General features: G+C 43.9%; 60 protein-coding genes, 3 tRNA genes and 2 pseudogenes. 35 read left to right on the top strand and 30 right to left on the bottom strand.

Translation table 11 applies throughout. From position 1 onward, the window contains the following. Positions 1 to 9: 9 nt before the first annotated feature. A complete protein-coding gene (locus A3860_RS29060) occupies positions 10 to 1,170 on the bottom strand; it encodes an XdhC family protein (protein ID WP_081153359.1) in 1,161 nt (386 codons plus the stop codon). A 198-nt stretch (positions 1,171 to 1,368) separates the two neighbouring features. Between A3860_RS29060 and A3860_RS29055 the strand changes: the two genes are divergently transcribed. The 3 genes from A3860_RS29055 to A3860_RS29045 all read left to right on the top strand — a co-directional run bounded on the left by A3860_RS29055 (position 1,369) and on the right by A3860_RS29045 (position 4,840). Then, a complete protein-coding gene (locus A3860_RS29055) occupies positions 1,369 to 1,851 on the top strand; it encodes a (2Fe-2S)-binding protein (RefSeq protein ID WP_081153357.1) in 483 nt (160 codons plus the stop codon). Positions 1,852 to 1,869: 18 nt separating this feature from the next. Further along, positions 1,870 to 4,032 (top strand): xanthine dehydrogenase family protein molybdopterin-binding subunit, encoded by a 2,163-nt coding sequence (locus tag A3860_RS29050; protein WP_081153355.1) that lies wholly within the window; start codon positions 1,870 to 1,872, stop codon positions 4,030 to 4,032. A gap of 61 nt (positions 4,033 to 4,093) precedes the next feature. Then, positions 4,094 to 4,840: an energy transducer TonB gene (locus tag A3860_RS29045; protein WP_081153353.1), complete on the top strand. Its 747-nt coding sequence runs from the start codon at positions 4,094 to 4,096 to the stop codon at positions 4,838 to 4,840. Between the two features lie 10 nt (positions 4,841 to 4,850). Here the strand turns inward: A3860_RS29045 and A3860_RS29040 are convergent, their stop codons facing one another. Further along, positions 4,851 to 5,255 (bottom strand): c-type cytochrome, encoded by a 405-nt coding sequence (locus A3860_RS29040; RefSeq protein ID WP_143774315.1) that lies wholly within the window; start codon positions 5,253 to 5,255, stop codon positions 4,851 to 4,853. A 217-nt stretch (positions 5,256 to 5,472) separates the two neighbouring features. Between A3860_RS29040 and A3860_RS29035 the strand changes: the two genes are divergently transcribed. Both A3860_RS29035 and A3860_RS29030 read left to right on the top strand, forming a co-directional pair. Next, positions 5,473 to 6,219 carry a hypothetical protein gene (locus tag A3860_RS29035; RefSeq protein WP_081153351.1) on the top strand — a complete coding sequence of 249 codons (747 nt, stop codon included), beginning with the start codon at positions 5,473 to 5,475 and terminating at the stop codon, positions 6,217 to 6,219. Between the two features lie 38 nt (positions 6,220 to 6,257). Beyond that, complete coding sequence (locus A3860_RS29030) at positions 6,258 to 6,737, top strand: hypothetical protein (RefSeq protein WP_081153349.1); 480 nt, start codon at positions 6,258 to 6,260, stop codon at positions 6,735 to 6,737. 43 nt (positions 6,738 to 6,780) lie between these two features. Here A3860_RS29030 and A3860_RS29025 read toward each other — a convergent pair whose 3' ends face one another. Both A3860_RS29025 and A3860_RS29020 read right to left on the bottom strand, forming a co-directional pair. Continuing rightward, on the bottom strand, positions 6,781 to 7,890 hold the full coding sequence (locus A3860_RS29025) for an AAA family ATPase (protein ID WP_173820280.1): 1,110 nt from the start codon (positions 7,888 to 7,890) through the stop codon (positions 6,781 to 6,783). Then, positions 7,868 to 8,299, bottom strand: a pseudogene (locus A3860_RS29020) (RNA ligase family protein); the annotation flags it as partial. The gene A3860_RS29025 and the pseudogene A3860_RS29020, both read right to left, overlap by 23 nt. A 48-nt stretch (positions 8,300 to 8,347) precedes the next feature. Here A3860_RS29020 and A3860_RS29015 point away from each other — a divergent pair. Together A3860_RS29015 and A3860_RS29010 are read left to right on the top strand one after the other, a co-directional pair. Then, on the top strand, positions 8,348 to 9,034 hold the full coding sequence (locus tag A3860_RS29015) for a hypothetical protein (RefSeq protein WP_081153345.1): 687 nt from the start codon (positions 8,348 to 8,350) through the stop codon (positions 9,032 to 9,034). Positions 9,035 to 9,102: 68 nt separating this feature from the next. Further along, a complete protein-coding gene (locus A3860_RS29010; protein WP_143774314.1) occupies positions 9,103 to 9,732 on the top strand; it encodes a hypothetical protein in 630 nt (209 codons plus the stop codon). Between the two features lie 55 nt (positions 9,733 to 9,787). Here A3860_RS29010 and A3860_RS29005 read toward each other — a convergent pair whose 3' ends face one another. Then, complete coding sequence (locus A3860_RS29005; protein WP_081153342.1) at positions 9,788 to 11,920, bottom strand: glycoside hydrolase family 43 protein; 2,133 nt, start codon at positions 11,918 to 11,920, stop codon at positions 9,788 to 9,790. A 150-nt stretch (positions 11,921 to 12,070) separates the two neighbouring features. On the opposite strand from A3860_RS29005, the gene A3860_RS29000 reads away from it, so the two are divergent. Continuing rightward, positions 12,071 to 12,355, top strand: coding sequence for a GlsB/YeaQ/YmgE family stress response membrane protein (locus A3860_RS29000; protein WP_081153341.1), 285 nt, complete (start codon positions 12,071 to 12,073; stop codon positions 12,353 to 12,355). A 35-nt stretch (positions 12,356 to 12,390) separates the two neighbouring features. Next, complete coding sequence (locus tag A3860_RS28995; protein WP_081153340.1) at positions 12,391 to 13,023, top strand: GldM family protein; 633 nt, start codon at positions 12,391 to 12,393, stop codon at positions 13,021 to 13,023. 61 nt (positions 13,024 to 13,084) lie between these two features. Here A3860_RS28995 and A3860_RS28990 read toward each other — a convergent pair whose 3' ends face one another. Next, on the bottom strand, positions 13,085 to 13,684 hold the full coding sequence (locus A3860_RS28990) for a TetR/AcrR family transcriptional regulator (protein WP_081153339.1): 600 nt from the start codon (positions 13,682 to 13,684) through the stop codon (positions 13,085 to 13,087). A gap of 261 nt (positions 13,685 to 13,945) precedes the next feature. Between A3860_RS28990 and A3860_RS28985 the strand changes: the two genes are divergently transcribed. The 4 genes from A3860_RS28985 to A3860_RS28970 all read left to right on the top strand — a co-directional run bounded on the left by A3860_RS28985 (position 13,946) and on the right by A3860_RS28970 (position 20,391). Next, complete coding sequence (locus A3860_RS28985; protein ID WP_081153338.1) at positions 13,946 to 14,608, top strand: TetR/AcrR family transcriptional regulator; 663 nt, start codon at positions 13,946 to 13,948, stop codon at positions 14,606 to 14,608. Positions 14,609 to 14,641: 33 nt separating this feature from the next. Then, on the top strand, positions 14,642 to 16,006 hold the full coding sequence (locus A3860_RS28980) for a TolC family protein (RefSeq protein WP_081153337.1): 1,365 nt from the start codon (positions 14,642 to 14,644) through the stop codon (positions 16,004 to 16,006). A 6-nt stretch (positions 16,007 to 16,012) separates the two neighbouring features. Beyond that, positions 16,013 to 17,080 carry an efflux RND transporter periplasmic adaptor subunit gene (locus A3860_RS28975; protein ID WP_081153335.1) on the top strand — a complete coding sequence of 356 codons (1,068 nt, stop codon included), beginning with the start codon at positions 16,013 to 16,015 and terminating at the stop codon, positions 17,078 to 17,080. A 137-nt stretch (positions 17,081 to 17,217) separates the two neighbouring features. Next, complete coding sequence (locus A3860_RS28970) at positions 17,218 to 20,391, top strand: efflux RND transporter permease subunit (RefSeq protein ID WP_081153332.1); 3,174 nt, start codon at positions 17,218 to 17,220, stop codon at positions 20,389 to 20,391. Positions 20,392 to 20,494: 103 nt separating this feature from the next. Here the strand turns inward: A3860_RS28970 and A3860_RS41280 are convergent, their stop codons facing one another. The 12 genes from A3860_RS41280 to A3860_RS28915 all read right to left on the bottom strand — a co-directional run bounded on the left by A3860_RS41280 (position 20,495) and on the right by A3860_RS28915 (position 30,264). After that, complete coding sequence (locus tag A3860_RS41280) at positions 20,495 to 20,656, bottom strand: hypothetical protein (RefSeq protein WP_158085393.1); 162 nt, start codon at positions 20,654 to 20,656, stop codon at positions 20,495 to 20,497. Positions 20,657 to 20,734: 78 nt separating this feature from the next. Further along, on the bottom strand, positions 20,735 to 21,778 hold the full coding sequence (locus tag A3860_RS28965; protein WP_081153330.1) for a hypothetical protein: 1,044 nt from the start codon (positions 21,776 to 21,778) through the stop codon (positions 20,735 to 20,737). 107 nt (positions 21,779 to 21,885) lie between these two features. Continuing rightward, positions 21,886 to 25,290: an SBBP repeat-containing protein gene (locus A3860_RS28960; RefSeq protein WP_081153328.1), complete on the bottom strand. Its 3,405-nt coding sequence runs from the start codon at positions 25,288 to 25,290 to the stop codon at positions 21,886 to 21,888. A 247-nt stretch (positions 25,291 to 25,537) separates the two neighbouring features. After that, on the bottom strand, positions 25,538 to 25,924 hold the full coding sequence (locus A3860_RS28955; protein WP_143774313.1) for a hypothetical protein: 387 nt from the start codon (positions 25,922 to 25,924) through the stop codon (positions 25,538 to 25,540). A gap of 79 nt (positions 25,925 to 26,003) precedes the next feature. After that, a complete protein-coding gene (locus tag A3860_RS28950) occupies positions 26,004 to 26,561 on the bottom strand; it encodes a histidine phosphatase family protein (RefSeq protein ID WP_081153326.1) in 558 nt (185 codons plus the stop codon). 276 nt (positions 26,562 to 26,837) lie between these two features. After that, positions 26,838 to 27,044 (bottom strand): hypothetical protein, encoded by a 207-nt coding sequence (locus tag A3860_RS28945; RefSeq protein ID WP_081153324.1) that lies wholly within the window; start codon positions 27,042 to 27,044, stop codon positions 26,838 to 26,840. Between the two features lie 246 nt (positions 27,045 to 27,290). Further along, positions 27,291 to 28,034: a hypothetical protein gene (locus A3860_RS28940; RefSeq protein WP_081153323.1), complete on the bottom strand. Its 744-nt coding sequence runs from the start codon at positions 28,032 to 28,034 to the stop codon at positions 27,291 to 27,293. A 15-nt stretch (positions 28,035 to 28,049) separates the two neighbouring features. After that, on the bottom strand, positions 28,050 to 28,322 hold the full coding sequence (locus A3860_RS28935; RefSeq protein ID WP_081153322.1) for a hypothetical protein: 273 nt from the start codon (positions 28,320 to 28,322) through the stop codon (positions 28,050 to 28,052). Between the two features lie 249 nt (positions 28,323 to 28,571). After that, positions 28,572 to 28,925, bottom strand: a complete 354-nt coding sequence (locus A3860_RS28930) for a SymE family type I addiction module toxin (protein ID WP_081153321.1) — start codon at positions 28,923 to 28,925, stop codon at positions 28,572 to 28,574. Then, positions 28,903 to 29,376, bottom strand: coding sequence for a hypothetical protein (locus tag A3860_RS28925; protein ID WP_081153320.1), 474 nt, complete (start codon positions 29,374 to 29,376; stop codon positions 28,903 to 28,905). Before A3860_RS28925 ends, A3860_RS28930 begins: the two co-directional genes overlap by 23 nt. A 32-nt stretch (positions 29,377 to 29,408) precedes the next feature. After that, positions 29,409 to 29,921, bottom strand: a complete 513-nt coding sequence (locus A3860_RS28920) for an RNA polymerase sigma factor (protein ID WP_081153319.1) — start codon at positions 29,919 to 29,921, stop codon at positions 29,409 to 29,411. After that, positions 29,896 to 30,264 (bottom strand): helix-turn-helix domain-containing protein, encoded by a 369-nt coding sequence (locus tag A3860_RS28915; protein WP_081153317.1) that lies wholly within the window; start codon positions 30,262 to 30,264, stop codon positions 29,896 to 29,898. The genes A3860_RS28920 and A3860_RS28915 overlap by 26 nt, the downstream gene beginning before the upstream one ends. A 232-nt stretch (positions 30,265 to 30,496) precedes the next feature. Here A3860_RS28915 and A3860_RS28910 point away from each other — a divergent pair, with 232 nt between their 5' ends. The 3 genes from A3860_RS28910 to A3860_RS28900 are packed head-to-tail and all read left to right on the top strand — an operon-like array spanning position 30,497 to position 32,251. Further along, entirely contained in the window at positions 30,497 to 31,174 is a 678-nt protein-coding gene (locus tag A3860_RS28910) for a recombinase family protein (protein ID WP_081153316.1), read from the top strand. A 2-nt stretch (positions 31,175 to 31,176) separates the two neighbouring features. Then, complete coding sequence (locus tag A3860_RS28905; protein WP_081153315.1) at positions 31,177 to 31,578, top strand: hypothetical protein; 402 nt, start codon at positions 31,177 to 31,179, stop codon at positions 31,576 to 31,578. A 31-nt stretch (positions 31,579 to 31,609) separates the two neighbouring features. Next, the gene (locus tag A3860_RS28900; RefSeq protein ID WP_081153312.1) at positions 31,610 to 32,251 is read left to right on the top strand and encodes a porin family protein; all 642 of its coding nucleotides are present in this window, start codon (positions 31,610 to 31,612) and stop codon (positions 32,249 to 32,251) included. A 259-nt stretch (positions 32,252 to 32,510) separates the two neighbouring features. Here A3860_RS28900 and A3860_RS28895 read toward each other — a convergent pair whose 3' ends face one another. The 5 genes from A3860_RS28895 to A3860_RS41275 all read right to left on the bottom strand — a co-directional run bounded on the left by A3860_RS28895 (position 32,511) and on the right by A3860_RS41275 (position 37,748). Further along, on the bottom strand, positions 32,511 to 34,382 hold the full coding sequence (locus A3860_RS28895; RefSeq protein ID WP_081153309.1) for a hypothetical protein: 1,872 nt from the start codon (positions 34,380 to 34,382) through the stop codon (positions 32,511 to 32,513). Further along, the gene (locus tag A3860_RS28890; protein WP_216823528.1) at positions 34,379 to 34,876 is read right to left on the bottom strand and encodes an ABC-three component system middle component 2; all 498 of its coding nucleotides are present in this window, start codon (positions 34,874 to 34,876) and stop codon (positions 34,379 to 34,381) included. Before A3860_RS28890 ends, A3860_RS28895 begins: the two co-directional genes overlap by 4 nt. Further along, positions 34,861 to 35,958, bottom strand: coding sequence for an ABC-three component system protein (locus tag A3860_RS28885; protein ID WP_081153304.1), 1,098 nt, complete (start codon positions 35,956 to 35,958; stop codon positions 34,861 to 34,863). Before A3860_RS28885 ends, A3860_RS28890 begins: the two co-directional genes overlap by 16 nt. A 67-nt stretch (positions 35,959 to 36,025) precedes the next feature. Beyond that, the gene (locus A3860_RS28880; RefSeq protein ID WP_081153300.1) at positions 36,026 to 37,312 is read right to left on the bottom strand and encodes a DUF6538 domain-containing protein; all 1,287 of its coding nucleotides are present in this window, start codon (positions 37,310 to 37,312) and stop codon (positions 36,026 to 36,028) included. Between the two features lie 259 nt (positions 37,313 to 37,571). Beyond that, positions 37,572 to 37,748 carry a hypothetical protein gene (locus A3860_RS41275; RefSeq protein ID WP_158085392.1) on the bottom strand — a complete coding sequence of 59 codons (177 nt, stop codon included), beginning with the start codon at positions 37,746 to 37,748 and terminating at the stop codon, positions 37,572 to 37,574. A 268-nt stretch (positions 37,749 to 38,016) separates the two neighbouring features. On the opposite strand from A3860_RS41275, the gene A3860_RS28875 reads away from it, so the two are divergent. From A3860_RS28875 to A3860_RS28855, 5 genes are all read left to right on the top strand, one after another. After that, entirely contained in the window at positions 38,017 to 38,220 is a 204-nt protein-coding gene (locus A3860_RS28875; RefSeq protein WP_081153297.1) for a hypothetical protein, read from the top strand. Positions 38,221 to 38,232: 12 nt separating this feature from the next. Beyond that, entirely contained in the window at positions 38,233 to 39,210 is a 978-nt protein-coding gene (locus tag A3860_RS28870; protein WP_216823527.1) for a hypothetical protein, read from the top strand. A gap of 250 nt (positions 39,211 to 39,460) precedes the next feature. Beyond that, a complete protein-coding gene (locus A3860_RS28865) occupies positions 39,461 to 39,847 on the top strand; it encodes a DUF2958 domain-containing protein (protein WP_081153292.1) in 387 nt (128 codons plus the stop codon). Positions 39,848 to 39,931: 84 nt separating this feature from the next. Next, on the top strand, positions 39,932 to 42,649 hold the full coding sequence (gene mobF / locus A3860_RS28860) for a MobF family relaxase (protein WP_245843654.1): 2,718 nt from the start codon (positions 39,932 to 39,934) through the stop codon (positions 42,647 to 42,649). After that, positions 42,630 to 42,998 (top strand): hypothetical protein, encoded by a 369-nt coding sequence (locus A3860_RS28855; RefSeq protein WP_143774312.1) that lies wholly within the window; start codon positions 42,630 to 42,632, stop codon positions 42,996 to 42,998. The genes mobF and A3860_RS28855 overlap by 20 nt, the downstream gene beginning before the upstream one ends. A 124-nt stretch (positions 42,999 to 43,122) precedes the next feature. On the opposite strand, the gene A3860_RS28850 is transcribed toward A3860_RS28855, so the two are convergent. Both A3860_RS28850 and A3860_RS28845 read right to left on the bottom strand, forming a co-directional pair. Beyond that, a complete protein-coding gene (locus tag A3860_RS28850; protein ID WP_143774311.1) occupies positions 43,123 to 44,364 on the bottom strand; it encodes a hypothetical protein in 1,242 nt (413 codons plus the stop codon). A gap of 217 nt (positions 44,365 to 44,581) precedes the next feature. Beyond that, positions 44,582 to 44,890, bottom strand: coding sequence for a hypothetical protein (locus A3860_RS28845; RefSeq protein WP_081153281.1), 309 nt, complete (start codon positions 44,888 to 44,890; stop codon positions 44,582 to 44,584). Positions 44,891 to 45,035: 145 nt separating this feature from the next. Between A3860_RS28845 and A3860_RS28840 the strand changes: the two genes are divergently transcribed. From A3860_RS28840 to A3860_RS28805, 8 genes are all read left to right on the top strand, one after another. After that, positions 45,036 to 45,458 (top strand): hypothetical protein, encoded by a 423-nt coding sequence (locus A3860_RS28840; RefSeq protein ID WP_081153278.1) that lies wholly within the window; start codon positions 45,036 to 45,038, stop codon positions 45,456 to 45,458. A 254-nt stretch (positions 45,459 to 45,712) separates the two neighbouring features. Continuing rightward, entirely contained in the window at positions 45,713 to 45,898 is a 186-nt protein-coding gene (locus tag A3860_RS28835; RefSeq protein ID WP_081153275.1) for a hypothetical protein, read from the top strand. Positions 45,899 to 46,020: 122 nt separating this feature from the next. Beyond that, a complete protein-coding gene (locus A3860_RS28830) occupies positions 46,021 to 47,808 on the top strand; it encodes a type IV secretory system conjugative DNA transfer family protein (RefSeq protein WP_081153272.1) in 1,788 nt (595 codons plus the stop codon). 196 nt (positions 47,809 to 48,004) lie between these two features. Further along, positions 48,005 to 48,382 (top strand): plasmid mobilization protein, encoded by a 378-nt coding sequence (locus A3860_RS28825; protein ID WP_081153269.1) that lies wholly within the window; start codon positions 48,005 to 48,007, stop codon positions 48,380 to 48,382. Between the two features lie 37 nt (positions 48,383 to 48,419). Beyond that, on the top strand, positions 48,420 to 49,205 hold the full coding sequence (locus tag A3860_RS28820; protein ID WP_245843653.1) for a relaxase/mobilization nuclease domain-containing protein: 786 nt from the start codon (positions 48,420 to 48,422) through the stop codon (positions 49,203 to 49,205). A gap of 23 nt (positions 49,206 to 49,228) precedes the next feature. Then, complete coding sequence (locus A3860_RS28815) at positions 49,229 to 49,576, top strand: hypothetical protein (RefSeq protein ID WP_081153264.1); 348 nt, start codon at positions 49,229 to 49,231, stop codon at positions 49,574 to 49,576. A gap of 28 nt (positions 49,577 to 49,604) precedes the next feature. Further along, complete coding sequence (locus A3860_RS28810) at positions 49,605 to 49,874, top strand: hypothetical protein (protein WP_081153261.1); 270 nt, start codon at positions 49,605 to 49,607, stop codon at positions 49,872 to 49,874. Positions 49,875 to 49,885: 11 nt separating this feature from the next. After that, positions 49,886 to 50,215 carry a hypothetical protein gene (locus A3860_RS28805; protein WP_081153258.1) on the top strand — a complete coding sequence of 110 codons (330 nt, stop codon included), beginning with the start codon at positions 49,886 to 49,888 and terminating at the stop codon, positions 50,213 to 50,215. Here the strand turns inward: A3860_RS28805 and A3860_RS28800 are convergent, their stop codons facing one another. After that, positions 50,216 to 50,506, bottom strand: coding sequence for a hypothetical protein (locus A3860_RS28800; protein WP_143774310.1), 291 nt, complete (start codon positions 50,504 to 50,506; stop codon positions 50,216 to 50,218). A gap of 28 nt (positions 50,507 to 50,534) precedes the next feature. Between A3860_RS28800 and A3860_RS28795 the strand changes: the two genes are divergently transcribed. The 4 genes and pseudogenes from A3860_RS28795 to A3860_RS42350 all read left to right on the top strand — a co-directional run. Next, entirely contained in the window at positions 50,535 to 50,867 is a 333-nt protein-coding gene (locus A3860_RS28795; RefSeq protein ID WP_081153253.1) for a hypothetical protein, read from the top strand. Between the two features lie 25 nt (positions 50,868 to 50,892). Further along, positions 50,893 to 51,180, top strand: coding sequence for a hypothetical protein (locus A3860_RS28790; RefSeq protein WP_143774309.1), 288 nt, complete (start codon positions 50,893 to 50,895; stop codon positions 51,178 to 51,180). Positions 51,181 to 51,208: 28 nt separating this feature from the next. Beyond that, a complete protein-coding gene (locus tag A3860_RS28785) occupies positions 51,209 to 51,397 on the top strand; it encodes a hypothetical protein (protein WP_081153247.1) in 189 nt (62 codons plus the stop codon). Next, positions 51,339 to 52,190: pseudogene (locus A3860_RS42350) on the top strand (recombinase family protein); the annotation flags it as partial. The gene A3860_RS28785 and the pseudogene A3860_RS42350, both read left to right, overlap by 59 nt. Before the next feature lie 799 nt (positions 52,191 to 52,989). On the opposite strand, the gene A3860_RS28770 reads toward A3860_RS42350, so the two are convergent. The 4 genes from A3860_RS28770 to A3860_RS28755 all read right to left on the bottom strand — a co-directional run bounded on the left by A3860_RS28770 (position 52,990) and on the right by A3860_RS28755 (position 54,751). After that, positions 52,990 to 53,075 (bottom strand) — tRNA-Leu (locus A3860_RS28770). 158 nt (positions 53,076 to 53,233) lie between these two features. Beyond that, positions 53,234 to 53,306, bottom strand: a tRNA-Gly gene (locus tag A3860_RS28765). 167 nt (positions 53,307 to 53,473) lie between these two features. Continuing rightward, positions 53,474 to 53,677 (bottom strand): hypothetical protein, encoded by a 204-nt coding sequence (locus A3860_RS28760; RefSeq protein ID WP_081153241.1) that lies wholly within the window; start codon positions 53,675 to 53,677, stop codon positions 53,474 to 53,476. A gap of 45 nt (positions 53,678 to 53,722) precedes the next feature. Then, entirely contained in the window at positions 53,723 to 54,751 is a 1,029-nt protein-coding gene (locus A3860_RS28755; protein ID WP_081153238.1) for a glycosyltransferase family 2 protein, read from the bottom strand. A 64-nt stretch (positions 54,752 to 54,815) separates the two neighbouring features. On the opposite strand from A3860_RS28755, the gene A3860_RS28750 reads away from it, so the two are divergent. Together A3860_RS28750 and A3860_RS28745 are read left to right on the top strand one after the other, a co-directional pair. Further along, entirely contained in the window at positions 54,816 to 55,964 is a 1,149-nt protein-coding gene (locus tag A3860_RS28750; RefSeq protein ID WP_081153236.1) for a sensor histidine kinase, read from the top strand. Positions 55,965 to 56,053: 89 nt separating this feature from the next. After that, positions 56,054 to 56,137: transfer RNA gene (locus A3860_RS28745), tRNA-Leu, on the top strand. The last annotated feature ends 103 nt before the right edge of the window (positions 56,138 to 56,240 follow it).

Below are 56,240 nucleotides of genomic sequence, written 5' to 3'. Positions count from 1 at the left end.
CCGAATAATCTATGAACCTACCTTCACCTCCTCAATCTCCTTCTCTACCCGCGGATGAATAGTATCAACGCTATTGCGCAACGACTCTCCGGACCTGCCCGCAATAATGGCTTTTATTTCGGCAACAATTGATAACGCGATCTCTTCGGCATTCTCTGCGCCAAGATTCAAACCCACTGGTCCATATACGGAGGCAAGCTGTTCTGCCGTAGGCTCAATGCCTTCTGCTTTTAATTCATCGAGCATGCGCACCAGTTTTTTGCGCGGCCCCAGCATACCGATGTAGGTAACGCGTTGGCCAAGCAACTGCCGCAACACTTTCAGATCATAATTATAGTTATGGGTCATGAGCACAAAAACCGTTTGCGCGTCAATAGCCACCTGTCCAATCACCTGATCGGGTTTGGTTACCAGTACCTGGTTGGCCGTGGGGAACCGGGCTGCTGTTGCATAAGCCGGCCGGCCATCGGCTACGGTTACCTGCCAGCCGAGCAAATTTGCCATTTGCGCCACCGGCATGGCATCATTGCCCGCCCCGATGATCACCACAGATACAGCTGGTTTTATTAATTCAATAAATGCAGTGAATTGTTTTCCTTCAGCCAAATAAGTTTTTGTTGCCGACACCTGGTTAATAAAGGCGGTTTTGGCGTCGGTGGTGATCGCCTGTTGCAGCGCCTCATTTCCCACACGGGCCGTAATGGTTTGCCCCGGCAATTGCAATAAACAGGTGCCGGGCTGCACCTCGCGCCGATCGTTCAACGAAAACAGCATCACCAGCACTGCATGCTGCCGTTGCGCGCTGATGCTCTTTAATAATTGAATGGGATTATCAGGTTGGCCGGGTAATATTGGTTCAATTACAATATGAATAATGCCTTCGCAGCCCAGCCCAACGCCAAGTTTGGCGTCGTCCTCATCAGTAGTGTCGTAGGTGACCAGCATGGGTTGCTGCCGTTCCATCACCAGCAGGGCCTTGCGCAGGGCATCGCCTTCGAGGCAGCCACCGCTGATGGCGCCGGTCAACTGTCCGTCCTGGGTAATTAACATGCGGGCGCCCGGCCGGCGGTACGATGATCCCTGTACATGCACCACGGTGGCCAGCGCCGTTTGCCTTCCCTGCTTATCTGCCGCCTCAAAGGCCTGTATAATGGCCTGTATTTCTTTCATTTGTCGCTTTTATTTGTTTTCAGGAGCGTTATATATTTAAATACATAACTCCTGAATTTAAAGTTACAACAGTTGCGACACATAATTTGAAACAAATTCGACCAACGGCGTTGGGCAAATTCCACTTACCATTAGTATAATAAATTGGGAACCCGCCCCTTCCCCATCGTACCTTTCTGTACATAAAACAACCTGTTTATGGCTTCGTACAAACTCAGTATCAACGGCGGCAGCTATGCCGTAGAAGCTGATCCCAAAATGCCCCTGCTGTGGGTGTTGCGCGACCTGCTGAACCTTACCGGTACAAAATATGGCTGTGGTATGGCGCAATGCGGCGCCTGCACCGTGCATTTGAATGGCAATGCCATCAGGTCCTGTTCAATGCCCATATCGGCCGTAGGCAATCAAAAAATAACCACTATTGAAGGAATAAGTTCAGATAATTCACATGTTGTGCAACAGGCCTGGATCGCCGAACAGGTTCCGCAATGCGGTTATTGCCAAACCGGACAAATTATGTCGGCCGTGGCTTTGCTGAAACGCAATGCCAACCCTACCGACCGGGATATCGATATGGCTATGCAGGGAAATATTTGCCGGTGCGGCACCTATCCCCGCATTCGTAAAGCCATTCACAAGGCAGCGGCCATGATGAAACAGCCGCCGGCAAAAAGTTTTTAACCCAATAATTACTGTATTATGCCAACCGCTAACTCCATTAACCGCCGCGCCTTTTTGAAATTATCAGGTTTTACCGGCGCTGCGCTCACTATAGGATTTTATTTTCCGGCACTGGCCGAAGAAGGTGTTGCTATTGTTACTGCTGAAACGGCCGATACGCTCGGCATTGCCCTGAATGCATTTATTTCTATCGACAAAACCGGGAAGGTTTCCATTTTAAACCACCGTTCTGAAATGGGCCAGGGTTCTTTTCAGGCAGTTCCGCAAATGATTGCCGAAGAACTGGAAGTATCGCTCGACCAGGTGTCGATCTCTTTTGCACCGGGTCATCAGAATAAATATGGCAGCCAGATCACGGGCGGCAGTTCCACCGTTCGCGGCGCTTATAAGCATTTGTTGAGAACCGGCGCTACCGCCCGCGAAATGTTGGTGGAAGCCGCCGCTAAAAAATGGAATGTGCCAGCCACTGAATGTTACGCAAAGAACGGTGAAGTCATTCACCGGCCCAGCAGCAAAAAGCTCGGTTATGGCGAACTGGTAGAAGAAGCGTCAAAGATAACGCCACCCAAAAATGTACCCCTCAAGGAAAGAAAAGATTACACCATCATTGGCCAGCCATTACCGCGGCAGGATACGCCGCTTAAAGTGAATGGCAAAGCCGAATTTGGGATTGATAAAAAATTGCCCGGTCTGTTGTATGCCGTAGTTGAACGCAGTCCGCACTTTTTGGGAAAAATAAAAAGTTATGACGACAGCGCCGTGAAAGCCATGCCCGGCGTAAAATACGTCATTAAGGTACAAATGCCGGTGTTCGACACCACAAGGGAAGGTATAGCCATTATTGCCGATAACACCTGGGCCGCCATGCAGGCCCGCAAAGCCTTAAAAGTAGAATGGGATACAAGCGGGTTCGAACACCTGGATACAACCGGCTTGTACAACCGCATGAAAGAAGACCTGAAAAAACCCGGCCTGTCGCAACGCACCGGCGGCAATTTTGAAGCAGCGTATGGAAAAGCCGCCAAAAAGCTGGAAGCCGTTTATGAAACGCCCTATGAAGCGCATGCCTGTATGGAACCGTTGAATTGCACCGCTTATGTACAAAACGACAAATGCGAGATCTGGGGACCCATACAAGGGCCCGACTGGATACAACGCGACCTGGCCGACCGCCTGAATATGCCCATAGACAACATAACTGTACACATGACTTTTTTAGGCGGTGGTTTTGGGAGGAAAGCATTTACCGATTATACCGCAGAAGCAGCGCTCATTTCAAAGGAAATAAAAGCCCCCGTGCAGGTGGTGTGGACGCGCGAAGACGATATGACCCAGGGGCCTTTTCGCCCCGGCGCCGTATATGAATGCAAAGCCGGTTTGAACAATGGCCGCATTACCGCTTACCAAACCAAGATGGCGGCGCAGAATATGGACCATCAATGGCCACATGCCGATAAAACCAGCTTTAACAACAGCACCACCGAAGGCCTGGCAGAAGCTTTTATAAATGGCATCGATCATTACAGTTTTTGCGACGTGCCCACTGAATCGCCGGTGCCGGTAATGTGGTGGCGGTCGGTATATTCATCGACCAATGGTTTTGCTTACGAAAGTTTTATGGATGAGCTGGCGGTGGCTGCAGAAAAAGACCCCCTCGATTTTCGCCGGCAGCATTTGCGCGAAGAACGCTATGGGGCGTTGATCGATATGCTGGAAGAAAAAACGGGTTGGAAATCGCGCGGCAAAAGCAGTGGCTGGGGCGTTGCCATTACCGAATGTTTTAAAAGCGTGGTGGGTGAAGCGGTGAAAGTATCGCGCAATGCAGCAGGCAGGTTGACAATTGACCGGATTGTAGCCGTGATGGATTGCGGCTGGTATGTGAACCCCGATATCATTAAAGCGCAGGTGGAAGGAAGCATTGTGATGGCACTGGGCGCCGCAACCATTCATGAAACACATTTTACCGATGGCAAGGCTGTTGAAACAAACTTCCATCAATACCAGATGCCACGCATAAACGATGTGCCGGAGATTGAAGTGTACATTATGGAGAATGAGGAAAAACCCGGTGGTGTGGGCGAACCGGGCTTACCGCCTTTTGCCCCGGCCTTGTGCAATGCGATCTTTGATCTTACGGGCAAACGTATTAGAAAGTTACCCTTTAACATGAACGAAATTTAGTGTGGGGGCTATGTAAGTTGGTGGGCTTTTTTATTATATTGCGCCCACCAAAACCTTTTTCATGAAATTGTCCCTTACACCATTGCTAATATTGCTGTTTATTGCCATTAAGTCCCTGGCACAGGAAACTAAAGAAGTTAATGACGAATCAGGTGATAGATATTATGGTATAGTAAATTTGAAATACGATGCTTTAATTGATAACCCTACTATAAAACACGGGCCCTATAAGTATTACTTTAATTATAATTTAGCTACCAGTGGTTTTTATAAGTTGGGCAAAAAAGACAGTGTTTGGCAACGGTTCAGTACAAAAGGGTTGGTTCTATCGAGTAAAATGTATGCTGAAAATAAAAAAACAGGTGCCTGGATATTTTATAAAAACGACGGAACACCTGACTGGCAATATGATTTCAACACAGACTCCTTTGTTAACAAGCCCCAGAATGCGTTTGATTATTCATACCAGTCATCAAATGGCGAATGGCAAATAGGCAAGGCAGACCGCGACCCGGTTTGGCTTCGTTCAACCTATGAATGGCAATCTTTTCTCAACAGAACCCTGCGGTATCCTCAGAAGGCAATTGATAAAAATAAAATGGGAAAAGTATTTGTAGAAGTAACGGTAGATGAAAATGGGGATGCCATTGATTACACCATTCCGGAAAGTATTTTTCCAGCCCTGGATGAAGAAGCACTGCGGGTTGTTAAGTTATTTCAACCAGAATTTTTGCCGGCTGAAAAGGATGGTAAAAAGGTGAAATCAAAAGTACAGGTCGTTATTCAGTTCAGACTGGAACGGGGATAATAAAAATCCCTTATTTCCTGGCAGCTATAACCTGTTTCACATTCACTGGTTTGCTTTTATTTCCCCAACTATTTCGTACAAAATTCAACACATCGGTTACCTGTTGATCGGTGAGTTGTTTTTGTGCAGGCATATCGAGATTATATATTTTTCCATTCACGGTTATTTCTCCATTCAACCCGTTTAGTACAATACCAATAGCGCGCTTGCTGTCTTTGAGTAAAAAATCGGAATTAGCCAATGGCGGGTAAACGCCCGGCTGTCCCTGCCCGTTTTCTTTATGACATACAATACAGGTGGCATTGAACACTTCCTGTCCGCGCTTCATACTTTGCGCCAGTGAATTGTTTTGTGCGAAAACCAGCCAACAGGAGTTTGCCATCAGGAAAGCCATGATCAGCGCCTTTTTAACCATATCTGTGCAATTGAGTGTGGATTAGAACAATAATAGTACCATAAAAATGGAATATCTTATTGTGTTGATGTACTATTTTTTCATGTAGATACATTGCAGTTATATATAAGCAGTTTCATAGGAACCTGTTTAGCGGTCCCGGCTTTTCATTTTCCCTGAATTATAATATTTTATAAATATCAATTATATTCGTCCTTACCAAAAACCCAACTGTATTATGCATTCATTTAAAATAAGCCCCGATGGGTATAAGCAGGTCAGAAAGAAAATACTGCTCCTGAGTCTTCCGGCTGCATTGATAGTTTTTTTTGTGGCAAATATATCCAGCTGGTTAAATATCAGCAGCAGGAACACCGTTAGCCTACCGGCATCATTCTATTTGACAATGTTGATCCCTGTGCTGGTTTTTATTGCGGTCATCGCGTTTGGGGTATACCGTTCACTGGCAAGGGTAAAAAAAATGTTTGACAGTTATGAATTGTTGATCACGGATAAGCTGATCTCCCGCGAACAACTGAATACGCCTACTGTTTCCATTTATTTAAGCGAGGTGCAGGAAATAATCCGGCACAAGAACGGCAGCTACATCATCAAAGGCGCCAGGGCCAATGACCTAATCATGGTCCCTAAACAAATTGAAAACCGGGAGCAATTGGAAGTGGTACTGGACCAAATAAAACCGATAGCCACAAAGGGCAAAGCAGCCAATCAATTAAGAGCGCAGGCCCTGTTAAACCTGGCCGCCCTGGTGTTAATGTTATGTGTGTTCAATTTCGATAACAAGATCATTGTTGCCGTAGCCGGAATTCTTTGTATAGGTCTTTCCATTTTTAATTTTATCAGAATACAGAAAAGTAAAAACGTCGATTACAGAACAAAAAGGATCAGATGGATAAATTTACTGGCTTTATTGGTTGTTATATATTTTATGATTTTTAAGCTCACCGGTTCAACGCTATTTTAAATACGCCAGTCGTACCTTTATATCTCAAACAGGTGCGTATGGAAAGCCCTAATCAAAAAGGATTGAAAGACCTGGAAGCCGTTTTGGGTAAGCCCAGGTCATACATTGACGCAGAAGATAAAATACCTGGTGAACAATATTACTGGTTCCCCAACCAGGGTAATAGCATGAATGATGGAACTGCCCAATCGATCCCTGCGGGCAGCCTGGTGCTGGGCCGGTTGTTGACAATAAACAGCATTCAGGATGTTCCCCTGCACCGGCCGGCTGTTTTTATAATTGATTATACAGGCGAACAATTCTGTTTACTGAAAAGCGCCTGTGCTATCAAAACAGCTGATAACGCAGCAACCGGTTCCGCTTCTCCCCTCCTTTGCCTTCGCAGTTATAACCCCGATCCTGGTTATGAAGACCTGTGGGTTCCGTTCAGGCATTTCAACTATATTTTTGTTGTGGAAAGAGTTCGTTTGCCTAATGGCAATGAGTTTGTTCCTGTGCAAAAAGAAATAGTAAGATAAAGCTAAAAAAAGAACGGCCCGTTAGGGAGCCGTTCTATAAGGATCAATCTTTAATGGCGTATACAACCTCATGGCCTTCCCAGGGTGCCGGTACTTCCAGTTTTGCAATCAGTTTATCTACCGCCTTTTGCGGCACCACTGCCTCGCGTCCTTTGTTCTGTACATGCAGCCTGTTGTAAGGCACTTCTATATACACTGTTTTCACATACGCCTTGTAGGTAACAAACAATTCAATCAATTGCGACCGCATTTGCCGGGTTATGTTGGTGGCATTCCACACAAAATGTCGCTTTTTGCGTAAATGTTCTCTTGCCTGTTCTTTGGCCAGCTGTACAACCGTGCCATTACCGCTTTTATCGGTTGGCGCAATCCTATTCTGCCGCCGTATTTGGTCAAGGTTAATAACCGGCCAGTCTTTATAATGTTGTTGCACATAAGTATCCTTGCCGGCGCCCGGTAATCCGCATAGCATAATCACCGTTGAACCAAACTCATCAAAAGGTACAAAATCGGGCGAGCCATCAGGCTTTTGAAAATACCGGAATTGCGCATGCGGCGTTTGAAACGCCTTTGGTTTACCCCAGCAATCATGTTCCTGGCAAAGGGCCTCAAACAGATCGATGCGGTATAAAAGATCAGCCTGATCATTGCATAGTCGACCCAGGGCATCTGCTGTTGCCAGTAGCGCGAGCAACTGGGTATCTACCATTAAACTGGTCTCAATTATGGTTCTGGCCACGTCCCTTTTTTCAATAGCCCAGATGGGCCGGCCATGAAAACGCACCAGTTCCACGATCTGTTCGCGAATGGCAAATGGCGTTGGTACCTGGGTATATAATATTTGCCGGGCCGTTAGGGCGCCCTTTTTCGAATGACCTTTTGAAGTGATGCTTCCATCCGGTTCCTGCACGGTGGTAGACCGCTTCTCCACGTCATGCAGCAAGGCGGCGGCCCATACAATTTCCTGTTGCTGTGCCGGCAGTTGTTTGTAGCCTTCCAGCTGCAGCAAGGCTTCTGTCACCATACGCGTATGCACTGCCACGTTGCCTTCGGCATGATGCACCGCATCTTGCGGAACATCGTCCATATCGCGTACCCAATCGAATTGATCACGAAGATGCGCCCATTCTTTATTGGTTGTTAAAGTCCACATAATTCCCTCCTTCGTGTTTTAGCCGTGCCCGCTTCCAGTTCCGGGTCCAGTGTTCATTTGTTTTTACATGTCCCTTACGAACCCACTTGAATACGTTGTGCGCGAAAGCATCGATGTAAAATCCATCAGCATTCCTGCTCACCATGCCTTCCAGCGTACAGGGTTTCCCGGTGGCGGTATCAACCGGTTCAAATGCACCGGCCGTTGTAACTATGTTCATTATCTTTTGCTCGAACAAAGCCTGATTGCCCGGCGTGCTTTCTATTTCTATTTGCGGAACCGTTGGCAGATCGAGCATGGCTGCGTAGAATTGCACTTCTTCCCAACCAAGCCAGCGATCGTGCTCCCGTACGGCAAATACATAGAAATGGTGTTCCAATTGTTGATACCTGATGGAATGCACGGCATATAAGTTTTCTGCTAGATATTAGCACTACTCATAATTAAACAGCCTTATATGATCAAACCCTTGAAAAGTAAAACTTTTCTTGTAGCTATTGCTGCAATTCCTTCACTCACTTTTGCCCAGAACTATGATGTAAAAAAAGGAAAAGTTTCAATTGATAAAAACATCATTGCAACGTATGATGGGAAAGGCGGTTTGCTTCGCTTCTTTGATCTTACCGTAAGCACGCCAGCACAGAAGCCATTAATTTCCATTAAAGAAAAATGGTGCGAATTTAAAAATCCCTTACGCAAAGATGCGGTTCGCTGGGCTGAAATAACCTTTCTGGATAATCCGGAGAAGAAAATGAACTTTCATTTTCCGTATAATAACCGTCCGCTTGAAAGAGACCTCGTTGGCTACTTATTCAAAGACAGCACGCCCAGCCTGATACAGGGCGAAGCCTTAAATGTGCAAGCCGTTGAAGAGTTCATCAAAAAGAACAATTTTGATTTTATAGATGATTCGCTCTATGTTCGCAAGTTCGAGAAGGAGAACAAAGACCGCATTATGGAGCCCCTGGAGCGCGATAAAAAACAACCGCTAAATTTAAAAGTAGATTCAAAAGGTTCAGAGATAATACTTGGTAATATGCAGTATACGACTGTATATAATATCTTCCAGGATAATGTACTGGTTGGACAGGTTGAAAAAAAGCTTACCGGTTCAAAAGCCCCAATGGAGTACCCCGGGAAGTAAATGGGTTGCTCGGGGATTATACCTGTAATTTCCCCCTGAAACTGATTGTAAAGAAACCAACCGGCGAAGTGCTTCAAACCGTTGAAGTAGCCAGCGATAAAGAAGTGTTCACCATCACCCTGCATAAAGATTTTCTGTCAGCAACGGAGATGCCGGTGAACCCGTTCTTCTCTGAGCTTTCCCTGACTGACTTCGAATCTTTCAACAAATCGACGATCCAACGGAAGCTGGAAGAAAAAGTGGGCAAACAGGTATTCGGGCGCATGGCAACCTACATTGGTTATATGTACAACAGCGTTAATTCATATAGAGAAGTGTACGGTTATGGTTTTGTAAAACTCAAGAACCGGCCTTATGATTACAGCGATCTGGATAGTGCGGTGGCTCATTACAAGATTGCATTGGACTCTATGCACAATGGTAACTTTGAAGCCTGTAAAACAATTTGCCAGGGCATAAAACCCACTCTGGAAAAAGTATTACAAAGCAATGAGCCCAGAATTGATAAAGGGGTGAAAGAAACCATTTACTATAACCTGAGCCATTTAAACCTGCTGACGCTAAATTTTGATGAAGCCTGGAAATATTATAATCTAATTGTGCCGGGCTATGAAGGCGCCACCATGGAGTATGAATTAAAAAGAAGGATCACCCTATTTCAAACCTATTACAAACTGAAAGCGCAACTCGGTAAATAAATTATGTTGATAGAAAAAAGACTGTCCCGGTTCAGCTGGGACAGTCTTTTTAAATTTATTGTTCAACAATTGTCCAGGAAAAACAGGCGCCGTCTTTACGGTCAGGTTGCGTACCGGGGGCATCGGCAGAACAAAGACTCCCTGCATGCGGATCGGCAAACAGATAGCGGTGTGTATACAGCGAATGCAGCATCAGTTCGCCATGATACATATCCTGCCACTGAAATTGAGATGCTTCTCCTTTCTCTTCTTTTTCTATCCGCACTTCCGCCATTACACCTATACCCTTTACTGTTACAAAACCGTTATCTACTACAGATTGCAAAGCCACCCGTCCATTGCCTTTGTCAATCACCCTGAACAGGCGCGCATTGTTCTGCGCCAACTTATCACCGGCCCTCACAGGCCGTACAAATCCTTTCCAGTTAACTAACACAGTACTATCAGCCATGCTGGTCAGGGTAATCAACCAGCCATAAGGTATTGGCTTAGTTAAACCGCGTGGCCGGGGTTCATTCACAACAAACGTATTGAAATCGGCGTAGCCGCCTTCTGCGTCCAATGTATTGAAGTTAAACAGGCCATAGCGCACGCCCTGGAAAGTGCGTAACTGAAATGCCATAATAAATTCAGTACCCAGTGGCGTATAATTGCTGCCATCGGTGCTATAGCTAAAGAAAGCTTTTTCCGTTTCAAAATTACAGCTCACGCGTAACCATACCTGTGTGCCGTTAATTTTGGCTGTTACCGGTTTGCCCGATTGTTGATCATATTGCTGTATCTCCAATCCATCGGCTTTTTTTGCAACGCCAATCCAGGCATACGGTAAATTAAGCAGGGCGAGCCCGGCCACATCCCCATTCTTCAGCTTCGAGAGGTCAGTTTCTGTAGTAACAACTGACTCGGGACCAATAGCCCGTTGGGTAAGCGTATTCTTTGCCGTCCACAGGTCCTTTGCCGGCAGGGCATTCAAACGCAGGTAACCTTTTCTTGCGGTCAGCGACCATTTTTTATCAACCGGTACATGGTTCCATTGCCACACGGGTTGTAAGGTGGGCATTGCAAAATCATCGCTTCTGCGGTAAGGCGCATGCGGAGTGGAAACAAAACCGGTATTGGGTTTTACCCAGGTTTGCGGACTGCGGGTAAGGTTTCCCGGAAGGCCAAAGTATGGCCAGCCGTTTTGCCAGGTAACAGGTGAAAGACAGATCAACCGGCCCACAGAATTACCATCCATCATTGACCAGCCCCACCATTCACCCGATTGTATTTGTACAATACCGCCCTGGTGAATGGGCATGGCGCCCAGGAAATTGGGAACGGGTGGCGTCAATTTGAATGGCGGTCCATTACGAAGATCGGTGTGCCGCCAGCCGGTGCCAAAACCAAAACTTTCCTTTGCGCTCATTACCGTGATCTCATAAGGACCGCGGGGTTTATTGGCCCGCAAACATACCTGGTAGCAAACCGGGTCATAATTGGTATTGGTTATATAATATTTTCCATCGATCTTATAAAAGTGAGACCCTTCGCCGGCGCCGCTTCCTTTTGGCACAATCACCTGCTCACTACCGGGCACTACATCTGTCAACGAATCATTCAGTTCGGCCAGGTGCACTTCATCATATCCCCAGATCACATAAGTTTTGCCATCGTCATCAAACAAAACAGAGAGGTCGTGAAAACTTTTGCGTAATTCACCATGCTTCCAGGGTCCTTTGGGATTATCGGCCGTAAATAACTGGGTATTACGGCGGTTAACGTTACTAAAAATGTAATATTTACCATTATGGTAACGGAAACAGGGGGCCCAAATGCCCTGACCGTAGATATTACCGCCATTTTCCAAACGGAATTCAGGCCCCAGATCAAGGCGGTCAACAGCATAGGTCAGGAACTCCCAGTTCACCAGGTCGCGCGAATGAAGCACCGGCAAACCGGGCATGGCATGCATGGTGGTTCCGGTGAGGTAATAATCATCCCCTACCCTGATCATATCGGGATCAGAGAACTCATCGAAAAAAAGCGGATTCGTGAAGGTACCGTTGCCATTGTCGGCAGTCCAGGTAGGCGCTGTGAGAAAATCAGGTTGAGGCGCCGCTGGTTTTTGTGCAAATGAGATACAAGTTTGTAAAAGCAATACAGGGAAAAAGAAGGCGGCCCTTCGGGCCGAAGCTTTGTGTGACATATGAAACAATCGCCGGTTTTGAGTAGAATTACTAATTTAACATCAGACTAACGTCGAATATAGCAAACCTTTTAGTTTTATTTCGTAGTTTTTAAAACAATACTGCGGCACTCAAATTGCAACGGTACTAATTGAATAAAACGTTTTCATATGACACTCACCGAGTTATTGATCTTACTGATAATTGCCGCCATTTGCGGCGCAGTGGGCCAATCCCTGGCCGGATACGACCTGGGTGGCTGCTTTGTATCCATTATTGTTGGGTTCATTGGCGCTTATATAGGCATGTGGCTGGCCCATAAACTCGGACTGCCCGAAATATTTGCCATTCATGTGGGTGGAAAAACATTTCCCATCGTTTGGTCAGTCGTCGGTTCTGCCCTGTTTACCCTAATTGTTGCACTCCTCCGGGGCGCTGTTTTTGGGCGTCGATAGTAAAAACGGTTGGCTATCCTTACTTTTATGAACATATGAAATCTCTTATTTGCATCCTGTTGAGCCTGTGGACCCATTCCCTTTTTTCACAAAAAGTGATTTTTTACGAACGCAAGGAAGCTTTTTATACGAATATGGAAAATTATGTTCGTTATCTCGTAAAAGACAGCAAGGCGTCATCATTGGTTTTCAAAACTGATAATGGGAAAATTGAACCCGCCCAATTCGCATTTTTGATCTTCAAACCTATGCGGCCTGGTAATACAATTATCAGGATATATCAACAACAAAAGAATAAATTAATCCCATACGATTCCATTAATGTGATGGTTTATGAAAATAATAAAGCCGAAGCGCTTGTTGGGGTGAAATACGGGGGTGCTATCAACAAACGGGAGCTAATCGCCATAGGTGGGCTAATTGGGATGTACAGGACCAGGGAAGATCATACAGACCCTATTCCCATTAAAACTTATACAATTATTTTTCATAAAAGCGATGGCACTATTCAATACCAGGTAAACACAGGGAACCGGTTCAATGAACCATCAATTCGGCTCATGAATGAGCTGCAATCTGGCGAAAAGGTCACCTTTACCAATATTCAGGCTGTGATAGAAGGGTATCCACCTTTAAAAGTAAATCCCATCGAATTCACGATACAGTAACTACTTCTCTTCCACCAATGGTTCCAGCACCTCAGGATGCATTCGCACCTTGCCGCAACTGTTAAACCGTTACGCCATTTAACAACGAATCGGCTATAAATTCAAATTGAGAACCGTACAAATGGAATTCATCTTCCAGAAAAATTTTGTTCGATATAGACCGCATCATCAGGTTTACCATTTTTGCCCATAAGGTCATTTCGGCATTGTTCATCATTTTTATTTCATGCTGACTGATGCCCAGGATAAGAATATCTTTTAGCATTTCTTCAATATACGAATCGCGCTTCCTGACAATGTTTTCGAACATGAAATGATTCTCGTACATGTCTGACTTGAATATCGAGAATTTGTTGGCCTTTTCTTTTACTTCCTGCATCGTGCTGGTGAACAGGAGTTTGAATTTTTTAATGGCTGATTCTTCCGTTTTTATGAGCTCCGCAGTTTTGTTCTGAGTAGATGCAATTTCATTGATGACAACCGCCTCAAAGATCTCTTCCTTGGTTTTGTAATAATAATACAGCGCGCTTTTCGACTTGCCTATTTGCCGGGCAATGTCTTCCATGGTGGTCTTTTTGAAACCGAACCGTTCAAACAGATCCCGGGCTCCGGTAAGTATTTCATCCCTGATGGGATCTTTCAAATCTTGACTATTCGACATTTTTGGTCGATTTTATTGGTATATGTACAAATATACTGAATCCCCAGTATCCTTCGACCAGAAACAACCGACATATGGATCGTTTCAGCCGTGTAAATATAAAATCAATTAATTATCAAGTATATATATTATTCCGAGGCGACTATTAGAACTTTATTTCTCCCATTAATCCCAACTGCTTTCACATTCCTTTAACAGTTATTTTCGACTATTATTACAAATTAGTCGAAAAGTCATATTACTTTTGACCAACCAACCAAAATGGTCGAAAATTTAATGAACGAACACATCATACTTCACACAGCGTTTCGCCTCTTCACCACGCATGGCATTCAGGCGTATACCATGGATGATATTGCGTCGCAGCTGGCGATCTCAAAGAAGACCCTGTACCGTTTTTTCACTTCGCGCCATGATCTCGTTCAGCAGGTATGCAAACAGGTGGCAGCTGATTACCACCAGGATATGGAAGAAGCAGACAAAACCGGTGAAGGCAACCTGCGACGGATACTGGCCTATATGGCAGTCAATGTTGAGTTCTGCAAAAAAACCAGTCCGGCCTTTTTTACAGACCTGCAAAAACATTACCCGGCTGAAAATGTAGCGCTTACAGATAAACTCGATAGCGTCATTGAACCGCGGTTACTGAAAGTACTGGAACAGGGAATTGTGGAAGGTGTATTCCGCGGAAGCCTGCACCCCAGATTGATAGTTTCCCTTATACAACAGCACCTAAAAAAAGATTTCGAGTTCGCGGCCGAGCTGGTGAACGACTATTCAAAAGAAGAAGTTTTTCGCCAGGCCCAGTACCTGTTCCTGTACGGCATTATTGCCGCTGAAGCCATTCCACAACTGGAAATTGAATTGAGTAAATACAGTCTTGCTAACAGGCTTGAACATACTGAAAAGAACGAAACCTTTTAAAAAAGTAAACCGCTCAACTAAATACATCTTTTAATGAAACACAACCAATCGCTTCGAATTGTTGCTCAACGTCTGGTATTGCTTGTGGCCGGGGTATGCATTTTGTCGCTAGCAAATGCGCAAACAACCCCGCTGTCCCTGAAAGAAGCATTACAACAGGCATTGAAGAATAAATCGGAAGCCATTAAAGCCAGGCTCGACGAAGAAAACGGCCAGTATAAAATTGATCAGGCCCGGTCGCTGGCACTGCCACAGGTAAACGCCACCAGCAGCCTTACCTATAATCCTATTTTACAGTTAAGCGCCATACCCGGCGAACTGGCGGGCACACCAGGTAAAACCCTGATGGTTGCGTTCGGACAAAAATGGAACAGCAACACGTCGGTATCCTTGTCGCAAACCCTGTTCGACCAATCAGTATTTACCGGGTTGAAGGCGGCGAAAACAACAAAACAATATTATGAACTTGTGAGGGGTTTAACCGATGAGCAGGTAATAGAAAATGTTGCCACCCAATACTACCAGGTACTGGTGCAACGTCAAAAGCTGGTGGTTGTTGACAGCAATATTGCCACCACCACAAGAGTAAAAAATGTAATTGAAGGACAATATAAAAATGGACTGGCGAAAAAAATTGATCTCGACAGAAGCACCGTGAACCTTTCGAACCTGGAAGCGCAACGCCAACAGTTGATCAATACCGTGCAGCTGCAGGAAAACACGCTGAAGTTTTATATGGGCATTCCCATTGAAACCCCCATCACCATTCCCGCTTCGGCACTGGATAGCATTCAACCGAAACTGGCCATGATGGATAATACGCCAGATGTAAAGAAATTATCTGATTACCAGGTACTGAAGAAACAGGAAGAACTGCTGGTATTGCAAAAAGAAGCCACCAAAGCAGGTTATTATCCTTCCCTGTCGCTTTCGGGCAACTATGGTTACCAGGGGATAAGCAATTCCTTTCCTACAAACAAGGCCGCAAACTGGTTCGACTATGCCTCAGTTGGATTAAACCTGAAAATTCCCATCTTCAACGGCTTCTCAACCCGCTCAAAAGTACGGCAGGCAGATGTTGACATCAGGAAATTGCAGGCAGACATCAGGAATACGGAGTTGTCGTTGAGCCTTACTTATCAGAATGCCAGAACACAGCTTGGCAACAGCATCATCACGTTGAATAATCAGAAAGTAAACGTAGCGCTGGCTGCAGAAGTATATACCAATACACAAAACAACTATGCGCAGGGGCTGGCGCCATTGACAGATATGCTGGATGCTGAAAATTCGCTGACCACCGCACAAAATAATTTTACCTCAGCTTTGCTCGATTACCGGTTGGCAGAGATCCAATTGATAAAAGCGCAGGGAAATTTAAAATCACTCTTAAACTAACATACAATGAAGAAGATCATCAGGATCATTGTAACAATCGTAGTAATCATAATCTCTATTGGAGCTATTGCCAAAGTGCTTTCGAACAACAAAAAGAAATCGGAAGAAAAAACACAGATCGTAGCTCAAACCAATGCAACCGTGGCCGTTCGAATTGACACCGTTACCCGCGCAGTACCCGATCTGGATGTAATTGCCAATGGCAATTTTGCACCGGCACAGGAATTGAGCCTCGCCGCAGAAAAAGCTGGCCGCATTGTAAACGTACTGGTTGATGAAGGCAGCTTTGTACAAAAAGGACAAACTGTAGCTACCATTCGCGTTGACCAGTTATCAGTTGACCTGCAAAATGCCGAAACCAATTACCAAACGGCCCGTACCGATCTTGAACGATATGAGAATGCATTCAAAACAGGCGGGGTAACGCAACAGCAGCTCGACAATGCCCGCCAGAGCGTGAACAATGCAAAGACCAAACTCGATCAGTCGCGCATTAACCTGGGCGATGCCAGCATTCGCGCTACCATCAGCGGCATCGTAAACAAACGGCATATTGAACCGGGCAGTGTGGTTTCGGCCGGTACCGCTTTATTTGATATTGTGAACGTATCAACACTCAAACTGAAAGTTACCGTGAACGAAGCACAGATCCCTTACCTGAAGTTGGGTAAACAAGTACAGGTAAAGGCCAGTGTTTTCCCCGACAAAACATTCTCAGGCAAGATCAACTTCATAGCTCCCAAAGCCGATGAAGCATTGAACTTCCCCGTTGAGATCACGATCACCAATAACGCCGCCAACCAGTTGAAGGCAGGGATGTATGGAACCGCTGTTTTCGATTTCCCCAACCAGTCGGCAGTAATTATGATACCCCGCACAGCATTCGTAGGCAGTGTGAACAGCAAACAGGTATTTGTGGCCGATAACGGCGTGGCTCGTTTGAAAACCGTAACACCCGGCCGTGTAATGGGAGAAAAGGTAGAAGTGCTCGACGGTTTAACCGAAGGCGCCATTGCTATCATCAGTGGACAGATCAATCTTGTTGACGGTACCCCGGTGAGCGTTATTCAATAAGTGCCGGAACAAACTTTATAGTAAAAATATTTAAAATGAAACGAGGAATGAAAAAGTTTTCATTACCAATTAAAGCAATGAAAACTTTTTCATACTGAGTTCCATCCGGCCAAAACAAAAATTAAAAAATATTACGGATGAAATTAGCTGAAATATCCATAAAACGGCCCTCCTTCGTGATCGTGCTGTTCACGATCCTTACGCTGGGCGGTTTGTTCTGTTACACTTTACTTGGGTATGAACTGATCCCGAAATTCGACAGTAATGCGGTAACAATTACTACGGTTTATCCGGGTGCATCACCGTCGGAAGTGGAGAATACAGTAACCAAGAAAATTGAAGATGCGGTAGCCGCGGTGGAAAATATCAAAAAGCTGGAGTCGAAATCAATGGAAAATATTTCATTGGTTACGCTCAACCTGAACAGCGGCGCCGATGCCGATTATGCTTTGAACGATGCGCAACGCAAGATCAATGCTATTTTAAAAGACCTGCCCGATGATGTGGACCCACCATCGCTGGTTAAATTTTCGCTGAGTGATCTTCCCATTCTCACCTTGTCGGCCTCTGCCAAAATGGACGAATCCTCATTTTATGACCTGGTCGATAAGCGGATCAATCCGGCCCTTTCCCGGGTGAACGGTGTGGCGCAGGTAAACCTGGTGGGCGGTCAGGAAAGAGAGATACAGGTAAGCCTCGATGCTGAAAAACTGAAAGGTTACGGTTTATCAGTTCCACAGGTGCAGCAGATCATTCTCGGTTCAAACCTCGACTTCCCTACCGGTAATGTACAAACCCGTGAGCAAAGCATCCTGGTGCGGTTATCGGGCAAATACAAAAACGTAAATGAACTGCGTAACCTGGTGATCACCTCGCACAATGGAATTGCTGTGCGGTTGTCAGATGTTGCCGATGTACAGGACGGCCAAAAAGAAGTGGAAAAGATCTCGCGCGTAAACCAAAAGAACTCTATCGCGTTACAGATCATCAAACAATCAGATGCCAATGCCGTAGCTGTGGCAGAAGATATCAAAAAGAAGATCGCTTCGCTGGAGCAGCAATATGCCGGCAGTAACTTAAAGCTGGAAATTGCGAACGACAGCACCGTATTCACGCTGGAAGCAGCAGACTCCGTAGTACATGACCTTTTGCTGGCCGTAGTGCTGGTGGCTTTTGTAATGCTGTTCTTCCTGCACAGCATTAGAAATTCGTTGATCGTAATGGTGAGTATCCCCGCATCGCTGATCGCCACATTTATCGGGATGGCATTGTTGGGTTATACGTTGAACCTGATGAGCTTGCTGGGTCTTTCGCTGGTGGTGGGTATCCTGGTCGACGATGCCATTGTGGTGCTGGAGAATATTTACCGGCATATGGAAATGGGTAAGAACCGCGTGCGCGCAGCCTTCGACGCTACCAGGGAGATCGGGTTTACGGTTACCGCCATTACCATGGTAATTGTGGTGGTGTTCTTACCCATCGCCATGAGTACCGGTCTGGTGTCGAACATCATCAAGCAGTTTTGCGTAACCGTTATCATTGCTACTTTGTTATCGTTGTTATCATCGTTCACTATTGTTCCCTGGCTTTCTTCGCGGTTTGGAAAACTGGAGCATCTTACACCCAAAACCGTATTCGGAAGAATAATCCTTGGTTTTGAAAAAGGACTTACGGCTTTCACTCACTGGATCAGCAATATCCTGGGCTGGTCGCTGAAACATAAACGGATAACACTGGCCATTGTAGTAGTGCTTTTTGTAAGCTCATTGTACATGCTCGCAGGTGGTTTTATAGGGGGTGAATTTTTCGCCAAAAGCGACAGAGGCGAATTCCTGGTGCAAATGGAATTGCCAAAAGATGCGTCTATTGAACAAACCAACCAGGTAACACAAAAAGCAGAAGCTTATTTGCGCAAAAAACCGGAAGTAGTGGACATGATCACTACCGTAGGGCAAACCAGCGATGGTATGGCCGGTAGCCAGTCTACCGCTTACAAATCGGAGATCAGGGTAAAGCTGGTTGATGAAAAGCACCGCACAGATGACTCCTATGTTTATGCGGCCAAAATAAAAAGAGAATTGCAGAATGAGCTGGTAGGCACCAAAGTTAAAACAACCCCGGTAGGGATGTTAGGTACAGCCGATAATGCTCCCCTGGCATTGGTTGTTATGGCGCCTGACCTCGATAGTGCCATGGCGTTCGCCAATGCAGCGCATGAGGAGTTGAAAAAAATAAAAGGCGCCACTGAAACCAAGCTCACCGTTGAAGCCGGTAACCCCGAGATCAATGTACAGGTTGACCGGGATAAAATGGCCAGTCTGGGTTTAACGCTTCAAACAGTTGGTACTACCATGCAAACCGCCTTCAATGGTAATACCAATGGCAAGTTCAGAGCGGGTGAATACGAATACGACATCAATATACGCTATAACAGTTTCAACAGATCGAATATTGACGATGTACGGGATCTGGAATTTACAAATGACCAGGGACAGCGGATCAAATTATCACAGTTCGCTAACATCATAGAATCATCAGGCCCCAGCCAGTTGGAGAGAAGAGATAAAAGCCCCTCTGTAACTATCCAGGGGCAAACAGTAGGCCGCCCATCGGGTACAGTGGCCGGCGAATGGCAGAAAGCTTTTGAAAAACTGAGAAAGCCTACCGGCGTGAGCTATGTATGGGGTGGTGATATGGAAAACCAGACAGAAGGATTTGGTACCCTTGGCGTAGCCTTGTTAGCAGCCATCTTACTGGTGTACCTGGTGATGGTGTTGTTGTACGACAGCTTTGTATATCCGCTGGTAGTATTGTTCTCGGTGCCGCTGTCATTTATTGGCGCATTGCTGGCGTTGGCCTTAACCAATAACTCGTTGAACATATTCACCATTCTGGGTATCATCATGCTGATCGGGTTGGTTTGTAAAAACGCCATCATGCTGGTTGACTTCACCAATCACCGTAAAGCGGCCGGCGAATCTACTTTCAAAGCGCTGATACAGGCTAACCATGCCCGGCTTCGCCCGATCCTGATGACAACCATTGCGATGGTGTTTGGCATGCTGCCCATTGCGATTGCATCGGGCCCCGGTGCTACCTGGAAGAATGGTTTGGCGTGGGTGATCATCGGTGGTTTGATAAGTTCCCTGTTCCTCACCCTGATCATTGTACCGGTTATTTATGCCATTTTCGATCACTGGATCGAACGCAGGAAAAGTAAAAAGCAAAAACAAACAATAGAAGAATTGATGATTGAAGAATTTATCCCCGCTGCAAGCGAGGACGGATTTACACCTGTTCATGTTGTTTAGGAAAAGGCAGGCAGGAATAGTTCAACAGAAAGGAGTAGTTTTTAGAAGGGTGGCAGGACATCAGAATTAAAATTCTGAGTCCTGCTTTTTTTATTGCCTTTTGTCAGGAGAACATGCAATGATGCCTGCGTTCTTTTTTCTCCATCTTTTGTTCCTGTTTTACCGGAGCTTTTTCATTTCTTATCCTGTTCATCCTGCTGAAACTTGCAAATGCAACAAGCCCTATAAAGGCCAGAAGCGTAATGATCACCACAGCTCTTTTCATAACAGATAATTTATGTATATAAGTTACAACAATTATGAAAGATTGCCATGGCTTCTTTTATGAATGGCAACGGCTGGTTCAGTGATCTTTATTGATGGCGTTGGTAAGCACCTTGAATACCACCTCAGACATTTGTTTGTCATAGAATTGCAGCAGCAGCTCTGTATCATCCTTTTGCAAACCTATACCGTCGGCATACGCATCAAAAGAATGCAGTTGCGTAAATGGTATTGAAAACGATTGCTGACTGGCAGCAAATACCACCCGCTTACTGGTTATAACAAATACGCCCTGGTGGTTGGCGCTTACTTCGCCTATCATAGGCGTATTCCTGCTTGAACCCAATTGGTACGAAGCGCCTTTTTCCACTCTGATACGTACGCCTTCGCTGTTATAAGGTCCTGAATTAAGCGTTCTGGCGGCCACCAGGTTTGAACTTATTTCCCAGCACGCCACTTCATCCTGTTGGGTTTCAATAGCAGGTGGTTTTACTTCAGGCAAATACCCCTGGTTCAGCGCATTTAACAGGGTGAGAAAATAATATTCTTCCCGCAGTTTCATATCAATTGAGGCCTCCCGCATATTGATGCCCAGTTGTTGGGCCAGCATTTTCAACGACTGTTGTTCTTCAACAGTTACCATTTTATCGGAAAGCACCTGCTTTACTGCGCTCTCATATAATTCAGAAGCGTTTAGCTTATTTACCCGGTTCACTTCTTCCGCAGAAATATTTAACTCTTGGGCAAACAGCCCCATTTCTTTTATTTCATCTGCAGTTAACTGGTTATCGGCCAGCATCTGTTTTGACAAATTATTCAGGGCGTTTTTTGCGTATTTACCTTTAATAGAATTAATAGCCGAATCGGGCAGCTGGAAATACTCTTTTATTCTGGTCAGGATCTCTTTCTCCCCATCGGTGATTGCATAATCCTGAATGACCTCCTTCAGATAATGTTCATAGATCTCCAACCCAAGTGATTGTAATTGAACCGGATCAGCTTTTTTAGCGTTGGTGCTGTTGAAATTTTCGAAATGGGATTCCCAATTCCTGTAGTTATCGTTCCGGATATTCTCATATAATTTGCCGGTTGACGAAAGGCTTTGAAACAATTTTTTGAACATAGGCTGGTTTTAAAAAGCGCATTAAAACTATAAAAACGGGCTCAAAATAACAAAAATGGGCCGCTCGCCAATTGGCGAACGGCCCATTTTATGCAATGAATGATCTATTAATATTTTATCACCTTCAGCGTTGTTGGTTCGCCGCCAACAGCATCGATGACCTGAATAAAATAGATACCGGCCGGTTGCTTGCTCAAGTCGACCGGGATCTTATTTTCAGTTTGTACAATAACCGGATGTAATTGCTGCACCACATAACCGGAAGCATTACTGATACTTACCTGTATTTGCCTGCTGTTACCGCTGTTTTGTATTTTCAATAAAAAGTGGCCATTAGCCGGATTAGGATACATTGACACATCTGCTATCGTTTGGTTGCTGAATTTAACGGTGACTATTTTACTTAAACTATATCCGCCATTATTGTCAACCTGTTTAAGACGATAGTAGGAGGTTCCGGCGTAAGGATGCCCATCATCGAAGCTGTATTGCATTCCTGCTGAGCAATTACCACAACCATTTACCTTTCCGATGGTTTCAAAATGCACGCCATCGTTACTCCGCAGCACTTCAAAATAATTGTTATTGAGTTCTTCGGTGGTTGTAAAGGTAACATGTACATTCGATTGCTGAGATTTAGCATCAAAGTCGAGCAGGGTTACTGGTAGAGGCGTTGCGGCCAGATTGTATTTAGCAAGGAAAATGTCAGAAGAACTATTCATGCTTACCAGGTTGTAAACAGGCGCATCCGGATCAAAATCGACCGTACCCTTAAAATAACCGGTTGTAAATACATTGCCGCCCGCATCAACAACAAGGCCACTGATATTTTTAACCGTAGTAGCCTCCATACTTTTTGCAGCTATGTAATTACCCGACGCATTGTAGCGGGCGAGAAAATAATCGCTTGTGCCGGAAGCGGTAACATTCGCTGTGGCAGTTGAAGGATCAAAGTCGGCAGTACCGGCGAAATAACCGGAGATATACACATCACCGTTACCATTGACTGTAATATTACTGCTCACGTCATTTCCGCTGCCACCCATGCTTTTCGACCATACATAATTGCCTGAGAGATCATATTTAGCAACATACACATCTGAACCGCCCGAAGCTGTCAAAGAACTAACACTGGCGCCGGGATCAAAATCAACGGTACCGTAATAGTAACCCGTTATATACAAATAGTTAGTTTGATCTGTGGCAATACCAAGCGAATTGTCGGTGCCTGGGTTACCTATATTTTTGGCCCAGGTATAATTACCCGATGCATCGTACCTGGTTATGAAAATATCACTGCCGCCATTGCTTGTCAGGGTTGCCGAACCAGCCCCGGCATCAAAATCTACCGTTCCGTTAAATGCTCCGCTTATATACACATTACCACTGGCATCTGTAGTAATACCACTGACGTTTTCAAGGCCTGTGCCGCCTATGCGGTTTGCCCAGCCAAAATTGCCGGCTGCATCATAACGCACAAAAAATACATCAAAAGAACCATTACTCGTGAGGTTAGCCGTTGCCGCACTTGCATCAAAATCAACAGTTCCAGAAAGAGATCCGGTCACAAACACATTTCCACTTCCATCTATCGCAATACCATATGGCAGGGAGTTTCCCGAAGTTACCGGTGAAAAACCCTTTGCCCATACAAAATTGCCTGCAGCATCATACTTTGTTAGAAATGTACTGAACCATCCAGAAAGACCCTGGTTCGCGGTGCCTGTACCTGCATCAAAATCTACGATACCATTAAATGTTCCGGTTACGTAGGCATTACCGGTAGCATCTACAGCAATCGCAATGCCTGCATCAGCACCTGAGCCGCCAATCTGTTTTCCCCAGAGGTAATTACCATTGCCATCGTATTTGGCAATGAAGATATCGTTACTACCGGCACTTGTAAATGTGGCAGTTCCCGGGCCTGCATCCAAATCGACACTACCATTAAAATAACCGGTTACATACACATTGCCACTACCATCCAGGGCAACTTTTTTTCCCGTTGCAACTGATGATACCACGGTTTCATATCGCCCTAACTGGCTTGCCCAACCATAAGAGCCATCGCTCTTTTGTTTTGCTACAAATGCATTCGTTAAAGTGGCATTGGTAAGGGTGCCGCCGCCGAAGAAAGACGTTGTCCCACTAAAATAACCGGTACTATAGGAATTTCCATTACCATCTACGGTTATGCAGTTGCCGTTGTCGTCACCGGCGCCTGTGATATCGTTTATCCATTCTGGGTTCCCCGTCACATCGAACTTGATAATTTCTATATCATTGTTATTAGAGGAATATGTAACTATCATATAAATATTACCGCCCGCATCAGATGTAATACTTCGTCCAAAATCGTCTCCTGTATCGCCCGCAGTAACGGCCCCTGCATAATTACCCGAAGCATCGTATTTGGCTAAATAGAAGTCGGTACCCCCATAGCTTGAATAATTTGCGGTGCCAACGCCGGCATCAAAATCAACGGTGCCTGAAAAAGAACCAGTGAGAAATACATTACCGGCAATATCCACGTTAATACCACGGCCAATGTCATCACCTGTACCACCTATAGTTTTTGCCCAGGCGAATGTGCCAGAAACATCATATTTTGCCCAAAAGATATCGGCATTGCCAACACTGGTATAACTGACCGCCGGTGCATCGCCATCCAAATCGGCTGTACCGGAAAAAGAGCCGGTAATGTATATATTGCCGCTGGCATCCAGTGAAACAGCCAGTGCGCTATCCGTTCCGGTTCCACCCATATTTTTTGCCCACAGATAATTACCAGCGCCATCGTAGGCTGAGAGAAAGATATCGGTCCCGCCCGTACTTGTAAGATTGGCAGTACCGGCGCCTGCATCAAAATCGCCTGAACCGTTAAATGATCCTGTTATATAAATGTGGGAGGAAGCATCTACTACAATGCCGGTGCTGATATCATCAGCGGCTCCGCCCATATTCTTTGCCCATAGATAATTTCCGGAACCATCATATTTAGCCAGAAAAATATCTGCACCACCTGCACTTGTTAAATTAGCCGTGCCTGTGCCGGGGTCAAAATCAGCAGTTCCCCTGAAATAACCCGTCACATAAACATTACCGCTGCCATCTATGGTGATGCTGCTGCTATCATCATCGGCAGTTCCGCCGATGCTTTTAGCCCACACATAATTGCCCGATACATCGTATTTGGCAATAAAAATATCAGCGCCGCCGATACTGGTTACATTCGCAATGCCCGTACCCGGGTCAAGATCGGCAGTTGCATAAAAGTAACCAGTTACATAGGTGTTCCCTGCTGCATCGGCTTTAATACCGGTGCCAACAATTTTACCACCTAAGGAACTGGGGTCGCCAAAGCCTTTAGCCCAGATCAAACTTTGTGCATGACCAGTCTGAAATAACAGTAGTAATGCCAGTGAAAAAAAGAAAGGGATTGATTTTTTGTTCGAAAAAGATAAAAGGATAAAAGTCCGGGAAAAAGCGCCCAGGTTTAATTGCCTGTTCATGGGGTTGAAGGGTTTACGATAAAGTTTTTGGTTGTTTTGAAGGTTTCGCGTACAAGATATATAATAATTTCAGGTTGCATGGAACGCTGACTGGTGTACGAACTTTAAAGCCTCGTAAATTTTTAATTTACAAGGCTTTATTACTTAGTACCGGGGAAAAATTGTCTAAAATACAATAGGTAGTGCGCGTTTAGCATATTTGGCGCCTATGATATTTGCACATAAGGGGTGATGAGACAGTACGCGATTAATTGGCGGGTGGAATGGAATATGTATTGATACTATTCTCTATTTTATTAAATACGCTATTATTTATACTGACAGCAGCAACAAAAGGATGCCCTATGATGAGCTCTTTGTAAGGGAAAAGGAGAATTTTTTTGCTTCTTACTTCTTTAATTTCTTTCCAGGGAATTAATATTGGTTTATGAAATAAGCGGAATAAAAAAATAGGTCTTAAATAAAGACCCTCTTCATTATACTTTAAAACAAGCGAATTTTTATAATTAGCATTATTGATTGTTGCTGATATTACACCTACTCTTTCCCCTGAAAAATGAGCATTGGTTTCATAGGAGGCGACCAGATCAGCCCAGCCCTTCTTTGAGAGTATGAAAGTTACCAGGATCCACATGCCAACAAAAACAAAAGGGAATAAGTACCGGAGAGTGTCCATAATTGTAAGATTGCCTGTAAAATAAGAAGCTTTTATTTTATTTGCAATCTGCAGCCGGACTAATACCTTCCTTATCTTTTGCAATCACAGGCTTTCCCTTTTGAAAATTGATGATCCAGATGGAATCAAAATCTTCATCGGGCCATTTTTCTTTATTATCAATTCCAAAAGCTTTCAAAATATTGTCGATATGCTTATGTTCCCAAACCACTAAAACGGTTCCGTTCCTTTTTAAAACATCCTGCGCCAAACCTTTTGCATCCTCCACATCATATTTGGTATTGATACCGAGATCGTATTTTATAGCATAAGGAACAACGGTCTGGTACATTCTTGCCGTACTGGTTTTCTTTCCTGTATTAATAGTGGGAACGAAAATATAATCAGTCTTTCCAAACTTTTTATTTAATACATTGGCTAACTGCAAAGCACGATTGAATCCCTGACAGGAAAGATTATCACCTTCATTCGATTTTTCGCCATGACGGATAATTATTATTTTTTTTACCTGCGACTGTCCCTGCTGGGCTGAAGAAGGGAAATAACAAAACAACAAACTGATCAACGCTGATAAAATCCAAACGAGCTTTTTCATTTCTAAAAATTTTATAAGTGATCGTATTTTTTTTTGTCGACCCGTTATGAACTTCTTTTTTTGGGAAGAAAGAATTCTAATGTATCCGGTTATAAAAATTAACCTTTTTTAGTCGCTTGTACAAAAGTAAAAGGGCCTCCCGATGCATCGGAAAGCCCTTTAATTTTGCCAAGGTTGAACCTTTGTACCCAAAGAGATAGAATTGTCGAACCAAATATTGATCGATTTGATCGCCTTTAGCGAACTGCCAGAGTGACAATTCGACGGGTCAGGTGTTTAATTCATGTATTCAAGGTACAGGTCGATAACCCGTTGGATTTCTTCTTGCGGTTGTCCTTTACCAATTTCACCGCAAGTTCTTTCCCAATAATCGGGATGACACCGCTTATTATTTGTTGGGCGCTTATTTGTAAGACCCAAAGCATGCCTGACCTTGGCAACAATGCAAGGCGAGAGCTGTTTTCCATTTTGATCAAGAACCATATAGATATTATTTGTTTACAGACATAAACAAAAAAGCCGCAAATTTTGCGGCTTTTCAAATGCAAGTGCCCTACGTCTGCCAATTTCGTCACCTCCGAATGTCGAAGTGAACATTTGGTGTTCGGAGGACGGGACTCGAACCCGCACTCTTATTCAGACGGGCATTAAGTTTAGTTCACTTCGACGTAAAGTTACAAAAAATATTTATATTTCATGAGCAGCAATAAAAATTTGATTATCAGAACATTATAAGGGATTAGATTCGAGATAATCAACGGGTGATTCCATTCCGATTGCCTGCACAAATTTTTCTAGTGAATACTGGTTGATTTCTTTTTTGCCCGTTAGCTGTTTTATTTCAATGAAAGCATGAAATTTCTTATTCGAAAGCTCCTGGGTTAGCATGCGCCATTCAAGAGGCTCCGATTTAATAATGGGATGTTGTTGTATTTTGGGTATGAAATAGGCCTCCAGCCGTTTGATTTCATCATCAGAATAAACGCCCATATCCGTTTTATTCATTTTAAGAACAGGATGCAATTTTTCCCATTTTAAAGCATGTTTTCGGATTTCCTTATCCTCTTTCAAATCTTTTATAGCTTGATTAACAGCCACTTCTAAATCCTGAATAAAAAACGGAATGTATATGATGCCATTAGGAAGGATCGCCATGCCCATACCAGCCAATGCAGAATCGCTGGTTACAGAATAGCCTGCTGGCAGGGAATAATTGTGTACTAATGGGCTACGCAGAATATCGTATATCCCAATATTAGCATATTCTGGCATATATTTTTTTACAAACAATCTTGCCTTATCTGTAGATTTTCCTTTGTCAAAAAAGAAACCACTTATTTGATCCAGCAAGCAGCCGGAAAGCAATGCCGCTGCAATGGGACGATCTTTATTATACTTTATATCAGCAAGAGCAAAGTCCTGAAAAGTGGTAGTAATATATTCTATTGTCTTATCATCCTGATTCTGTGCCATCACCAAATTTAAGAATTATTGACTGCTTTTCTGTTCAACATGGCTTTGGATAGCTTCGGCGATTAATTGGAGCGCATGGTCGCCCAACGGTTTGCCCGCGGTTTGTATCCAGTTTCCGGGGCGTTGTTTCAGTCCCCGGGAGCGAAACAACGGGCGGTTGGATTCAATCTCGATCGTGCCGTTACTGGCGGTCACCCTGTACCGCTCTAAACGCTCATTAATGAAAAGTTGCTCGACGGACAGCCGGATTTTGCGCTTGTGGTAGTCTATGGTGATCTGAAAGGTCATGGGGAATCTAGGGATGCAATTTACATCATGCCGAATAGTGTTTCGGTCAATTTGTGAATGGCTGCAGAAGCATACTGATAAAACCGTATACCCCGCGTTTCGGGTATTCCTGTAGCGCGTTGGAAAATTGCTGCACTGATTTTTACATATGTTTTTTTCTTCCTACATTCAGGTCTAGGATAAGGTTTAATGGTTAATGGTATTTGATTAGTGCAGCCTCCCCTCCGGGAGGCTTTTTTATTGGCGCTCTTATTTCAAACACACTTTCGGCGGCTGCATTGGTACAATCAGCACCATGCCATGGATCGTAATGACCTGAACAGTGTCGCCAAGGTTAAACCCGGCCCGTTCTAGCCACCGCCCAGCCAACCGGATATGGGGGTAGTGGTAATATTTGCCGGAATAATTCACGAAAGAGATTTCCGTGATTTTGAGGGTTCGGATGCCGGCAGCATCCCGTTGGCTTAGGTATTTCGAGAGGTGGGTAATATTGGTCAAAGCACGGTTCATTTGGTTAAATACCCGTTTCGCACGCGCTTCCGAGCGCTCATTAACGTCTAAATAATCTTCCGTGATCTTTTCATCGAGAACAAATGCTTCCATAGTCTTGATTTAATAATTGAGAAAAATAGGTACTTATATCACAGTTCAAGTTGTTTTTAATTAATCCTTCTTCCATCATGTTTTCCAGTGTGCCATACCAAGCGTAACCGATGCTCGCTTCCATTCTAAATTCGCGTTTTCCTATGAGTGCTTTGGGACAATAAAAGCATGCCTTTTTTTTCCTCTGATAATGTAAGTACAGAATATCTCCTTTTTTAAGATACATCACTTGTCTGGGTGTTTCCTTACCGCCAATTGTAAGTTTAAATCCCTTGTCGTCTCTTCCTTTCAGAACAGTGTAAGCAATTCGACAATTTTTGCTGAACGTATAAGCAATGGTAAACTGCCCCTTCCGCCCTGTGATATCATATATGCCGTTTTTCTTCAGGATGGTATTGACACGTTTGAATAAAGCCTTTTCGTTTGCGAAATATTCAGTATAGACTTGCATGCCTGTTTGTATTTAAGGGATATACGATCAAATCACTCCTGGAAGCAGTAATTGATATACTGTTTTAAATGCTGCAACCCAGCCTGTAGAAGTTGATCTACCTTTTCGACTGAAATATGAAGCGCCTGAGAAATCCGCGTTTTGGAATATCCCTTATAATAAATGAGTTCAATCACACAGCGCTGGCCACGGTTCATGGTCAGAAGTTTCTGGCGCAAGCCGATGGACAGGCGTTCCAGTTCATCCGCTTGCGGGCATTTATTGAGTTGCCGCAAAGCGACGATGGCTAACTGGTGCATCATATGCAGCAGCCAGGTAAACAGTTTTTGTTGGCCTTCATCGTAAGATTGAAGCGCTTGTCCGACGGCTGTAAACGCATCTTCCATGACATGAACCGCTCGTTCTTTGTCGGTTTCAATCAGGTCAATAAGACTGCCATGCAATGCAGGCGAAAACGTATCATAGACGAATGAAAACGCCTGTCTGTTATTGGCATACAGTAAATCGACGAGCAACTGTTCATTGATGTGCAGTTTCTTGTCCATAACCAGCATTTTCGTTCACAGTAATTTCATTCCCTGCGTTGCTGTCATGAAGCAGCGTCTTTGTGACGACCACGAATTTTTTAAGCCGTTCAATTTCCGCTTGATGGTGCAATATCACGTTGGCGCGAGCGAGCAATAAATCCAGTTGTTGGGATGATTCAAGAAAGTATTCGCGTTCTATGTTATATACATCGGAAAGTTGTTCGGCCTGCCTTGGCGTCATGACGGTGGTGCCGGTTTCCAGGTCAATGTATTCTTCGGGTGTCATGCCGAGTTTGGCGGCGATTTGTCTTTCGTTGTAACGGTGCGTAGCTCGACACACTTGCATCAAAACATTTTTCATGAGAGGAAGTTTAAATGAGGAATGAATGTTTTAAGTGCAGCTAATCGGAGCAGTATAACCGTACAGCAAATATAATTTGTTCGGATGAATATGAACGTTACAAATGAGCAGAAATTGCATTCATTGTCTGAGAACGGATATCCAATAAAACATAGGATAGTATTGCGTTTCAGCCGCAATGCCATCTTGAAATATTTCTAAAAATTTTGCTCAAGTTAATGCTTGGGATAAAATGAGCAGAACACCAACCAAACAAATTAAAAAAGGAGTCAGTCACCTTCGTGTATCAACACGCCGTCAAGGGAAAAGCGGATTAGGACTGGCAGCACAAAGACGCCTTATCGCTTATTATTTCAAGGCTAACAATATTCAACTGGTCAAGGAATTTATTGAAATCGGCAGCGGCAGACCCCGCCTGCGTCCCAAACTAAAAAAGACAATCGACTATTGCCGCAAAAACAATTTGTCCTTGTATGCAGCTAATCAAAGCCGAATTGCCCGAAACCTCGGATTTGTTTATGACCTGATTGACAGTGGCCTAGATTTTAAAAGTGTTGACAATCCTACAGCCGACAAGCGTTCAAAACTGTTTCAAGCGCTCATGGACGATCTCGCAGGGGATGATATTAGCCGCAACACGAAAAATGCTTTGGTATCAGCGAGAAATAAGGGCGTAAAGCTGGGTGGCAACAGTAAAAAGAGAAGAAAGACAATGCGGCGGAAGAAGAAGGCTTTTTTAAAAAAGATGCGGCCCATCATTCAGAAGATGCAACGACGGGGCATTACAACGCAAAGGGGCATATTAGGAGAACTCAACCGCCGAAAAATCCGCACCTATCATAAGAAAACAGGCTGGCATGCCAGCACAGTGCATAACCTGTTACATGAATTAACAACAAAAACTAAATAACGATGATGAAGAAACAATGGCTTACAGCGATACTATGCGCGATTTCAATTCTATCCGCCTGTAAGAAGAAAGATGATGGCGGTAATCCATGCGGCTCTTATAGCGGCGTTGTTCCACCTAACACTTACATTTTTTGGATCGATCATGATTTTTCTTGCGGCAGCATCACCGTTGAAGTGAAGGACGCCAGCGGAAAAATCGTTGGCCCCTATCAGGCAGTGATTTCCTACACGTCACCCACACCGCCACAATGCAACAATGTCAATTATGGGCGCTTTGCCACCTTCGATTTGTATATGGGCAAAACCTACACGTATAAGGCGACTTGCTCGGGAAAGACCTGGACGGGAACCATCACTGTGCCCTGTGAGCAGAGCCAATGCAAAAACATCCAGCTTCAATAACCTAAATTCATTTCACTTTTAAACATGATCTATGACACCAAAACTATTGCTGCCGTTAGCCTTTATGGGAATGTTCACAAGCGCCCATGCACAAAGTAAAGTTCGCTTTGGCATCAAGGCCGGATTCAACTTTCCGCATTTCAACGCATCCGTTATCGCACCGCCCTTGCAAAGCGTTAATGATGACAATTACTTCTATGCCGGGGGACAGGTCGAAGTTCGGTTTAACAAGCATTTTAGCTTGCAGCCGGAGTTTTTCTATGTCGGCCATTCGGTTAAGGAGAACGTGACGGCGTTTGAACAGCTTCACCAGCTTGCCATTCCTGTTCTTGCCAAGCTCCATGTCGGGAAGATAGCTTTTTACGCCGGGCCGCAACTGGACGTGTTACTGAAAGCCGAACAGCATTATTATGATGCGTATGAGCAAAAACAGAAAAACCTGAATTTGACGGATAGCAGCTATACAAAGGCCGGAGTATCCGCCGTAGGTGGGCTGGAATGGACGTTCAAATACCGCTTTGGGATTGACGTGCGCTATGTGTTTGGTCTGAGCAATCGTGCCTCTGATAAAGGCGCAAGCCTTTTGACATTCCCATCAAACCAGCGCATCACCATAAACGCTATTCAGGCAGGGCTATATTTCCGGTTTGGCAAGAAGCCAGCCAAGCCGTGACAAGAGTTTAAGCCGTACCCTCATCGCCACGCCGCCCCTGTTGTGTCAGAGCTCAGGGGCGGCTTTTCGTTTATGTTACGGATGACAAGACGGATCGGCTGGTCCTGATATTAGCAAAATCAGTGTCAACGTGTCGGCGGTTCGATCCCGCCCCACACCACGAAGAAAATCAAGCGATTATGAACAAAATTCATAGTCGCTTTTTTGTTAAAGTCTAACATAAGTCTAACAAGAAGAATTAGGACTGCATGTACAAAAATTATTTAGTGTCTTGTGGGAAGAATCCGTATCGCCCCTGCCGATCATTTTTACTGAACATCGTCGTTTTTGCGGATGATTGCAGAATTGTATCTGGTGGAGTAATATTTTCGATGATTATAATCTGCCTATCAGTCCAAGCTGATAAATATTCGTAAAACTTCTCTTGGACATCTGTGCCTGATAGATCGTCTTCGTCATTTTCTGGTTCACGATACGCAAGAAGCGGAGAGTCTAAAACCAGAAAGCCGGGATGAGAATAATTTTTATTCTTACAAAATTCAAGAACTCCTATCAAAAACGCAGCATGAGTAATTGATCTCATACCTTTTCCTCGACTGCCACGCTTTTTGCCAGAAATTATCAAGTCTCTTGAAGTAGAATCAAATTGCACTCTTTCAGCATCAGGAAAATTCCAGTCTTTAAGAATTTTTTCGATCAGAATAGCAAAATCATCCAAAATTGAGGTTGAAAGTTCTATGACTTGAGAAGGAGTAGTTTCAATAGGTTGTACTGCACTTGTTCCAACCGAAATGGACAAAGCATCCTTTCGTTGATTTAATTCATTTATTTGGTCAAATATAGATATCGACGAACGAATTTCTAATTTCTTTTCTAGTAAAGCGGCAAAATCGTCTCGATCCGAAAGCAAGTTTCTATTGAAGGTATTTAGCCTTTGTGCAATTTCATTTTCTTGGCGTTGCAAGGTTGGAATAATTCTATCAAAATTCTCACCCTCTCTGCTTAGCTCGGTTATAGTGTCCTGCAACTCTTTTTGTAACATTTGTATTTTTAAACTTTCTGCAGTGGTAGCCTGAATAATATTGTCAGTGTTCATATCAACATCTTCTTCTGGATGTTGGTGATCTGGTAAAGCTCCGCATAATGGGCAACTAGTTGGAGGTAAAGCGGAAAGTAATGACCCCGCTTCCTTAATAGCCGCTAATCGTTCAAGATCAGATTTATAATGCTCATCAAGAAGTCTGAATCTTGCTATTAATTCGCTGATTTCAGATCGGCGGCTTTCACCCTCTTGAATACGTTTTCTTAAATCCAATGATGAATTTAAGAGAGTACTGTAAGTCCTTTCACTTTCGCGAAGGGTATTTTGTCTATCAGCAATAGTTGTCTCTAACCTTGCTAATTGCGCCCTTAAATCTGCCTCAATGTTTCCTTCGCGTGATAATTTTCCGGTGATTGAAACTATTAGTTCATCAATTAGTTCAATTTTGGGATCAGGAGGTTTAACTGAAACCTGTTCTTCAAGTATTGCAACATATGAACTATCATCTACTCCTGTTAGTAATAGCTTAAAAAGTGAAAATTCCAGTGTTTTTGAAAGATGTTGTCCGGTTTCAATTGGCGAGCCTTTCTTTTGAATATCAGTTTCATCAATTATGCACAAATGAGCTAAATCTCTAAAACTAAGTGCCCTTGTTTCACCCTTTGCGTTTCTTTTTAGCTGCTTTCCTTGCAACCCTAATTTTTGTAATAAAAACCCTGAAACATTGTTCTCGTTATTCGGACTATGCCGTGCTCCGAGGGTGACGCCTTGCTGATCGTTGGGTAGATTCTGATGAAGTCCGGTAAAAAGCAAAAAGTTTCCACCTTGAGTTGAACGCATTAAAGTAAATTGTTCACCTTGGAGTGTTTCGAAGCCTAAAAAAACCCTATCATAACCATTTCTTTCTGGTATATCACGCAATTCGGTGGAAGCGCCAAACATATAATCTATAGCTTCCAATACAAATGATTTTCCTGTCTCAGAAGCGCCATATAAGATGTTTAACCCCCTATCGAAATTTAGTAGGGCATCTGGTTTATTATTTCCAGTAAAGCAAAGCGACCTTATTATGATAGCATTCTCATTCATTGAACACCTAAACTTTGTTGAATGGTATGAAATTCTTCAACCCAATCATCGAAAAATTTGCGTGTTGTACTTTTTAACAATTCGTCATTCATAATCCCAAAATTGTCTACAACCCATTGAGCCCTTTCAAGCAATCTCTGCAAGTATGGACTTGTTAAAGCGTTTAGAAAAGTCTCAGACATTTCACCTGCTGCATACGAAATGCCTTCGGGGGATACAATTCGCTCAATTAGATTTCTGCTCATCATAAGCAGCAATCCACTCTCAATAAGTTTCCTTCTGACAAGCAACTCTTTTGATCTCATTGGCAACGCTGCATGTAAGCTTTCAGGCCCTCCCAAATCACCAGTATGAACAACAAAGTAATCCAAAATAACAAGCCTTTGTATGTCATAGGTGATAGGGTACGCTTTTGTAAGTAATCCAACCAAGCGAAGGCCAGATTCCAATGGACTATTGAAAGTTATAGTTTGTGAATTCATGGCTTTTTCCAAATTAAGCGATTTACATTAGCAAGCTGGTGACAAACACCTTTTTTATCTTGGATTGTCACCGCGCTAATCAACGGGTTTGATGTCAAAGGTAGATTAGCAGCGGCAAATGTAACAGCATTTAGTCTTATCAATGCGTCCGCATGAAAACCGGCTTCAATGTCTATCACGCCATGGAATATCTCATTTTGTAGTTCATCAAATGTTCCAGGTGGTACCTTATCACGTGCAAAATTTCGTAATGCCTCAGCATTAAAGAATAATTCTCTTTGCCTGTTATAGTGATCAGTCAATTCTTGCCAAGCACTCAAGTCGCTGGCTTGCTTCAAGGAAGCCTTCTTATGATCGCTGTAAGCCTCAAATAGCTGCTCAACATATCGACTTTCAGATATTTGAACTTCATCAGGAGGAGGTATTACTTTTGGGCGTTCGGGAAGACCACCTCCAAAACGCACGGCAAACCAAGCCGTTTTTCGATGTTCTCCGATTATCTCAAGAGTAGACTTGGATGTAAAAATTGAATAGTCAAATTTCTCAGCGTAGTCCTTAAAATCGTCAACCAACTCTACTTTAGCAGTGGAAGTAATTTTTTCTGCGCATATATTGTCCCAGTTATTAAATACATACTTTTTAAGTTGTATAGGATCACCCAACAACTTCTTCAAAGCAATACTACAATCTTTAGGGGCTATGAAATAAGATTTTCTTGGAATTGCAAAATGATCTTGATAACTATGATACAGAATTTTTCCTACTTCTAATGCTGCTTTCGACGGGCCTAACGGGTCTTTATAGTGTTTGCATTGAAAGTTATCCCAGACGCCATAAATCTCTTTTTCGTCAGTGAAACCAGCAACGTCGATGCCCATATCATCAGGGCCAGAAAATCGTGCGACCCTTTTATAAGATGATTTTTGACTATCCGCCCACTCTTCAATAAAACGCTCCCATTCGTCGGATGAATATGTCAGAATTTGTTGTTGTGGTATCATTAACTTACCGTAAGTGACATGATGCGCTGTCGCAGAGCCCGTAGGTTTAGGGTCTGGCAGATCGGTAAACGTAGGGGTTGTCAAATCAGGCATAAACGTTATCTAACGGCCAAGTTTAATAGTCTAATATATAACAAATTTTTTATTTAAATAAAAGCATTTAAAGGGGTTTTAACTGGATTTTTTTTAAACATTCCAATTTTTGTCCGAGTGTAACTCCTACACCATAATCTGGACGTTCAAACTTGTGGCCCATTAAATCAGCTTGCTCCCTATCGAGTGCCTTTATAGCTAACAACCTATCCTGAAAACTGTGCCGCAGGGAATAAACGGTATGTTCTTCACTGGGGAATAGGTTATTTTCGCCCAAGTATTTGTTCAAAACAGCAGTAAGGTTATCAGGATTACCCGCATAGTGAGTAAACCCATTAGGACATGCCTCAAAAGCATCGAGCGCATATCCGACAAGCGGGATTTCACGTCTACGATATTTAGTTTTTTGCGAGCTGCCTTTTCGTGATACGATTACAATATGCGGGATTTCAGCTTGCAGCCGTATATCTTCGGGTAACAGGCTAACAAGCTCGGAAATACCTGCGCCCGTTTCAGAAAACGCATACAAAGCGTTCCTTGCTTGTTCGTTCAACCCTGCAAGATTTTCGGGCTTTAGGAAAGTTTCAAGAAGAAAAGCGGTCGTAAATGCAGGGCGCTTACCTGCATCATCCCGCTTGATCTGTATTTTCTTAAATATACGTGTATCATCAAGGCCAAGATTGTAATGATCTGCGACTGTTGTAATGATCGTCTTTACGTTGACGAGTTCTTTATTGGCAGTATTAGAAACATATTCGCCACTATTTAATCGTTCAATCCACCAGTTTCTAAAGTTTACAACATCATTTCTGGTAATTTCAACTATTGGTTTATTGCCAACGCACAGGAGGAAATTGTTGAAGGCTCTTTCCCGTGGATTTTCCCACTTTCTGATCTGATATTCAGATTTGTCAATGATTTTGTCTTTCGACAAATCCCAAAATAAACGCAGAGCATCTTTAAGCTGGATAACAGGCTTTTCTTCGGCACCCAGAACCGCTTCAACCTGTTTTTCATTAAAATTCTGCTTTTCAAGAAACAGATACCGAGCTGAAATTTCATTAAAGGGAAGCTCTGCTAAAAACTGGTTATAATAATAGGTAAATCCCAATGTTTGGGCTCGATCAATCAGAGCCTTGTATTTTGATTCGGTATACTTTTCCCCGGTTTTAAGCAGGGAGGCCCAATAAGCCTCAAGCTGGTTGTTCTTTTCATTGGCTAAACGGATAGCAATTTTCTTGCTGTCGGTATTAAGAGATACCCGAATATTGGTTCGGGGATCGTATTCTTTAAATTCTCTTGGGACTCTGCGATTGAAATAGTAGTTACCATTGCGGCACAGCACATGTGACATGACCCTTGCATTCCTCTCTGGGTGACAGATTCAGGATTGAAACGGGCCGGACACTAACCACATTGGCAGGCATAATGAGAATTACGCTTGCGATTTAAAGGTTTGCTTCGCTTTTGATATACCGGGGAGATATAAATTGGAGCGGGCGAAGGGCGCGTTTCAACCAAAATGAGTGAATCTATCTGGTTGAAATTGCGCAATAGCTACATCCTACATGCACCATTTTTGTGTGACAACATGTGTGATAACAACCATTGCTTCATTCACCATACTGCATCGCAATTTCCAAAGCAAGTGTTTTTTGATCTTGATTGTTCTTAGCCATTTGCAATTCCCGATATACACGTTGAAACGTTGGCAAGTAAGTTTCGCCATATAGCGCCACAACCTTTGCAGCCAATTTCAATACGTGTTCGATTTCCTGCACAGTAGCCATAGTAAACCCCTAACGAAATGAAAAAAGGCGGGCAACATGCCATAGCCAATGCACGGGATTGAAAAGCGTCTTATCATTTAAAGGTTCGGCCTTGCCGTGCAGTTTTATCTGATGGTTGGCACATACAATTGTAACTGATCTGAAATAAACGCTAGAAAAACCTTTAAATCAATGTGCCGTTTATTGACTTTTCACAAAAACGCTGTTTTATGCCGTGCGCTTTTGAAAATCCAAAAGCGCCAATACCACATCACAATAAGGAGTTTCAATGCAATTACCCATTACAGGGGATAAAAAAATATACCGCAAACATGCCGCCTCTTTTGTCAAGCATGCAGTTGGTACACTTGCAGTCTATGACAGTACCAAGCGGTATGACTTCAAACCACAAAAGGAGGAAAACGGCCGCGTCTATTATTGGCAATCGGTTCTTGAAGAATACAGGGAGCGACGACTAAAGCCTAAAACATAAAGGGAAAGAAAGTTGTATCAGAACTTTCTTTCCCCTCTGCCCTTTGAAACATTATTCCATCGTGAGGATACAATGAATGCTGAACAGGCGAAAACCATATCACTTTTTGAAATTTTGGACAAGCTGGGTTTTAAACCCGGAAGGAAAACACAAAAGGATGCGTATTACCACTATCCCGAAAAGAAGAAAGGCAAGAAACCAAACTTGCATGTGAACCTCAAAGACAATGTCTGGTATGACTATCGGCTTAAAAAAGGGGGAACGATCATTGACTTTGCAATGGCGCACCTTGAACACAATAGTAGGCCGCACACCGTATCAGACGCACTGGCCTTTATTGAAAGTACGATGGGTAAAGTATCGGCCTATTCAATCACCGTATCAACCGAGCCAACCCAAAGCCAGCCGCGCTATTCGATTAGCAACACGAAAAAGATCGAAGATCCTGCGCTTATTGGAGAAGTTGAAGCGAAAGGAATTTCGCTAAAGCTGGCCCAGAAGTATATGCAGGAAGTGAATATCTATGACCGGGAGAAAAAATCGCACTTCATTGCGTTCAGTTTTCCCAATGATGATGACGGCTATCTGGTAGAAAATAAATATTTCCGTGAATATCTGGAAAGCCAGCCTTGGGTATCTTTCATTCGAGGGGAAATAACTGGCCAACCCTATATTCATGTGTTCAAGGATAGATGGGACTACTTTTCGCTTTTGGAACATCAAAAGGTTTCGGTACTGAAAAGCGATGCGCTTATCCTGAATGACTATTCTTGCTTGCCTCAATGCAATGGTTATTTCTACAAATATGGTTACCGCGTCGCCTTTACCTACATGCCGAATACGCCAGACGGTCAAAACGCCAAACAGGCGTTGACGGAAATATTCAGGCGTGAAGTGAATTTAATTCACCGACCTATGAATAGCATGTATCCCTCGCCACATGAAACGCTGAACGCGTGGTGGCAAAATCGGAACGCGTCACCTGGATAATAGCTAATACCGATTTTAATTTCGGAAAGCACTCCTGACCGGGTGCTTTTTTAATGTCCAGTTTTTTACGGGTGATAGGATAAGATTAAGAGAGCGCAAACCGGTTCCCATCTTTTTGCAGCAAAACCGTTAAATGCCGCACCATTTTCTCTGATCAATAAATAGCCTTCGTATAAATGCTTTGCCGAACAGTCCCTGACCTTTCGGTTGATCCCGCCTTGTATCCAACACCCACAAGAAAGGAATACTAATGAAACTTTATACGAAGCCTCAATTCGACCAGCTTATCAAAAACGGCCAAAATAGAGGCAAAGACCATTATCCTGTCATCAAATTATTCATGCCCGGTACAGCCCATACATGGCTGATTACCGAACTTGATCCTGATGAGCCTAGCCTTGCATTTGGCCTGTGCGATCTCGGCATGGGATTCCCCGAGCTTGGTTATGTTTCGCTCGAGGAAATCTCCAGCGTTAAAACCCGTTGGGGCGGAGTAGAACGTGATTTGCACTTCGCAGGTAAATACCCGATCAGCGTCTATGCGGATGCTGCGCGTTCTTGCGAACAAATTACGGAAGATGATGCTGTTCTTTCATTGTACGTAAAGCAAAAGCCCCCCGGTAAAAAGCCATCCTAATAATTAGGTCATCCTGCAACGCCTCGAAAGGGGCGTTGCCTTTCTGTTTGTAACTTCCGGATAAGAAAAAAAATTATGATTCGCATGATCCAGATCAAATCCGCAGCCCATGCGGAGGATTATTTCAACGAGGCGTTTTTACAGGCCGGTTATTATATCAACGAGCAGGAAAGCCCCGGACAGTTCAGGGGCAAGGTTGCCGAGCGGTTGGGTATAGCTGGCCCGGCGACAAAGGACGTGTTTCATTCGTTGTGCTGGAATTTAAACCCTGTCACCGGCCAGCCGCTGACACAGCGCACCACTGAAAACCGAACGGTTTACTATGATATAAACTATCATTGCCCCAAATCAGTTACGCTTGCGTATTTGATTTATGGCGATGAACGCATCCTTGCAGCGTTTCAGGCCAGCGTACAGGAAACCATGCGGGATATGGAGGCCGACGCGCAAACCCGTGTCCGAAAAAACAAACGGGATGAAAACCGTCTTACCGGTGAATTACTTTATTCTGATTTTGTGCACTTAACGGCAAGGCCGGTAGATGACACAAACCCCGACCCACATTTGCATTGTCATTGTACCACCTTCAACGCGACATGGGATGAAGCCGAACAAATTTTTAAAGCCGTCCAGTTCAAGGACATTAAACGCGACATGCCCTATTATCAGGCACGCTACCACAAGCGGCTGGCCGATAAACTCATGGCATTGGGTTACAGCATCCGCAGAACCGCGACGGCGTTTGAAATTGAAGGCATAGCGCAACCAGTCATTAACCTATTTTCTAAACGAAATCAGGAGGTCAACCGGATTGCGAAGGAAAACAATATCACCGATGCCGCCGAGCTTGACCAACTCGGCGCGCAGACACGCGCCAAAAAGAAAAAAGATATTTCACTGGTTGAACTGAAACAGGGCTGGCACCGGCAAATCGCAGAATTGAATTTGAGTGAAAGGGATTCAACCGGCGGAACAAAACAACCCGCCATCACTGTTACGCCGCAACAATGTGTTGACCATGCACTTTCGCAATGTTTGGAACGCGCATCGGTGGCCCATGAAAGACGTATTCTTGCCGCAGCTTACAGGCATGGTTTGGGTATCGGCATATCCATTGATGCCATTACCAACGCTTTTCAGCAGGATAAACGGATTATCCGTATACAGGATGGCTTGAAACTTATGTGTACTACGCATGAGGTACTAGCCGAAGAACGGCGCATGGTCGAACTTGCCATCGCGGGGAAAGGCCAATGCGTTCCTTTGTACAGCACTGTACCGGAATTGACCGCTATCGGGGAACACGCGACAGCCATAACCCATGTCCTTACCACGACGGACAGGGTATCTAACGTACAAGGCGGCGCCGGGACCGGCAAAACCACCCTGATGAAAGAGCTGGTCAGGCATATTCATGGTGCCGGGGTGGCGCCTGTATTGGTTGCCCCAACCGCCAACGCCTCACGTGGTGTCATGCGTGAAGAAGGTTTTTCCGCTGCCGATACCGTTGCCCGGTTGCTGATTGACCCGGAGATGCAAAACACTCTGCAGGATGGGGCATTGATTATGGATGAGGGCGGATTGCTGGGCGTAAGGGAAATGGCTGAGGTGTTGCAACTGGTTACGGATAAAAACGCGCGGCTGGTAATTTTTGGGGACACCCGTCAGCACAGCGCAGTCGTGAGAGGCGATGCGCTTCGCATCCTGAACACCGTTGCCGGCATCAAAAGGGCAGAGATCAATTTTATCTATCGTCAGCGTCAAGAGTGCTACCGAAAGGCCGTAGAAGATATTGCATCGGGTAATGTGCAATCGGCGTTTGAACGGCTGGAAGCGTTTAACGCCATCACCGAGATCGATACGGCCAGCCTGAATGCGCTACTGGTAAGCGATTATATGTCGGCCATTAACAATGGCAAAACCGCCCTTGTGGTGTCACCGACCCACCAGCAGGGTGAGGCCGTTACCGCTGAACTGAGAAAGACCCTGCGCGAAGCTGGCCGCATCGGGCCGGAGGATATAAGCGTCACCCGGTATATTAACCTGAACTACACCGAGGCTGAAAAGGCTGATACCCGTATGTACCAGCCAGGTCTGGCCGTACAGTTCAACCAGAACCTGAAAGGCATTGCCCGTGGCGCTATATGGGAGGTCAATGAGGTATCAGGCGACAGCGTTACCATTACCGGGCCTGATGCCAGCACTTTGCCCTTGCCATTGGACAAGGCCTACCAGTTCACCGTTTACCGGAAAACTGTCATCCCGTTGGCAATCGGTGACGCGATCACCATTACTCGTGGCAGCTTTGATCGCAGCGGCAAGCGACTGAATAATGGACAAAGCCTGAAAGTCACATCGGTTGATGATGATGACACACTTGTACTGGTAAACCCGGCCAGCGGCATTGAATACCGCATTGGCACCGGATTCGGCCATATCAGCCACGACTATACAACCACGTCCCATGCGGCACAGGGACGTACAACGGATATTGTGTTAATTGCACAGCCCGCTAGCACCTTCGCCGCATCCAATCTGAAACAATTCTATGTGTCGGTATCACGGGCAAGGGATAATGTTCATATCTACACCGACGACAAAGCTGCTTTGCTGGAACACGTGTCGGAGATGGGCGACCGGCAGTCGGCGCTTGAACTGATGGGCGCGAATGAAGCCAGTCAATCTATTGCCGACCAATTAATACGGATGGATAAATCACAGGCGCATCACACCAAGATCAAAACACCACAAACCGAACAATCGCAAAGGCTGACCAGACGCTATGCACCAGAACCAATTTAGAGAGAACAGTAAAGACGTACAGGCATGGAACCGTATAGGGCGGCCTCATAAAAGCGGGTCAAACCCAGCCCAATGCTTGACCCTGCACATGCAGGATGGCCGCAAGATGATTTTTTATTATGCTTTCTTGTTATCAGTAGAACTGTTGCTAAAGGCAGATCATAGTATCGTGATCCTTCGCTTTACGTCGCAAAAAGTAACATTAAAGGGCTACAGGCTGGATATCCTTTTCAACCGATATGCACATGAAAAACCTGCTGTGATTCAGGTGTACAATGGCCGCTATATCTTGGCTGCAATGAAGCGGCTTGCCGTAGTAACAGAAGTGACAATCGAGTTAATAAAGTAGTTAATTTTAAAATTCAAAAGTTAATTATTCGCATGTCCTGAACAGTCAGACATCTTCCCTAACAGAGTTTTGAGCATGTTTCGATTAAATTAGAAAGGCTGCGTAAAGACTATAGTCCAAGACATTAGCGCTTAAATTTTAGCTTCAGATCGGAGGTTTTCTTACCTGCCAGACCTAGAAGTTTAATAATAGCTATAATTGCATCCTCAGGCATTAAGCCTTTGGGATAATCATTCTCTGTTTCTTTTAAAAATGATTTTATTTTAAAAGAAATGTCATAAGTATCAAAGTTATGCTCAGAGTAATTAAAGGACCTATTCTCTTTATTCTCTATTTCCTTACATACTGCGAGAGTGCATTTAATTTCTGAACTATGTGAAACAGATATCATATATCCCTTATAAAAATCAGAAATAACATGAGGGATTATAAACACAAAACCCATAATGCTTTCTTCTATGGCAGGATTGTGTTTCTTAAGATTATAGGGATGGTATTTATTTAATTTTTTATAAAAAATAAGCAACCTTGAACGCAAGTCATAGTAAAAATCTCCACTCGAACGCCTTTTGCCGATTTCAATCTCTTCATCAAAATAAGAACCATTTAACCCTGATTCATAATAATTGCGGAGATGGGTATGTGTACCAATATTTATTTTTCTTGATGCTATCTTTTCATTTTCCCTTGTAAAAATTTCAAACCAATTATTTTGCAAAAAAAGATGATTTTGGTATTCTAAATAATTTTGTAATCCGGAAGAAGTTTCAGAACCTAAATAACGATCTTGTAATAAATCTTCTGGGAAATGATTGTTAAATACTTCTTCTAAATTTAATCTATCATTTAAAGCATTGCGCCATTTTGCGAATGCCCACGATTCCATAAAATATTCCCTAGTTTTAGGAAACTTGTCGTAGAAACTGTTTAATTCAGCTAATATAAAATGAATGTCTTTTTCTAAATTAGTATAAGTAAAAGGGGATTGTCCTTCATCATTACTTATATTGATCGATTCATGAGGTAATTTTGATTTATGCGATTTATTTATTCCAACAATCCATTGGTTAAATAAATCACGTTTTATTTGAAATTCTTCATCTGGAATTTCTTTTTTAAAAAAGACCGTAGCCTGGTTATAAAAATTCTTAAAATCGTTAGGCTTAAGGGTAATCTTTTTTTTGGAAAACTTATTTTGGGCCGTTCCTGGTGCCCCACCTATAAGTTTGGCAGCATTTTTATAAAAAGTTTTACGTTGATTTTTATTTTCAAGTTTCTCAACTCCCATACTTCGAAGAAGTATAAACGTCACGATTTCTATAAAATCTATTGATTCTTGACCTTCAAAAGTTATTGAGTCAGTCATTGGTTTTGGTTATGATAATTGACAATCACATTTTCACAAAAGATAGCAACATTTTGTGAAAATGTGATTTTGGGTATAGAGATAGATCTGTTTTTTGTGACAATAATTATTCCATAATGTGATGATAATTATCGCTTTATAGCGTTATTTTTCAAATCTTGCTTCTACCTTTGTTTTGAGGACGATGAAGGCAATAAGGTTGATAAGAAATCTAATATTACGGTATACCTATACGTGGCAAGTTGAATTTCTCAGGTTGTTCTATCCATTTGTCATCAAAGTCTTCAACAAGTTCGAATCGTTGTTGGATAAAAAGCAGAAGCTTCTCTTTAAGTTTTTTTCGAGGCGTCGTTTCAACGATTTCCTTGAGCGCAAGCCCAATCTGTTCATTGGCATCCATATTGCCGAGTAGTCGAGGAAAATCGTCTTCGTACTCGCCCTTGTAATATTCATGCCATGTGTCAGCAGTCAGAGGTTTGTCAGAATTAAGACGTGTCATAAATCCTCTCCTATCAATGTTTGACATATAACAGGAATAGGTTTATCTGTCAAGCCTTATCAAAAAACCAATCCTCTTAGTGATTTATCATCTTAAAACTTTGCTTTTAGCAAGGTGAAGGAGGTTTTTGTCTGAAACTAAACCATTGATATAATTATTAAAAACAGAAATTATGAACCGTATTAACAAGCAGAGCAAACACTATAAAGAAATCAATTCCACCGTTAATGATTTTTATGCCAACATGCGGCCAGAGTATGTTGAAGATGTATACAATATGCTCTCACCGAATTTTAAAAACTTAACCTTAGAGCCGCGGCATAAAAAGAAGTGTCAGGAGGTTTTTCTATTTCATCGTGAAGTGGCTGTTTACGCAATCCTTGAGCTAACAGAGGTCAATTCAGATTTCGTGGAAGCGATTGTTAAGATTGGATTGAGGCCTGAAAATTACGTGAAACCTAAAGGACATTCCAACGGTAGTGGAGAAATCGAAGTGAATTTCGTGATATATAAATTTCGTTTTATTTTATTAAACGGGTTCTGGTGGGTGGATGATCTTTCCCTGTACAACGATTATAAGCCTGCTATTTCATAAATAGCGGCTTCTTTTCTCTTACGCTTACAAATCATTCTAATCACATATTGAATAAAGCGGCTTTGCATTCAGGCAGGCATTGGCCGCGCCTTGCTCTGAAAAGAAATTTTAAACTAAACACACAATCGGCCAAACGAAATAACTGGCGTAATGCCCACCACCGAAATGGTAACGCCGGATCACCATCATAAAGCATCCGGCATGTTCTGGCCAGAACAACAGCAAACAGATTTTTGAATTTTAAATTAAAAAGAATGAGTACAAAATCAACTGATCCGCATTTAGAACGAGCGTTAAATAACGCCGGTTATTCCAACAATGGAAACAATACTTATTCGGATAAATCGGGTAACACCATTTACACCGATGGTCAGTATTACAGAGAACCAGGAAAAAGCTGGAAGCAACACACCATCGGCACACCGATTAAGAAGAAGTAGTATTCTCCACAATAAACCGGGTGCCTGATCACCACCCGGTATTTTCAACCTTTGGGCGCCCAAATATTTTAATCCAACCCTTTTGAATACTAAAAACATTCATTGTTAAAAATATTTCAATTATGCAACAGCATACATCAAAAGGCTTGTTCGATATTTCGCAAGCTGAACTCAAAGAGTTATTCAGCGTCAAAGGAAACCCTGAAGGAAAAACGAAAGCGCTTCTTATTTTCGTCGGATTGATTTTAAGTCCGGTAACGTTATTGGGGTCTCTGATATTTTTTAAAAGGGCGTTCCGAATTTTCATGGAGCCTAACAATGAGTTGCCGCGGCTTTCTAAATTGCCGCCCATTGTAAGAACCGGGATGATTATCGGTGCAATTCTGATATGGTTCTTTATCTATCTGACCGTGCAGATTATGATGCGCGTTATCATTTGGATTGGCGGTGATGCCGTTAATTACAATCCTTCTGCCATCCCGATTTTTATCGGCGTGAATATTCTTTTTACACTGATTGTATGGTTATGGTTCAGCCGGTGGCGAGGCGGTATTTATAAATACATTTCCGAAAAGCAGCGTTACGGAAGTGCTCGTATTGCCAATGAGAAAGAGTTAGCGCCATACCGTAAACCAGAAGGCTTTTATATCGGCTTCGATACATTCTACAGAAAAGCCGGTCATTTGCTCACAACTGCGGGTACTAGAGCAGGTAAGGGGGTCAATTTATTGCTCCAAAATCTCCTGATGCCGGGACTGTTTGAAAATATGTCGTTCGTGGTGATCGACCCGAAAGGCGAACTGGCTGCAATTTCTGCCAATGTGCAACGCAAGGCCGGGCGAAAGGTTTTTATTTTAAACCCGTGGAATTTATTGTCGCTTGCAAGTGTCGGTTATAATCCGCTGGATATTTTAAAAAGCGACCCGCTTCACTTAGCCGATGATGTTCAGATGATGGCCGAGTCAATCGTACCGGCGGGCGGTGGAAAAGAAGACGACCATTTTCAGGACAGAGCGCGCGCTTTTATTTCAACGCTTTTGTTGCACCTGGTGACGGCTGCACCTGTCGAAGACCGGCACTTAGGAACGCTTTGGCAATGGCTGCGCTTGGATCAAAAAGATTGGGCGTTGTTGTTAGCCGATATGATGCTGAACGATGATCCGCATGTTGGCGACATTGTAAAAGCAGGTGCGAATGAAATTGCCAGCCTGATGAAAACGTCCGAACGCGAATATGGCTCGGTGATGTCATCAGCTCAAAAATGTACGGACTTCATCAAGTCACCGGCTCTGCGTGATTCAATGAAAGGAACGGACGGCTTTACCTCTGCTGATCTGGCATCAGGCAATGTAACGGTTTACCTGTGCATTCCGTTTGATCGTCTGAAAACTCACAACGCATGGCTGCGGCTCGTTGTTACCTCGTTGATGCGTTCCGTTGTGCGCAATCCGCAAAAGGATGTTTGCTTTCTGATTGATGAGGCTTATGCGTTTGGTTACCATAGCGAAATAGATATGGCGTTAGGTGCGTATGCAGGTTTAGGTATACATGTCTGGTTAATATTTCAAAGTCTTATTCAGATCAAAAAAATTCATGGCGATAACTGGGAGAATTTTATCGCAAATTGTTCTGTGCGTCATTTCTTCAATATCTCTGATAATTTTAGCGCCGATTATATTTCACATCTCTTTGGTACAACATCGATGCCGAGTTATGATGACAAAGGAAACATTACCGGCGCATCCCCACGGCCCCTTGTTACGCCGGATGAGCTGCGCCGGGAATCAGGGAAGACTATATACACAGTGATTGACCAGCTTGCACCAGCACTAATTCCGAAAATGCCTTATTACAAAATGGGATTGGATTGTGATCCTAACCCATATTACAAACCGGAAATTAACAATTAGAACGGCGCTGCAATCGCAGCGCAGCAATTCAGAAAAGAACAAATCAGTAAAGAGAAAAATGGCGGGGCAGCTTCGCTTCCTTTTCCGCGCAAAGGATGTGGGCTGGGTGCACAAATGTTTCCCCAACCCCAGCCTTTGCCGGGAGGTGTTGCGACCTCCCAGGCCCTCCCGCACGGAAATAAAAACAACATAGCGTATGAAAGGAAAGCATAGCCAACCATGGCACCACACAAAAAGGCTGCATATTCGTCTCACAGCGGATGAAAAAAAGCAAATGGCAGAAATGGCCAAAGAACATGGGTTGAGCCTAAGTGATTTTGTACGTGTCACCATTACTCGTTCAAAACCGGTCATGCCAAAAGCCAAACCGGATCGTGAATTGTTTATCCGCACGCTAGCTCAGTTAGGCAAAGTTGGTTCCAACGTAAACCAAATAGCGCATGAACTGCACAGAGAACGCATTGTTGGCAATGGTCATCATGTACCGGATCGAATTATTGAAAGTGCATTGTCTAGTGTAAAAGCGCTTTCAAATCACCTGATCACTTTGTTGACGGATGGTGCTCAGGGGTAGCATACGCGGGAACGGCGCGCAGCTTGCGACCTACCTTTTGACAAAAGGTGATAACCAATTCGTCCAGGTCTTTGACATCCGGGGTACTTGTCAGCCGGACAGCTTAAAAAAATCCCTGATTGAAATGAGCCTGAGCGTTGAACTGTCAGGCCGCACAACGAAGGGACTTTATCACGTCGTTATAAATCCGAAGCCCGGTGAAGCCCGGATGATGACGAGAGAACAATGGTTTCGTGCCGCAGAAATCATTGAACAGCAACGCGGTTTTGTTGGTCAAAAGCGAGTGATGGTGATGCACGAAAAAAAGGGCCGCTTGCACATGCATGTCGCATGGGAACGCTATAGCCATGATACAGGCAAGATCATTTGCAATAAGCATTCGAACCGCGAATTGAAACATTGCCGTAGGGCGATGGAGATAGAATTCGGCCATCAGCTTACCCCGGAGGCGAATGCCGAACGTCCTGCCTTGCGTCTGTTGCTTGCTGACTGGTGGCAGCACCAGCCGACCGGCAAAGGGTTTGTAGCCGCGGCAGCAAAAGCAGGATATACGATTGCAAAACAATCCGGGCGGCGTGACCTTATTATCGTTGACAGTAAAGGTCATTCAGAAGAACTGGTCAAAAACATTTACGGTGCAAGAGCCCGGCAGGTGCGCGACCGTTTGAAAGGCTTAACCCTTCCGGATAAAGTGCAGGTCATTGATGCAATCCGTGAACGACAAAGAAGCCGCAGAAAAAGAAAAACACGCGATCAAATCGCAAATGACTTGAAACAACACCTTAATCGCGACATGCAAAAATCAAAAGAGCGTGGACGCTAAACGTAAAACTTAAAAACATTTTTATGAATACTTGGAAAGAAATAGTTGACAAACAAACCAAAGAATACGGCGATCACCTTGAAGCCGTTAAAAAAAGCAAAGAGCAATTAGAGGCCAGTAAACAGGCTGTCCTGTCAACGGCAAAATGCAGCGAGGCCGAATTACCAACGGTATTAAAAGAGATGCTGCACCTGAATGAACAAAATTGGGATAAAGAGTATGGCATGTATGGGACGCGTTTCAAGGAAATGCGGATCAACCATCAGAAAGAGTTAACCAAGTTCTTTGAGCGTGAAGCACTGGCACAGGAGATAAATAATGATCAGTCTGCCGAAAAGGACAAATCGAAAGACAAATCCGCCGGACGTTAATCAATTTCATCACAGCAAATATTTTTTTATGAAATGGGAACACCTAAGTAAAAATCTGGCAAAGGATTACAAGCTTTTTCTAGCAGGTTATAAGGAAAGCCTCGATCAACTGAATGCAGATAAAGCGTTATTGCTCGGTCAGCATACGGAAGCGACCGCCCCGCAAAATATCCGGGATAAGATTGCCCGTGACCGCGCCGCCTGGGAAACCCTGTGGGGCATCGACGGGCAAAAGATCCAGGCCATGCGTGCTATCCACCAGAAAGAGTTAGACGCCTTCTTTTCCAATCCTGAATAAAATATTTTGTTATGACGCTTGAAAAACTGTTAGAGCAGCACAACCAGGAAACCAACGACTATCGACAGGAACGCGCAAGGCGGTTGCTGGCGTTGCAGAAAAGCCAGAATGAAATACTGGTCAATTATACTGTCCTGAATAAAAAGACACGCAAAGTTGTCGATGCCCTGCTAACGAAACAACGCGAAACATGGGAGCAGATGGAGAAGGATGAGTATGATCTTCTGGTGCACGTACAAAGTCAGGAAAAGGAATTCTTGATGGAGCAGGAAAAAAAACGCCAGCGTATTGCCGACTCGCTTACCTCGGCTAAAGACAAGAGCAAAGACCGGGGCCGGTAATTAAAATGGCAGGTTCGGATCGTTGTAAAGGCACAGAGGGCTAACTTCTAAAATCCGGGCCAGCCATTTTAGTTGCAGATGACGAGGAAAGGCATCCATCATGATACGGCTGCATAACGTCAATTCCATATGTACATAGTCCAGGTCGGTACTGTCGTGCTTCCAATAAGCTGATACATATTTTTCGATTAAGTAACGCGCCGCCGGAATGTACGGCAGGCATTCCGGCTCATCCCTATAGAGTTGCCGGGCAAACACATTGTCGTTTGTGCTGGTGCGAGCATGAAGCATTCACTTATGATATCCTAAAATCATTCTCATGTCGATCAAAACAATGACCGACCTCTTAAAAAAGCAAGAGGCCGAACGGCAGGACTTTGCCATCGGTGTTTATGATGAATGGCAATTGTTCCGAAAAATGGAGCAGGAACTCTTATCACCCTATGACGGTGCCTATGAAAGCGCTCCGACCAGTGTTCAGCAGAAAATCGCACAAGCCCGCGAAGATTATTTTGCTGAATGGGGCAGCGATGGCCGGCTGGCCGCGCTGATGGAGGCACGACACAACAAGGAACGGGAAAAACTGGCTGAGCGTCAGAACATAGCCGAACAATTGCAAACCCGGAAAAAACAAAATGACCGGGGCCGATAATTATTACACACTTCAAAATCAAATTATGAACTACGATACACGATTACAGGACCTGATCCTGAAGCAGGAAAGACAGGTACACAGCTTTGAACGGCACAGGGCCTCCATGTGGGATGCGGTTCAAGCTACTGAAAAAGAAATTTTAGAGCAGCATGATTGCACCTACAGCGATGCGCCGCCGCATATTCTCACCATCATTAACAAATTGCGTGAAGACTATTACAGATATTGGTGGAATGATGGCATCCTGTTCACCGCCTTGATGCGCCGCCAAGCAGCAGCACGGCAGAGAATACTGGACACAATAAAATAAGTCTTAATTTTAAAATCTTTTATTTGCCATGAGTAATTCAAAAAAGGATAAGGTAAAAAACACACAATCGCCCAAACTAACACTTGAAGAAATCAGTTCCGAAGAATGGGTAAGCGCTTTATCGCCAGAGCAAAAAGAGGAATTGATTGATTTCGTATATGAGCTGTCGCTCTTTTTATATAACTCTTATTCAGAAGAAGATGAAAAACAACCTTAATTACTTTCAGAAGTTCATTTCAAAGAAGGAAAATGAAAACCAGTCCAGTCTGCTTGTGTGGTCATATACGCGTGTCAGTTCCAAGCAGCAGGAAAGCAATAACAGCCTCAATAACCAAATTGATGCAAATCAATTATATGCGAAACAGAATAATTTAACCATCACCGATGTTTTTGGGGGTTCATATGAATCAGCCAAGACGGATTTTACGCGTAAGGAATTTAAACGCCTTATCGACAAGGTAAGGGCCAGCCGGAAAAAGCCTTATGCGATCCTTGTTTATAAAATGTCGCGTTTCTCCCGCTCAGGGGGAAACGCCATTGGACTTGTCAATATGCTTGTGGAAGATTTAGGCGTACACCTGATTGAAGTATGCAGCGGCCTGACGACAACAACCGAGCGCGGTAAAGCGGCAATCTATGAAAGCCTGTTTCATGCCTATAAGGAGAACCTGGAAAAGATCGAACTGGTTGTGCCAGCTATGCAAAAATTTCTGAATAACGGCAACTGGCTCGGCATTACCCCGCTGGGCTATGACCATTATGGCCCTAAAGTGACCAATGAAAAGTTCTTGAGCAAAACCCAGCGCATCGAGATCAACAAAGACGGTGAATTGTTGCGCGAGGCATGGCAATGGAAATTATCGGGCGTTTATAGCGATGCACAGATCATGGCCAAACTTGCCGTCCGGGGATTGCATCTAACCGCCCAGAAGATCAGTAAAATATGGCGTAACCCTTTCTATTGCGGCATCATTATCAACAAATTGGTCGACATGCCTGTTCAGGGCAATTGGCCGGCCCTGCTAAGTCATGACGATTTTATAAAGGTTCAAAACCTGCTTGAAAATAATCCGTCCGGCTACCAGCATAATAAAGAAGAAGCGCAACGCCCTTTGACCCGGTTGATTAAATGCGATGAATGTAAACATTACATGATTGGTTACATTAACCGGAAGAAGAATTTACATTACTATCGTTGTCGGAATTGCAGAGGTGTAAGTGTAAATGCGCTTACAACCCCGAAGGCATTACGCAAGGGAGCTAACGACCTGTTTGTGGATTTGCTGAAGAAATACAGCATTGCCCGTGATGTTATCCCCGTCATACAAACGCAGCTCACGAAGCTGTTTAACCGCTTTCATGACAGCCAGTCACAAAATGACAGTGACCTGAAATTGCAACTGGAACGATTGGACAAAAAGATCAGAGACCTGAAAATTCGTCATGGTTTGCAGGAGATCGACAAGGAAACATACGAACTGACAATGGCCCATTTGAACGAACATATTCGCCAAGTAAGCAAGGAATTGAACGAAGCGATCCCGAGGGTGTCTAACCTGGAAAAATTATTATTTCATTCGTTGAAGAAGCTCGAAAACATCAGTGAAATATGGGTTTCCAGCAATCTCGATATGAAAAGAAGAATACAAAAGACACTTTTTCCTGAAGGCGTGTACTACAATGCAAAAACGCATGAATGTCTAACCGCAAAAACAAATTCTTTCATCGGTCTAACAAGTTCTCTAACAGAGAGATATAGTGGAAAAGAAAAAGGGAACTTCCAGTTTAAAATGGAAAATTCCCTTTATGTACCCGGGATGGGAGTTGAACCCACACTAGCATTGCTGCCAACAGGATTTTAAGTCCTGCGTGTCTACCAGTTCCACCACCCGGGTAGACCATCTTTGATCTCTTCGTTTACCCATCTCGTTCCTAACAACTACCGGAACAGGATAAACTTTGTATTTTAAATCTACACCAAATACCTGATCCCGGCACAATACCTTAGGACCTGATTGAAACAAAAAATTCCACCTTTCGGATGGAATTTATGAGCGGAAGACGAGGCTCGAACCCGCGACCTCAACCTTGGCAAGGTTGCGCTCTACCAACTGAGCTACTTCCGCATGTAATCGCCAAAGTTTTAAGACCTAAGCGATTAAATTATTTTGAAAAGAACTTGTTTTCCTTCTTTCTAACCAGCTGACCCTCTTGTGATTAGCTGTTTTCGTTATTGGGAGTGCAAAGATAGGAATTGTTTCTAACTCACAAAATTTTTCTTGCAGAAAATCCTTTATTTATACTGCGGCGTATACAAAGTATTAGAAGGAACTTCCACTTTAGGCTTTCCTTTATAACGCTGAGTATACAGGCTGTAGCAGCCACCCAGTACGAATGCCATAATACAAAATACTTGCAGGTAAAACAGGAATACGGATGAATTTACCCAACTACGTTTAAAGTCTTTATCGCGGGGATCTTTTTCAAGTTGTGCCATAACTCATTTGATTGCAGTGCAAAAATAATAGTTCAAACTAAAAATTCACCTTTTATTATCAACAATTTCTGTAAAAGTCTTTTTGCCTTGTATAAAATAGCTACACACCACGCTTTTATGCAAATACCCATGCAGCTCATTTTTCTTCTTCGGCGGAAAAAGTCCTTTCTTCCGCGTCATGAAAAACCATTTCAAAAAAGAGCCGTGTGCTTTCATCACCGACCGGTAATAGGTCTTCTGTCCGGCCAGCAATGACTTAAAGGCTGAAATATAATCGAGCAAGAAACGGTAACTAATCTTCCATATTGCTTCCCACCGGGGTAAATTCTTGGCCATCATCACCAGGTTATTCCTGAAATTCAGGAAAACCTTCTTCGCATTTCCCTTGGGCAGTGTGCCCCCTCCCAGATGATATACAACTGATTGCGGACAGGCAAACACCTGGTAACCCGCCAGTTGCAACCGCCAGCAAAAATCGATCTCTTCCTGGTGCGCAAAAAAGTATTCATCCAGTCCGCCCAGGGCATGGTACAGATTGGCCTTTACAAACATGGCCGCACCGCTGGCCCAGAAAATAGGTTCAGCCGAATCATACTGCCCCTCATCCTTTTCACAAACATCAAAAATGCGGCCCCGGGCAAAGGGATAGCCCAGGTAATCGAGCCAGCCACCGGCCGCCCCGGCATATTCAAACAATTCTTTTTGACCGTACTGCAAGATCTTTGGCTGACAGGCCCCAATGGTTTTATCACTTTCCAGCAGCGCCACCATGGCCTCGAGCCAGTTGGGCGTTACCTCCACATCAGAATTCAGCAATACGTAATAATCAGCCTGAATTTGCTTCAACCCCTCATTATACCCCTGCGCAAATCCATAATTGGCCTTATTCTGAATAATACGTACCGCTGGCCAGTTTTGCTGCAGCCAGGTAACTGAATCGTCAGTAGAGGCATTATCTACCACCACCACTTCCTTATTATTATAGGTAGTAGTCATCACAGACGGTAAAAACTGTTGCAGGTAATTACGTCCGTTCCAGTTCAGGATCACTATAGATACGCGTGGTGTTGCCATGCTGATGTAAAAATAATTCAGCTAAATAAAGGATGCAAAGGAACGGTTTTTATAAATTAGTTGAATGATTCAACCGCTTTTTAACTGGAGAACCGGATTAGCCCTGATTGCCATAGCAATTGTAAGCGGAACAATTTTTTATTCGCAATACCTGGCCCGCAAAATTGCCCTCGACGAAAGGCAAAAAGTAGAGGAATGGGTAGAAGCCACCAAGTTACTGCTGCACGATACCACTGGCCTGAGTGATAAGCTGGTAGGCATTATCATGACTGAAAATAAGACGGTACCCATTATAGTTACCGACGAAAAGGGAAATATTCTCGACCACGTCAATCTCGATTCGGCCAGCGTGGCGAACGATTCAGGATATGTACGAAAAAAATTAAATGAATTCAGGTCGCAGAACCCCACTATTGAATGGGTTGATCCGCTTAACCCATCGGAAAAGAACCATTACAGTTACGGTCATACCTCGTTGTTAAACCAGGTGCGGTATTACCCCCTGGTACAGCTGTTTGTTGTAAGCATGTTCATTATTATTACCATTCTGGCCCTCACAACCAGTTTTCGCTCATCGCAAAACCAGGTTTGGGCAGGCATGGCAAAGGAAACAGCGCACCAGCTGGGCACACCCTTAACTTCATTACAGGGTTGGGTAGAAATGTTGAAGGAAAGTTATTCGGACGAAAAGATCGTGCATGAGATGGAAAAAGATGTGAACCGGTTAAAGCTGGTAAGCGACCGGTTTGGAAAAATTGGCAGCACGCCGCATCTGGAAAAGCATAATATTGTTGCCCAGGTATCGAGCATGGTAGAATACATCCGTAAACGGGCAACCGGTAAAGTGCAGTTTGTGCTGAATACCCGCAACATCAGCGAGATCTACACCATGATCTCCCCGCCCCTGTTCGACTGGGTTATAGAAAATCTGCTTAAAAATGCCCTCGATGCCATGGAAGGTAGGGGCACCATCACCCTCAACATTTGGCAACATGATGGGCAAACCTATATTGATGTCACCGACACAGGCAAGGGTATTGCCAAACAGAATATCAGCAAGGTGTTCAAACCCGGATTTACCACTAAAAAGCGCGGCTGGGGACTGGGGTTAAGCCTCTCCAAACGCATAATTGAGCAGTACCACAAAGGGCAGTTGTTTGTAAAGAACTCTGAACCGGGTAAGGGAACAACCTTCAGGATTGTATTTAAATAGATTGTGAGCTTTGGCAACCATTTGATGAGTTTTTAAATTTCTTGCTCAACATATTGGTAAATCAATTAAATTTGCGACCCAATTCAAGTGCCCAGGTGTTGAAACTGGTAGACAAGCCACTTTGAGGTGGTGGTGCTGGAAACGGCGTGCAAGTTCGAATCTTGTCCTGGGCACAAAGGCCCCGACGAAAGTCGGGGCTTTATTATTTGGCGGCGTTACGAACCTGTTCGCAAAAGCAGACAAATAAGGATCAAGTGAAAAAGTTGGGGGATTGTT

The sequence above is a fragment of the Niastella vici genome, assembly GCF_002077945.1.
In the GTDB taxonomy this organism is placed as follows: domain Bacteria; phylum Bacteroidota; class Bacteroidia; order Chitinophagales; family Chitinophagaceae; genus Niastella; species Niastella vici.
This window is presented reverse-complemented; position numbering and strand designations above follow the sequence as displayed.

Excerpts from the sequence above, each read along its gene's own strand:
- A3860_RS28920 (WP_081153319.1), bottom strand. The coding sequence starts at position 29,921 with ATGGACAAGAAACTGCACATCAATGAACAGTTGCTCGTCGATTTACTG.
- A3860_RS28760 (WP_081153241.1), bottom strand. The coding sequence starts at position 53,677 with ATGGCACAACTTGAAAAAGATCCCCGCGATAAAGACTTTAAACGTAGT.
- A3860_RS28795 (WP_081153253.1), top strand. The coding sequence starts at position 50,535 with ATGTCGATCAAAACAATGACCGACCTCTTAAAAAAGCAAGAGGCCGAA.
- A3860_RS41275 (WP_158085392.1), bottom strand. The coding sequence starts at position 37,748 with ATGGCTACTGTGCAGGAAATCGAACACGTATTGAAATTGGCTGCAAAG.
- A3860_RS28985 (WP_081153338.1), top strand. The coding sequence starts at position 13,946 with ATGGTCGAAAATTTAATGAACGAACACATCATACTTCACACAGCGTTT.
- A3860_RS28835 (WP_081153275.1), top strand. The coding sequence starts at position 45,713 with ATGAGTACAAAATCAACTGATCCGCATTTAGAACGAGCGTTAAATAAC.
- A3860_RS28910 (WP_081153316.1), top strand. The coding sequence starts at position 30,497 with ATGAGCAGAACACCAACCAAACAAATTAAAAAAGGAGTCAGTCACCTT.
- A3860_RS28980 (WP_081153337.1), top strand. The coding sequence starts at position 14,642 with ATGAAACACAACCAATCGCTTCGAATTGTTGCTCAACGTCTGGTATTG.
- A3860_RS28855 (WP_143774312.1), top strand. The coding sequence starts at position 42,630 with ATGCACCAGAACCAATTTAGAGAGAACAGTAAAGACGTACAGGCATGG.
- A3860_RS28955 (WP_143774313.1), bottom strand. The coding sequence starts at position 25,924 with ATGTGGATCCTGGTAACTTTCATACTCTCAAAGAAGGGCTGGGCTGAT.
- A3860_RS28970 (WP_081153332.1), top strand. The coding sequence starts at position 17,218 with ATGAAATTAGCTGAAATATCCATAAAACGGCCCTCCTTCGTGATCGTG.
- A3860_RS28905 (WP_081153315.1), top strand. The coding sequence starts at position 31,177 with ATGATGAAGAAACAATGGCTTACAGCGATACTATGCGCGATTTCAATT.
- A3860_RS28755 (WP_081153238.1), bottom strand. The coding sequence starts at position 54,751 with ATGGCAACACCACGCGTATCTATAGTGATCCTGAACTGGAACGGACGT.
- A3860_RS29060 (WP_081153359.1), bottom strand. The coding sequence starts at position 1,170 with ATGAAAGAAATACAGGCCATTATACAGGCCTTTGAGGCGGCAGATAAG.
- A3860_RS29040 (WP_143774315.1), bottom strand. The coding sequence starts at position 5,255 with ATGGTTAAAAAGGCGCTGATCATGGCTTTCCTGATGGCAAACTCCTGT.
- A3860_RS28825 (WP_081153269.1), top strand. The coding sequence starts at position 48,005 with ATGAAAGGAAAGCATAGCCAACCATGGCACCACACAAAAAGGCTGCAT.
- A3860_RS29035 (WP_081153351.1), top strand. The coding sequence starts at position 5,473 with ATGCATTCATTTAAAATAAGCCCCGATGGGTATAAGCAGGTCAGAAAG.
- A3860_RS29025 (WP_173820280.1), bottom strand. The coding sequence starts at position 7,890 with ATGTGGACTTTAACAACCAATAAAGAATGGGCGCATCTTCGTGATCAA.
- A3860_RS28845 (WP_081153281.1), bottom strand. The coding sequence starts at position 44,890 with ATGTCAAACATTGATAGGAGAGGATTTATGACACGTCTTAATTCTGAC.
- mobF (WP_245843654.1), top strand. The coding sequence starts at position 39,932 with ATGATCCAGATCAAATCCGCAGCCCATGCGGAGGATTATTTCAACGAG.
- A3860_RS28940 (WP_081153323.1), bottom strand. The coding sequence starts at position 28,034 with ATGGCACAGAATCAGGATGATAAGACAATAGAATATATTACTACCACT.
- A3860_RS28750 (WP_081153236.1), top strand. The coding sequence starts at position 54,816 with ATGATTCAACCGCTTTTTAACTGGAGAACCGGATTAGCCCTGATTGCC.
- A3860_RS28810 (WP_081153261.1), top strand. The coding sequence starts at position 49,605 with ATGAAATGGGAACACCTAAGTAAAAATCTGGCAAAGGATTACAAGCTT.
- A3860_RS28840 (WP_081153278.1), top strand. The coding sequence starts at position 45,036 with ATGAACCGTATTAACAAGCAGAGCAAACACTATAAAGAAATCAATTCC.
- A3860_RS29055 (WP_081153357.1), top strand. The coding sequence starts at position 1,369 with ATGGCTTCGTACAAACTCAGTATCAACGGCGGCAGCTATGCCGTAGAA.
- A3860_RS28875 (WP_081153297.1), top strand. The coding sequence starts at position 38,017 with ATGCAATTACCCATTACAGGGGATAAAAAAATATACCGCAAACATGCC.
- A3860_RS28995 (WP_081153340.1), top strand. The coding sequence starts at position 12,391 with ATGAAATCTCTTATTTGCATCCTGTTGAGCCTGTGGACCCATTCCCTT.
- A3860_RS28885 (WP_081153304.1), bottom strand. The coding sequence starts at position 35,958 with ATGCCTGATTTGACAACCCCTACGTTTACCGATCTGCCAGACCCTAAA.
- A3860_RS29030 (WP_081153349.1), top strand. The coding sequence starts at position 6,258 with ATGGAAAGCCCTAATCAAAAAGGATTGAAAGACCTGGAAGCCGTTTTG.
- A3860_RS28830 (WP_081153272.1), top strand. The coding sequence starts at position 46,021 with ATGCAACAGCATACATCAAAAGGCTTGTTCGATATTTCGCAAGCTGAA.
- A3860_RS28800 (WP_143774310.1), bottom strand. The coding sequence starts at position 50,506 with ATGCTTCATGCTCGCACCAGCACAAACGACAATGTGTTTGCCCGGCAA.
- A3860_RS29045 (WP_081153353.1), top strand. The coding sequence starts at position 4,094 with ATGAAATTGTCCCTTACACCATTGCTAATATTGCTGTTTATTGCCATT.
- A3860_RS28805 (WP_081153258.1), top strand. The coding sequence starts at position 49,886 with ATGACGCTTGAAAAACTGTTAGAGCAGCACAACCAGGAAACCAACGAC.
- A3860_RS28925 (WP_081153320.1), bottom strand. The coding sequence starts at position 29,376 with ATGCAAGTCTATACTGAATATTTCGCAAACGAAAAGGCTTTATTCAAA.
- A3860_RS28975 (WP_081153335.1), top strand. The coding sequence starts at position 16,013 with ATGAAGAAGATCATCAGGATCATTGTAACAATCGTAGTAATCATAATC.
- A3860_RS28865 (WP_081153292.1), top strand. The coding sequence starts at position 39,461 with ATGAAACTTTATACGAAGCCTCAATTCGACCAGCTTATCAAAAACGGC.
- A3860_RS28930 (WP_081153321.1), bottom strand. The coding sequence starts at position 28,925 with ATGGAAGCATTTGTTCTCGATGAAAAGATCACGGAAGATTATTTAGAC.
- A3860_RS28880 (WP_081153300.1), bottom strand. The coding sequence starts at position 37,312 with ATGTCACATGTGCTGTGCCGCAATGGTAACTACTATTTCAATCGCAGA.
- A3860_RS28900 (WP_081153312.1), top strand. The coding sequence starts at position 31,610 with ATGACACCAAAACTATTGCTGCCGTTAGCCTTTATGGGAATGTTCACA.
- A3860_RS29005 (WP_081153342.1), bottom strand. The coding sequence starts at position 11,920 with ATGTCACACAAAGCTTCGGCCCGAAGGGCCGCCTTCTTTTTCCCTGTA.
- A3860_RS29050 (WP_081153355.1), top strand. The coding sequence starts at position 1,870 with ATGCCAACCGCTAACTCCATTAACCGCCGCGCCTTTTTGAAATTATCA.
- A3860_RS28785 (WP_081153247.1), top strand. The coding sequence starts at position 51,209 with ATGAGTAATTCAAAAAAGGATAAGGTAAAAAACACACAATCGCCCAAA.
- A3860_RS28815 (WP_081153264.1), top strand. The coding sequence starts at position 49,229 with ATGAATACTTGGAAAGAAATAGTTGACAAACAAACCAAAGAATACGGC.
- A3860_RS28960 (WP_081153328.1), bottom strand. The coding sequence starts at position 25,290 with ATGAACAGGCAATTAAACCTGGGCGCTTTTTCCCGGACTTTTATCCTT.
- A3860_RS28990 (WP_081153339.1), bottom strand. The coding sequence starts at position 13,684 with ATGTCGAATAGTCAAGATTTGAAAGATCCCATCAGGGATGAAATACTT.
- A3860_RS28915 (WP_081153317.1), bottom strand. The coding sequence starts at position 30,264 with ATGAAAAATGTTTTGATGCAAGTGTGTCGAGCTACGCACCGTTACAAC.
- A3860_RS28945 (WP_081153324.1), bottom strand. The coding sequence starts at position 27,044 with ATGGTTCTTGATCAAAATGGAAAACAGCTCTCGCCTTGCATTGTTGCC.
- A3860_RS41280 (WP_158085393.1), bottom strand. The coding sequence starts at position 20,656 with ATGAAAAGAGCTGTGGTGATCATTACGCTTCTGGCCTTTATAGGGCTT.
- A3860_RS28790 (WP_143774309.1), top strand. The coding sequence starts at position 50,893 with ATGAACTACGATACACGATTACAGGACCTGATCCTGAAGCAGGAAAGA.
- A3860_RS28935 (WP_081153322.1), bottom strand. The coding sequence starts at position 28,322 with ATGACCTTTCAGATCACCATAGACTACCACAAGCGCAAAATCCGGCTG.
- A3860_RS28965 (WP_081153330.1), bottom strand. The coding sequence starts at position 21,778 with ATGTTCAAAAAATTGTTTCAAAGCCTTTCGTCAACCGGCAAATTATAT.
- A3860_RS29000 (WP_081153341.1), top strand. The coding sequence starts at position 12,071 with ATGACACTCACCGAGTTATTGATCTTACTGATAATTGCCGCCATTTGC.
- A3860_RS29015 (WP_081153345.1), top strand. The coding sequence starts at position 8,348 with ATGATCAAACCCTTGAAAAGTAAAACTTTTCTTGTAGCTATTGCTGCA.
- A3860_RS28950 (WP_081153326.1), bottom strand. The coding sequence starts at position 26,561 with ATGAAAAAGCTCGTTTGGATTTTATCAGCGTTGATCAGTTTGTTGTTT.
- A3860_RS28850 (WP_143774311.1), bottom strand. The coding sequence starts at position 44,364 with ATGACTGACTCAATAACTTTTGAAGGTCAAGAATCAATAGATTTTATA.
- A3860_RS28895 (WP_081153309.1), bottom strand. The coding sequence starts at position 34,382 with ATGAATGAGAATGCTATCATAATAAGGTCGCTTTGCTTTACTGGAAAT.